This is a genomic window from Robertmurraya sp. (genome assembly GCF_036676585.1).
Classification (GTDB): domain Bacteria; phylum Bacillota; class Bacilli; order Bacillales; family Cytobacillaceae; genus Robertmurraya_A.
The window spans coordinates 57,672-111,699 of sequence record NZ_JAKFCQ010000069.1; the positions used below are offsets into that span (position 1 = coordinate 57,672).

Sequence of the window (54,028 nt, forward strand, 5' to 3'; positions counted from 1 at the left end):
GGGGTGGAACAAGGGGTATTACTCATCAATGAAACAGTAGCCAATGAGTGTATTGTAGAAAATGGTAAAGTGGTGGGTGTTCGAACCGATCGTCCTGATGGAGATGTGTATGCGGATGTAGTTGTATTGGCTGATGGCGTCAACTCTCTGTTAGGAAAGCAGCTTGGCTTTCATAAAGAATTTCGTCCTGATGAAGTAGCTCTAACAGTAATGGAAGTTATTAATCTATCAAAAGAGAAGATTAACGACCGCTTTAACCTTGAGGATAACCAAGGCTGTACAATAGAAATCTTTGGTGATTCAACAAAGGGGAACCTCGGTACAGCCTTTATTTATACAAATAAAGAAAGTATCAATATTGGTGTAGGTACTACCCTATCCAGCATGATAAAAGCAAAGCTCAAGCCGTATGATTTACTAGATTACCTAAAAAATCATTCTATGGTAAAGCCACTCCTAGCTGGTGGGGAGTCTGCTGAGTATTTGGCACATTTAATTCCTGAGGGGGGATACCACTCTGTACCGAAGGTGGCCGGCAATGGTGTAGTAGTAGTGGGAGATGCGGCTCAACTGGTAAATGCCATCCATCGAGAGGGCTCTAATATGGCCATGTCATCAGGGAAAATGGCAGCTGAAGCCATTATTCGGGCGAAGGAAAGAAATGATTTTAGTGAGGCAAGTTTAAATAGTTATCGTGAAGCTTTATACAATAGCTTTATTATGAAGGATCTAGAAAAATATAAAGACGCTGCCCATACATTTGAGCATCATCCTCAGTATTTCAGAGAGTATATTCCAATGATGAACCAGGCAATGAGCAAGTTCTTTACGGTCGACGGAACACCAAAGCGTGAAAAGCAAAAACAAATCATGAGAAGTGTAACTGGGACAAAAGGAACGTTTAAAGTCATTCAAGATGTCTATCGTGCTTGGAAGGCGGTGAAATAATGTCAACGAAAACAATCGAGGAAAAACAGTACTTACTGCGTTTTAAGTGTGACACGAAATCCCATCTAACAGTGCTTGACCACGATGTTTGTATGACAAAATGCCCCGATAAAATCTGTACCGTATTCTGCCCAGCGGAAGTATACAAGTGGGAAGGCACAAGAATGCAGGTGGGGTACGAGGGTTGCCACGAGTGTGGAAGCTGCCGGATTGGCTGTCCATACCAAAATATTAAATGGGAATATCCGAAAGGCGGCCATGGAATTGTGTTTCGATTAGCGTAATGGTGAATAAATAGTTGAGCAAAGACACCTTCATTGGCTATGATGGGTGTCTTTGTTTGTTACGTCTGAATCAAACTCCTATTCAGAGAATGAAGGTAGTTGGGTTTATATGTCCGAATGAACACCGTATTCGGACAAGGACCGAAAGGTTTTTGGGATGAAGAGTCCAAATGAGCCCGGTATTCGGACAGGGCTGTAAGGTTTTAGGATCAAGAGTCCGAATGAACACCGTATTTGGACAAGCGCAGAAGGATTTTTAGGATGAAGAGTCCGAATGAGCCCGGTATTTGGACAGGGCTGTAAGGTTTTAGGATCAAGAGTCCGAATGAACACCGTATTCGGACAAGGGCAGAAGGGTTTTCATGATCAAGAGTCCGAATGAGCGCCGTATTCGGACAAGGACAGAACGGTTTTTGGGATGAAGAGTCCGAATGAGCCCCACATTTGGACGAAATCCCATGTTATCCATGTCCAAACCCCTACCGCCATTACTCAACTTTAATCATTTTTCTCACTCTTACCTGAAACACTAGTGTTTTGATAAAAAACTAGAATTTACTAAGTAGATTTATTATTATATGTATAAAATGTGAATTATTAAAAGATTCCGATAATATAGTTGAAAACGAACGAGCGTTCCGTTACTATTAATATAGGTACTATTAATAGATTGGAGGAGACAGTATGGATCGAACATCGTATTTAGCTGGGATACTCTACTATTTGACAAGTGATGTACAAGTTCAGGAGGCAGCCATTGATATATTAAATGGAGAATTAACAGTGAAAGAGGCGGGGGCTCGTCCTACTTTGCGGCCCTTTGTTTTGCAGGCGAAAAAGCGGCTAAAGGAACTTGAAAAGAACACAACCGATAAGCAACATTTAGAAATTGTTCAGTTTGTTGAAAATTACTTATATATTTATCAATCATAGATTTACTTCAACATCTTCGATAGACCTCTATGAATTCCATCCTATTTTGCGTTATGTATAAATTTTCACATAGTAGCTTAAAAAGGAAAAGCCAAAAGTAATGAATGATTATAATCTTTTTAGCTTATTCTTACTCTAACCGTGTATTTCATCATCTCGTCGTTAAGTCCACTAATCATTAGATCCTTAGCTGTATTGCAAGCCTGTTCAAAGCAAGAATAACTTTCCGTACAATAATGTGGTTGGCTTAACTCAAAGTTCCCATGAATGTCTGCTAGGTAGACAAGAACATTCCAAACATAAAAATCTTCTGTTCCCTCTTTTGGATGACCGTCTAATGCGACTAGCCAGTGTACGGAAGTCTCAGACATGAATCGACTTCCTTTTAGCATGGACTGGTCATTCTCTCCAATTCGAATAAATGCGGTTGGGTAAAATTCTTGTAGATTACATTGATACATTTTAACCCCTCCTAACTTCTCGTGTTTACAAAAGAAACTTCGTATATTTTTATTATATGAGCTTTTATAAAAAATTACCTACTAAATTGTTAAAATTTTTAGAATTTTAAAAGCGTTTACATTCTTCTTTCTTTGTGATATGCATCACAACAGAAAAGCTCTTACTTTCTTATAATCAAAGTAACAATATGATTAAAAGGAGAAATGAACTATGCAAGGTTGTATGAGCTCAATGATGGATAGAAATGTAGAATTATGTGAGGGATTACAGCAATTAAAAAATGAGCATCCTCCATTGCTTTTAATGCTTGATGGACTGCTTGAAACATGTCAGCAAATAGAGCGTGTTGAAATTACAAGGGAAACGATGTTTAAGGAATTAATTCAAAAGGTAGAAGCTTTCTTTCATGAATTAGAGCCTCATTCTGAAAGAGAAGAGGGCGTGTTATTCTCCATGATGGAAAAGTATATTGGTAGGGAAAGTGGACCGATTGCAGTAATGGAATACGAGCATGATCAGGCAAAAGGCTTTATCGGGACATTTTTAAAGGCATCACAATCTAATGACGCTTTTACAGATGAAAATATGCTGGAACTTGCTGGACTTATTAAAAATGCGTATTACACTCTTGTTGATCACTTTGCTAAGGAAGAAAATGTGCTATTCCCCATGGCACAAAACTTTTTTACAGAAGAAGAAAAGCAGGAGTTAAAGGAAAGAATTAATAAATAAAACGGAAGAGGGTGCACCTCTTCCGTTTTATTTGTATATATCTGCAATTTGTTTGTCTGAAGGAAGGAGCAGTGTTAGGAACCCCAGTAATGGGAGAAAACCGGTTGAAATAATCGTTAAAGGCAATCCAATCGTATCTGCTAATATACCTAAAAACACAGATCCTAAAGCACCCATTCCAAAAGCTAATCCTACTGTCAAACCTGCCATGGTCCCTATCTTCCCAGGAACGAGTTCTTGTGCATAAACAACGGTAACTGAGAAACTAGACATGAGTATGAAACCCGCTATCCCAAGTAAAACCACCGCAAAATAATGAGGCACAAAGGGAAGCAAAATGGTGATAGGAGCAGAACCAATCATGGATAGCAAGATGATGGTTTTTTTTCCAAACCTGTCAGCTAAAGGTCCACCGAAAAATGTACCTAAAGCTCCTGCAACTAGAAAAACAAATAAATAAAGCTGAGCTTGCTGTATGGAAAAACTGTACTTGTCAATCGCATAAAATGCGTAGTAATTAGTGATTCCTGAAATATACCATGAACGAGCGAAGATCAAGAACAAGATCACAAGCAAATAGAAGCGAATTTGACGTTGAAATGAAAACGATGTAGGAGCTAATGTTTGCTTTTGTTTTGGTTTCCGACTATCTATTTTGAGTTTGTTCGCGTACCAAAAAGCAATATAAACAAGCAGCCCTACTGCAACTGCTGCGACAATCGTAAACCAGCCTGCGCCTCTTTGGCCAAAAGGAACGAGTATGAGTGCAGTAATTAATGGAGCCAGTGCTTGCCCGGAATTTCCGCCAACTTGATAAATGGACTGTGCAAGCCCTCTTCTAGGTCCAGCCGCCATATAGGCAACCCTTGAACCTTCAGGATGGAATACGGCGGATCCTAATCCAATAAAGACCACCGAAAACACAATCAGTAAGAAACTAGGGGCAAAGGCAAGACCTAAAACTCCGATTAGAGTAAACATTAAGCCGATGGGTAAAGCAAATGGCATGGGCTTACGGTCTGTAATAATTCCAACAAAGGGTTGCATGATAGAGGATACGATATTTAAAGAAAACCCAATGATTCCTAGTTGAGTAAAGCTTAGCCCCATTGATTGTTCAAGTATAGGGAACATGGCGGGTACAACCGACTGAATGGAATCGTTTAATAGGTGACATAATGCGATAATGAATAAGATTTTATACGTTGTTGCACTGTCAGTTTTTTTAAATTCTTGAACAGTAGCAGTTTGTGCCATAATAAAAAGATCTCCTTTAATTGTTGAAGAATTGTATAAAGATATCTTACTAAATTTCCAGTGATTATGAAATGGTTTATTTCGTGAGGCAAAGTATGTGATATAGTAGTAGATAAGTATAATTTCCAATGGTCTATGAATGGGGAGTGACATATGGAGAATCAGGTGGATGAGCTTTTTACAGAACATATTCTAAAAGCAGGACTTCATCTCTTTGATTTGGAAGAATCCTATAAAAAGCTAGGAGATTTTGAAAATTATGTGTTTGAAGTAAAAAAACAGGATCGAGTTTATATACTAAGAGCAACCCACCAATCGCATAGAGTAAAGGAAGATATACTTGCTGAGCTGCATTGGGTAAATTATCTACATTCGAATGGCATCAACGTACCAGAGGTGTTTTCATCCGCAAAGGGTGAGACGGTTGAAGAGATAACGGCAGGAGATGGATCTCATTTTTATTTTTGCATGTTTTCCAAAGTGAAAGGAAACTCGATTCACGTAAAAGAAGACCGCTTTAACGAAGAATTGTTCTTTGCTTGGGGGAAAGCAATTGGGAAGATGCATAAAGCAACAAGAGCATACAATGAAGCAGAAGAGTTGAAGAGAAGGCCTTCATGGAATGACGATGATTTGCTTGCGATTGAGAATTATATTCCAAGTAATGAGAAAATTATTGTATCTAGAACAAAGGAATTGCTTCAGGAGTTAGCAGCTTTACCAACAACGAAGGAGTATTTTGGTCTCATTCATGGAGATATTCACTCGGGGAATTTCTTCTTTGATGGAAGGGACATACATATTTTTGACTTTGACGACAGCAGTTATCATTGGTTTACTTCCGATATAGCGATTCCTCTTTATTACTCTGTCTTTTACCGATTCCCTAATGAGAATGTTCAGGAACGGAATGATTTCGCTCATGGGTTCATAACAGCATTTACAAAAGGGTATGAAACAGAAACAATGCTACCACCGCAATGGAAAGAGCATCTCTCGTACATGCTTCGGTTAAGAGATGTCACTCTTTACTCAGTATTATATAAAAAGATCCCAATCGAACAAAGGGACGAACGGTTATTAAAGATGCAGGGGGAGATTGGGACACGGATCATGAACAAAGAGCCAATAGTATCCATAAAAAAATAGAGAGCCAAACAAGCTCTCTATTCTTTCATTAGTGGAAATGTTACAGCCACAGTTGTGCCTTTGTTTTCGATACTCGAAATTTGAATTTCACCATGAAACGATTGGACGATTCTTTTACAAACTACAAGCCCTAACCCAGTGCCTGATGCTTTTGACGTATAAAAGGGGTGGAAAATCTTCTCAAGCTCTTCTTTTCCGATCCCAACTCCCGTATCAGAGATTGTAAGGAAACATTTTCCCCTTTCTTTCGAAATACGGATGTCAAGTGTGCCACCTGTAGGCATGGATTCAAATGCATTTCTTGTAATATTTAAAATGACTTGCTTCATTTGATCCTTTGTACATAGAACGACAACCGATTCTTCAGGAAATGTATAATGGCATATCACATTGTATAAGTTTGCTTCAGAAGAAATAAGTGGTTGTAGCTCTTGGATGATCATTTTTAAATCAATTGGCTCGTTTTTCATGGCTGTCGGTTTTCCGAGAATCAGAAACTCGCTCACAATTTGATTAATTCGTTTAATTTCGTTATTGATAACCGAAAAATAAAATTGATCTTCTTTATCTTTATGTTTTTCACTTAGTAATTGGACAAGGCCGCTAATGCCAGTTAATGGATTTCGTATTTCATGTGCCGTCCCAGCAGCTAATGTACCAACCAGCTCGAGTTTTTGTGCCTCATTTTGCTTTCTTTCCTTAATTGATTGTCTTTTTAGTAAAATATATTTAACTAACAGAAACAGGATATGCGTCAAAATAAAGAACAAAGTAATCGTTCCCATTAAATGAGAAATATTTGTACGTGCTGCGTCTTCATCTACCTTTACTTTAATCGTCCAGGGTAGCTGATTCATAGGCGTTGATACCCAATGCCCACCTTGCTTGTATAAATGTTCAGAATCGAAATCAATGATCACTTGATCTTCCTGATTGAGGATGACTATAGGTGTCTCAGGTGTAAGTATTTTCATTATGTTTTGAACATGGTCAACCCGAAGCAGTGCAAGAGTGATAAATGTTAGTTGATTTTGTTCATCCAACACAGGCGAAGCAAGTCCGATCACCTTTTGGTTATTTTTTAATGTATTCACCTGAGCAGATATAATAATATCCTTTGTACGAATGACTTCCTGAATATACGAATTTTTGTACAGATTGTCCTCTAATAGATTGTTAGAGCCCACAATCATTCGCCCTTCTTCGTTCAATAAAAACAACCCACTGTATCTAGGATCTGTCTGAAACGCCTTTTGTAGTAATGGGGCCATTCTTTCTGGGCTGTTAACGTATATCTCTGACGTAAGTGACAGAGTTTGAAGAGAAGTGACTGTTTCACTAATAAATTGATCCCAATGTGATTTATGAATAGAAGCAACCCATTCAGCATGTTGAACCTGCTCTAAAAGATTTTTTTCTTTTTCAATCTGTGAAAATATATAACTGCCACCTAGTGTTGGTAGTACTACGATGAGGCTATATAAAAGTAGGTTTAGTAAGTGTCTTTTCATGTAATTCTCCAAGCACATAATGTTTTTTTCATAGCTTTGCTTATTATATCACTATATAAGAAAGCTTTTTATAGGAATTAAGGATTAGACAGGAATTTGACAGAACAAAGCTAGTTTTTCTATAATAGTCTTAATTAAAAATATGTTATCAAAAAAGGTAAATATATTGGATCTTAAAGGAATGAGAATCATGGAAGCTGAAATCAGTCAATCTTTAAAACTTTTTATTGTGCTATCTAGAGCATATCGCTCAGTCAATGAAAATGTAAATAAACTTATTCAAACATATGGACTAAATCCAACAGAATTTGCTGTTCTTGAACTTTTATACCACAAAGGAGATCAGCCGTTACAGCAAATAGGCGAAAAAATCCTTCTTGCGAGTGGAAGTATTACGTACGTGGTTGATAAGCTGGAACAAAAGGCATTACTAGCTAGAGTTGCTTGCCCTAGTGATCGAAGAGTAACGTATGCTCAAATCACAGAACAAGGGAAGACATTTATCGAGGATATTTTTCCTGACCATGCACAAAAAATACATGAATTAATGAAAGAGCTTACAGCTGATGAAAAAGATCAAGCAACAGAGCTGCTAAAAAAATTGGGATTATCTATTGAAAATAAGAAATAATAGTAACAAAGGCATCCACTGGGTGCCTTGTTTTTTTGTGCTTCTTTGCTGCCTGAGTTATAATAAAAGAGTGTTTTTTTCGAAATTTTTAAACAAAGGGGGATTCACTTTGCAATTCGAACAGTATACATATGAGAGACCAAATTTTGAGGTTGTTGAGAAGCAATTTTTAGATGCATTAGAGGTTTTTTCAAAAGCAGCCACTGCAAATGAGCAAAATGAGGCAATGAAAGATATAAATCAAATACGTAATGATTTAGGCACGATGTTTAACCTCGTATATATTCGACATTCGATTGATACGAATGATGAGTTTTACAAGGCAGAACAAGATTATATAGATGAAATTCAACCAAGTGTTGAGGGGTTAGTTACTAAATATTACGAAGCGCTTGTAAACTCACCTTTTAAACTCGAGCTAGAAGAAAAGTGGGGAAAACAGCTTTTTGCCTTAGCAGAAGCACAGTTAAAGGTGTTCTCTCCTGATATTATTCCTTTGCTTCAACAAGAAAATAAGCTTACGACGGAATATACAAAGCTCCTTGCTGCTGCGAAAATTCCTTTCGAGGGAGAAGAACGTACGTTAGCTCAAATGGAACCGTTTACAGAATCGAAAGACCGAGATATGAGAAAAAAGGCAAGTGAAGCTCGATTTAATTATTTTTCAGAAAACGAAAGTGAGTTAGATCGTATATATGACGATTTGGTCAAGGTTCGTACAGAAATTTCTCAAAAACTTGGCTATAAAAACTTCGTTGAACTAGCTTATTACCGTATGTATCGTACGGACTATAATGCGGAAATGGTTGCTGGGTTTAGAAAACAAGTGGAAGATTATATTGTACCGATTGCTACAAAACTAAAAGAACGTCAAAGACAAAGAATTGATGTTGACACTCTTAAGTATTATGACGAAAACTTCAAGTTTAAATCAGGGAATGCGGTACCGAAGGGTGATCCTGAGTGGATTATTCAAAATGGACAAAAGATGTATGATGAACTCTCAAAGGAAACAGGCGAGTTCTTTCATTATATGGTAGAGAATCATTTAATGGACTTAGTGGCAAAGAAAGGAAAGGCTGGTGGTGGATATTGTACATATATTGAAAACTACAAGTCACCTTTTATCTTTTCAAATTTTAATGGTACGTCAGGTGATATCGATGTATTAACACATGAGGCAGGGCACGCATTCCAGGTGTATTCAAGCAGTCATTTTGAAATTCCAGAATACAATTGGCCTACTTATGAAGCAGCTGAAATTCATTCGATGAGTATGGAATTTTTCACATGGCCATGGATGGATCTATTTTTTAAGGAAGATACGGATAAATATAAGTTTGCTCATTTAAGTTCGGCCCTTTTATTCCTTCCTTATGGCGTAAGTGTGGACGAATTTCAGCATTGGGTGTATGAAAATCCTACCGCTACACCAAAGGAGAGAAAGTTAGCTTGGCGTGAGATTGAAAAGAAATACATGCCTCACAAAGATTACGACGGAAATGAGTATTTAGAGGGTGGCGGATTCTGGCAGCGTCAAGGTCATATATACACGACTCCGTTCTATTATATTGATTACACATTGGCACAAATTTGTGCATTCCAATTCTGGAAGCGTTCTGGTGAGGATCATAAAAAAGCATGGAACGATTATCTACATCTTTGTACTTTAGGCGGTAGCATGCCTTTTACTGAGCTTGTAAAAGCAGCAAACTTAATTTCACCATTTGAAGATGGATGCGTACAATCTGTCGTAGGCGAAATTGAGGCTTGGTTAAACTCAATCGAAGATCAAAAGTTATAAGAAAAAGAGCGAAGCCAATGATAAAGGTGGCTTCGCTCTTTCTATTTCTATGCTTTCTTAATAATAATCTTGTCGTCCTCAACAACCGCTATTAATTCCTTACAATCAGGATCGTTTATAATAAAGTCTGAAATTTGATCTTCAATCTGGTCTTGAATCACCCTTCTTAATGGACGTGCCCCAAACGAAGGGGAGTATCCTAATGTAGCAAGCTTTCTTTTCACTTCTTCCGTTACTGTCACTGTCATCTGTTGCTCTTTAAGCATAATATTTAAGTCACTAATCATAATATCAACAATTTGGAGTAAATCTTCTTCTTGTAATGATGAGAACTCGATAATCGCATCAAAACGATTGAGGAATTCAGGCTTAAAGTATGATCCTAATGTGGATAATAAATTGCTTTCGTGTTCGTGATGATCGTTTCCAAAGCCAACCTTCACCGTCTTATGACCCACACCTGCATTGGAAGTCATAATAATGACCGTATCTTTAAAGCTGACTGTTCTTCCTTGGCTGTCCGTTAATCTACCGTCTTCTAGAATTTGAAGGAACATATTTAGAACGTCTGGATGAGCTTTTTCAATCTCATCTAACAAAATAATACAATAAGGATTACGTCTTACTTGTTCCGTTAACTGTCCTGATTCCTCGTGTCCAACATAACCAGGAGGAGAACCAATTAATTTAGAAACACTATGCTTTTCCATGTATTCACTCATATCTAGGCGAATCATAGTGTTTTTTGAACCAAATAGTTCTTCAGCTAATGACTTGGAAAGTTCTGTTTTCCCGACACCGGTTGGACCAACGAATAGGAAGGATCCAATAGGGCGTCCTTTTGCTTTTAAACCAGCTCGACTTCGGCGAATGGCTTTAACTAATTTTTTCACAGCTTCCTGCTGTCCTATTACCTTATTTGATAAATAGCCTTCAAGGTTTTGTAGCTTTTCTTGTTCTGATTGCTCAAGTTTACCTACAGGAATTCTTGTTTTCTTTTCAATTAATTCATGTATATGCTCCACTTTTACAAGTGGTCGATGATCAAGTTCCTCATGAGAAAGCTTCTGTTCAAGTTCTTTTTCTTCTTCACGTAGCTTGGCTGCGAGCTCGTATTTTTCTACCTTTAAAGCTTCTTCTTTTTCTTTTGCGATTTCCTTCAAACGATTTTCGATGGCTTCCGTATTAGAATTATTAGCGATTAAATTCAGTTTTGAACCAGCTTCATCGAGTAAATCAATCGCTTTATCAGGAAGAAAACGGTCTTGGATGTATCGATGTGATAAATTCACACATGCTTCGATCGCCTCGTCTGTATATACAACCTCATGATAATCCTCGTATTTACTTTTCAGACCTTTAAGGATTTCAATCGCTTCAGAGATCGTTGGTTCTAGTACTTGAACGGGTTGGAAGCGTCTCTCAAGAGCGGCGTCTTTCTCAATTTTTCTGTATTCTTTTAAAGTCGTTGCACCTATAAGTTGAAGTTCTCCACGTGCTAATGCTGGCTTTAAAATATTCCCAGCATCCATCGATCCTTCTGCACTCCCAGCACCCACTAACTGGTGAATTTCGTCGATAAATAGAATAATATTTTTCTTTTGCTGAAGCTCAAGCAGTATTTCTTTCATTCTTTCTTCAAACTGGCCACGAATACCTGTGTTTGATACTAAAGAAGCCACATCCAAAAGATACACTTGGCTTTTTTTAAGCTTGTTTGGAACACTTCCTTCAGCAATCTTAACTGCTAAATGCTCTGCAATGGCTGTTTTACCAACACCAGGTTCACCGATTAAGACAGGATTATTTTTATTTCTTCTATTTAATATTTCAATGACACGGTTAACCTCTTCGTCACGTCCAATCACTGGGTCAATTAATCCAGCTTGTGCCAATGTGGTTAAGTTTCGTCCATATTGATCAATAAAGCCTCCATTTCCACTACTTTTCTGAGGAGTCTCCATATTTCTTTGCTGTTTGCCTTGTTGATTCATATTCATAGGTTGAAAGAATGATTCGAAAGGGGAAAAGGATTGAAAACCAGATAGGTTTGGTCCAAAAGACGATAACATCTTTTCGCGCTCCTTCTGGAAGCAGCTTTGACAAAGATGTAGTTGATTTTCATTCCCATTAATAGTCATTCTTACAGCAATAGCGGCTTCTGTTTTTTGACATGTTTGACAAAGCATACATTTTTCCTCCTATTTATATATATATTTGACTTTGACTAACTTTGATCTTTTGTAATTCGATTATACTTTGACCTTTTTTGACTTTCAAGTATTTTGATTTGTTTTTTTTCTGTAAGATTGTTCCAAAGGTGTTTGATATTCTTTTCATCTTGAAAAAGCTCGTCATTGTTTGTCCTTCTGTTCATATAAATAAATGGAAGGGGGAGATGGAGTGAAAAAGAAATGGGGGGCAGCGTTTCAGCTCGCTGCAGTTTACGTAGGAACTGTGGTAGGTGCTGGGTTTGCCACAGGAAAGGAAATCGTAGAGTTTTTCTCCCGATTTGGTTTTATCGGACTAATAGGGATTTTAATGAGTGGTTATATTTTTATCTTTTTAGGCTCTAAGCTGATGCGAATTGCCGCAAGATTGCGAGCAAAATCGTATCAGGAGTTAAATACGTTCTTGTTCGGCCCTTATTTAGGAGGGGCTATAAATATTTTAATGTTATTCATGTTACTTGGAGTTAGTGCTGTTATGTTAAGCGGTGCCGGTGCCGTTTTTCAGGAGCAGCTTGGTCTTTCAAGAAGTTTAGGAATTATGCTAACGATCGCCCTTTCATTTATCGTCATGATTGTTGGAACAAAAGGTTTATTTGCCGTTAACACTTTTGTGGTACCTATGATGATATGTTTTAGTTTTCTGTTATTTATTGTTACGATTCAACAACCTAATTTTCTTGAACAGCTCTTGTTAATTCCTCCGGCTGACGATGGCTGGAAGTCTGTTGTTAACCCGTTTTCCTATACGGCCTTTAATATTGGACTTGCCCAAGCGGTGCTTGTCCCTGTTGCAGCAGAAATAAAGGATGAAGATACGGTAAAGTGGGGGGGGATTATCGGAGGTGCTGCGTTAACGGTTATTCTTCTTTCTAGTCATGCGACATTAATCATGCTCCCTAATTTAGAAATATATGAGATTCCAATGGCTGCAATTATGAAAAATCTGGCTTATGGTTTCTATTGGATTTATGTACTTATAATATATGGAGAGATTTTTACATCCGTCATTGGCAATGTGTATGGTCTTGAGAAGCAACTCAATAATTACTTAAAATTACCTAGGATTGCTTGGGTATGTATTATTTTTATCATTTCCTATTTAGGTAGTTTTGTAAATTATGGGACATTGCTTTCTTACTTATACCCTATATTTGGTTATGTAACGATCATATTTATTGTTCTATTGTGGATGAAGCCTCTAGATTCCGTAAAAAAATAAGATTCGGGGAAAAATCCCCGAGTCTTATTTGGCTTCGTTAACAATGGTTTCTGCCATTTTAATAAAAGAGTCACGATGATCAGCTGACTCTTTTGTAAATGATGTTAGTTTGATTACCCCTTCATTGTTATTTACTAGGTAAGAAGTAATAACTTCCCCGTTTATCTTAGCTTCATACACCTTACTATTTGCAAAAAAATCAAGTTTCGGTGGTGTGACTTCATTTACTTCAGAAGCTACAGCCTGCAATTGTTCGATCGCAGTCTGTTCAGTAGCATTCCAGTCAACATCCTCTGGTAAGAGTTCGACCCTCATAAAAATTTCACCATCGTTTGAGAGCATGACTACATCTTTATTTGGTTCCTCTGCTGTTAGTTCATACTCTGGGAGGATATACATTGAATATCCTTGATTATCACTATGTTTTAAAAATGCTGTTTCTTCTTTTGTTTCTCCATTTAATGTAAAGGATAATTTATTTTCAAGGAGGCGAATCATTGTATCCGATTGATCCGTTTCTTCATTATTATCCTCTTGAAGTGATTCTTCCTCAGGTTCTACGTTCTCCTGTTCGGGGGATGTCCCATTTTTTGCTTCCTCTAGGCTTGTTTCTCCAGTTCCACAGGCTGTTAATACTGCAGCGAGTAAACCAATTGTTATATACAAATTAATAAATTTCAATTACATATCCTCCTAGTCGTCTACTGAGTCTCATAATAATAGACGGAGATGGTTTAGAAAGGTTACATAGCCAAACTAACTTAAAGGGAATAAGACTAACAAAAATAAATCAAATACGAGGTGTGAGACAATTAGTAAAGGAATGCTCTTCTTCCAAACGTAGAGGCTTGACCAAACTAGTCCGGCAACAATCGAAGCGAGAATCAGGTGACTTGACCCCGAGTATATGTTGACAGAAGTATATAATAATGTTGATAACAAAATACTTGGTAGGATTGCTATCCGTCCAAGAAATCGTTTTAAAATAAATCCTCTCCAAAAGATCTCTTCACCTGGAATTATGATAAGAAATAAGACGATGTACTGCCATATTTGAGTAGGGGACATTTGTTTGTACAGCTTTGCGACCGAACCTTTTAACGGAAGATCAATCATATGTAATAAGATATTACCTAGGTAAAATAAGCCAAACAAACTTACTCCCGAAATTACACCATATATAATATAAATTCTAAACGGTTGTTGATCATCCATTTCCTCTTGGAGAATGGAATAAGTAATTAGAAACAGCATCGAAGCTGTGAATATGTACCAAAATACACTTTTCTCTTGAAAAGTAAAAAATAATAATACGTGAGCAAGTAATATACCGAAAATCATTCTTACATCCATTTGTTTCTGAAACATATGATGACTCCTCTCTAAAGCATGGTCTTACATTTATTAGATAAAAAAGAAGAAACCTCCTAAATAAGAGGTTTCCCCATATTATAACCTATTTTTATTTTCGAGACAAAAATCCACTACTAAACATATAGAATGCGCTTCCAATAGTTCGTTTTAAAATGAAGATTCTTTAATAACTTTATAGTTTTTATGATTTACAACAGTTCTTTGGTCTAATTCAAGATCTCGATAATTGTCCATAAAAGTAAGGTCAACAATTACTGAATTTTCGTTTACTTTTTCAACAATTCCTTGTAACCCGTCTCTAAATTCGATCACGTTCCCCACTTCAGCTCTTTTCAATGTCGCTCTCTCCTTTTCTTTCCAGATGACGATATTATAAACATTTTGCACTACTTTTTCCTGTACGTAAAGAATTTTTTGTAAATTTTAATAATTATTTATTATAGTAATAGTTTTTAAGAGAATGAATAGTCGATTTTGAAACCCTTTATTTTTTTTATATAATAATTCTAGAGGGAGGGATTACTTGTGGAAAAAGAACTGATTTTAGAAATGATCGAAAAATTGAGAAGTGGACAAATAAATGAGTGGTATGTACATAAAGAAGTATTCCTTGATGTAAGGGCTGTAGTTGTTGCTTTGGAAGATTTTAAGCATTTTAGAGGAATTGCCCAAAGAAGCGGTGGTGTGATTTATCAGTATTTACAAGAACCTAGAAGCTAGGGCAGGAGGACAAATATGTACAATGACAAAATCGTAATTATTACAGGCGGTGCCAGCGGGATTGGTGCTGGTATTGTTCATGCTTTTTATGAAGCTGGAGCGAAGGTAGTTATTGCTGATTACCATGCAGAGAATGGTAAGCAAGCAGAGAAGAAATATAACAGTGAGAGGGTTAGTTTTTTTGAAACCGATGTTTCAATCGAGCAATCAGTTGTTTCTTTAGTTACTTATGTAATGGAAAAATTCGGTCGAGTCGACATTCTGATTAATAATGCAGGTATTTCCTCCTTTTCAAATTTCTACGAAATGACTGTGGAGCAGTGGGATAGAGTACTAAATACCAATTTAAAGGGTGTTTTCCTCTGTTCGAGGGAGGTAGCCAAGGTGATTGAAGAAGGTGGAGCAATCGTTAATATTTCTTCCACTAGAGCCTTTATGTCCGAACCGCATTCGGAAGCATATGCAGCATCAAAAGGAGGGATTGTAGCACTAACTCATGCATTAGCTGCTACATTATCTGAAAAGAAAGTGAGAGTCAATTGCATAAGTCCAGGTTGGATTGAAACGAATGATTATGAGGAACTTCGTGAAATTGACCATTCACAGCATTTTTCCAAAAGGGTTGGTAAGTCAAGTGACATTGCACGCGGGTGTTTATTCTTATGTGATCCGAATAATGATTTCATTACTGGTACAAATATTACCATTGATGGAGGAATGACAAAAAAGATGATTTACGAAGAGTAAAGAAAGCTACCTAATTTAGGTAGCTTTCTAGTCTGGATTTTTTGATTCATTGTAAATCATTTTTGTATAAATTTTAAGGACATTGACGATTTCTTTTTTTGTTTCCTTGTCATCTAAACCTGTAAATCCGTATACACACATTTTGCCTTCGATCTTTTTCCATTTTGGCTTTCCTAGAACATGAATTAATCGGTCAGCTAATAAAAATGAAATCTCTAGCAAAAAATCATTTTGTTCAATGGGTAAGTTAATTGGTGATCTGAATTTTATCCCATTTGGGCTAATATCTACTATATAAGCAATAGCGGATTTAACTTCCCCTTGCATTCCATTTATACTTACAATCTTGAATGTTCCATGAATAGGCTGTTGAAATTGAAATCGAAAGGCCTCTTGTCTTTTATAAATCACGCATATCACCTTGTGAGAAAATGTAACAAATTAACTATTACTAAAATCATACATTTTCCATTTATTGATTACAAGTATTTTATTTTCATGGTTTTTATCAAAAACTCATTTTATTGGATAATATTTACCATAATAACTCATGTTGGAAAATTTCATTAATAATGAGTAAAAATGTAAGCGGTTAAATAAAAAAACTGTGAAAATTCCTCTACATTTGCGGCTTTTTCATTGTATACACGCTAAGGAAATGCTATTCTTTTTTTTGAGATGTCGATTGTCTGATAACCCTAAGAACTTTAGTCGGCGTTAGCTATATTTAATGAATAAAAAGGACAGTGGAAAAAATACTAAAGTATGCTGTATATTTTTCAATGTCGGAATAAATAGGTAAAGTGAAGGAATTAGGCAATTAACGAGAAACATCTTAGCAAATATATGTATAGGAAAAAGGAGTTTGATTAACCATGGCAGAAAAACAATTTAAAATTATAGCTGAAACAGGAATTCACGCTCGTCCTGCAACATTACTAGTACAAGCAGCTAGCAAGTTCGATTCTGATATTAACCTTGAGTACAAAGGGAAAAAAGTAAACCTTAAGTCAATCATGGGTGTTATGTCTCTAGGAGTTGGACAAGGAGCTGACATTACTATTTCTGCAGTAGGTGGAGATGAGCAAGAAGCTCTAGCTAGTCTTGAAGAAACTTTGAAAAAAGAAGGTTTAGCATAAAAATGAACTTTTTAAATGGAATTGCTGCATCTAGCGGAATAGCAATCGCAAAAGCATACCGTTTGGTAGAACCTGATTTAACCTTTACAAAAAAGTCAATCGACAACGATACAGTTGAAATTGATCGTTTCCGTGCGGCGCTAAATCAATCAAAGGTTGAACTTGAAGGTATTAGAGACAAGGCAAAAGTAGAATTAGGTGCTGATAAGGCAGCTATTTTTGAAGCGCACTTGCTCGTACTAAGTGATCCAGAGCTTGTTTCTCCAATTGAAGATAAAATTAAAACAGATAAAGTAAATGCTGAATTTGCTTTAAAAGAAACAGCTGATATGTTTGTAGCGATGTTTGAGTCAATGGACAATGAATACATGAAGGAAAGAGCTGCTGATATTCGCGATGTAACAAAACGCGTTCTTTCTCATTTACTAGGTGTACAAATCGTTAACCCTAGTATGATTTCAGAAGAAGTAATTATCGTTGCTGAAGATCTTACACCATCAGACACAGCACAGCTAAATCGCCAATTTGTGAAAGGCTTTACAACCGACATCGGTGGTAGAACATCTCACTCAGCGATTATGGCTCGCTCAATGGAAATTCCAGCAGTTGTAGGTACAAAGACCGCAACTGAAGAAATTCAAAACGGCGATCTTGTGATTGTAGATGGATTAAATGGACAAGTCTATATTAATCCAACTGCTGAGGAAGTTGAACGTTTCAAGTCCGAGCACGCTGCTTTTGAAGCACAAAAAGCTGAGTGGGCAAAGCTTGTTAACGAGCAAACGGTCACATCCGATGGACATCATGTGGAGCTTGCTGCAAATATCGGAACACCTAAAGATCTAAAAGGTGTTGTTAACAATGGTGGCGAAGGTGTAGGTCTTTATCGTACTGAATTCCTTTACATGGGCCGTGACCAGCTTCCAACAGAAGAGGAGCAGTTTGAATCATACAAAGCTGTTCTAGAAGGAATGGATGGAAAGCCAGTTGTTGTTCGTACATTAGACATTGGTGGAGACAAAGAACTTCCTTACTTAAACTTACCGAAGGAAATGAATCCTTTCTTAGGATTCCGTGCGATCCGTTTATGTCTTGAAGAGCAAGATATGTTCCGTACGCAACTTCGTGCACTTCTTCGTGCAAGTGTATATGGAAACTTAAAAATTATGTTCCCAATGATTGCAACACTTTCTGAATTCCGTCAAGGAAAAGCAATTCTTGAAAAGGAGCGTCAAAAGCTTCAAGCTGAAGGAGTCGCTGTTTCTGAGAAAATTGAACTAGGAATCATGGTAGAAATCCCTTCTACTGCTGTTATTGCTGATCAATTTGCTAAGGAAGTTGATTTCTTCAGTATTGGAACAAATGACTTAATCCAATACACAATGGCAGCTGACCGTATGAACGAAAGAGTATCTTACTTGTATCAGCCATACAATCCAGCTATCTTACGTTTAGTAAAAATGGTTATTGACGCTGCACACAAAGAAGGCAAGTGGGCTGGAATGTGTGGAGAAATGGCAGGCGACGAGCAAGCGATCCCTGTTCTTCTCGGCTTAGGCTTAGATGAGTTCTCTATGAGTGCAACTTCTATCCTAAAAGCACGCTCTCAAATCCGTAACTTGTCAAAAGCAGATATGGAAGCATTAGCTTCAGAAGTGCTTCAAATGAGCACGACGGAAGAAGTGTTAGAGGCAGTAGCAAAAGCAACTCAACGATAAAAGAGAAACCCAACTGATTTTAATCAGTTGGGTCTTTTTGTTAAGAAAGGATTTTTCCACTCCATCAGAAGTCCGTAATTTAACGAATGCTCATCTTCTAAATAATCCTTTACAGCTACGACAGGTGTTCTACCGCATCTCAATAAAAAGGTGATAACAGGGTCTTGTAATTCTCCTAGTATCAACTTCTCAACATACTCCTCTACCGAAAGTTGATCCGCATGCTTATGATACCCAGGCATACGTCCTCCTCCTAGCAATCGCTCAAGCTTAAGTTGAACCACAGTTTCATACATGGACTGCATAAGCCATTTTCCTAACCCCAGTTTTCGATATGCGGGTGAAATACAAATATCAACTATGTACAAGGAATTACCGTTTGCCGCATGGTTAGTAATGTAGCCATTGTCAGTTGCTTCCTCCCAAGTATGACTTGGATGGTTTTTATCAAAGTTAGTAATTAATCCTGTGATCGAACCGCAAATAACTCCTTCTACTTCTACACATAATGCTCCTTCAGGGAACAGTTGGATATGATTGTTTAACTGTTCTTCATTCCACCAAAGCTCAGAGGGAAAGGGGGGAGGAAATGCATCTTGTTGAATTCGTATTAATTCTTGAAAATCGTCTTTTGTATACGTTCGAATAATCGCTTTTGTTGGTTTTGAGGAGTTAAACACATACAGTTCTTTAAAATACATAATATTCCTCCTTCTTTTCCCTGATTGTAAAATGAATGGAGATGTGTAGTCAAATAACTATGAATTGTAAACTTTTCTAATTGACCGTTTATACTTTTCATTTCTAGGCAAAGGTAAGTGGTAAAGGAGGACGATTATGAAAAAAGCATTTTTCGTCTTATGTTGTTCACTTATTCTAGCAGGATGCGAAGGAAGTCAAAAACAATCGTTTATTAATCAGTATGCAGATGTATTACTGACAAAAAACAATGAACTTCAGTTTCGATTTAAATTTGATGAACGATTATTTTCTGAAGAAGATATGTACAAAGTAAAAGTCTTAATAGAAAATAAACAATTAGCAAAAGCGTTAGGAACAGCAGAAATTTATTATGGAGAGCAATATGTTCATGATGGAAAACTACTCCATGTAGGAAATCAGGAGGAAATTTATCTGTCAATGGATCCCATTCCTCTACAGATTGATTTACATACATTCGTATTAGAAGAGATGATTCAGCAAGAAAAAGCGGTCAAGGTACAGATTTTTAATGAAAATGATATGATTGTTTCAGGGTATGTTCAGAACTTTCAATCTCAGCTATAGTCATTTCTTTGAACAAATTGGAAATAAGTGATAAAATACTACTTATTTCTAGCGGGGAGAAGTGAGTATGGAACTGAATGCAAATAGCACAATCGGATTTATTGGTTTAGGTGTCATGGGGAAAAGTATGGCAAGAAATCTAGTAAAAGCAGGCTACAAGGTCGTTGCCTATACCCGTACAAAAGAAAAAGCACAAGATATTTTAGATGAAGGTGTAGCTTGGATTGAATCCCCAGAGGCTATTACTGAAGAGGCTGATATTATCATAACAATGGTTGGATATCCATCTGATGTTGAACAAATTTATCTAGGAGAAAAGGGAATTGTACATACGGCGAGACCAGGTTCTTTCTTAATAGATATGACGACCTCCACACCTACATTGGCTAAAAAAATAAATAACGAGTCTAAGAAAAAGGGAATCTATTCTGTAGACGCTCCCGTTTCAGGTGGAGATATTGGAGCGAGAGAGGGCAAGCTTTCCATAATGGTTGGTGGAGATCAAAAGGTTTTTGATGCATTACAACCTATTTTTCAGGTGTTAGGAAGTAATATTGTGTATCAAGGAAGTGCTGGAGCTGGTCAGCATACCAAAATGTGTAACCAGATTGCCATTGCATCTAATATGCTTGGTGTTTGTGAGGCGGTTGTATACGCGGAAAAAGCAGGGCTTGACCCGACAACAGTACTAAAAAGTATTTCATCGGGAGCAGCGGGGAGCTGGTCTCTTTCGAATCTTGCGCCAAGGATCATTGAAGGGGATTTTTCTCCAGGTTTTTATATCAAACACTTTATTAAAGATATGACAATTGCTTTAGATGAAGCGGAACAAATGGGAATGATGACTCCTGGATTATCACTTGCCAAATCGTTATACGAGAAATTAGCGGAACAGGGCGAGGAAAATAGTGGTACACAGGCTCTATATAAATACTGGCAATAAATGAAACCCAAGCTCGAATTCGAGCTTGGGTTTCACTTTTATGACTGATGATCTTTTAAAAATGCCTCCAGCCTATCTAATGCCTCAGCAAGTACTTCCATGGAATAAGCAAACGAGATGCGTATATATCCTTCACCAAGCGGAGAAAATGCACTTCCAGGTACGACAGCAACGCCTCGTTCTTGAACTAATTGTAGGGCAAAGTCAAACGAATTGGTAAACGGCTCTGGTAGCTTTACAAAGTAATAAAAGGCACCATCTGGTTTCACAACTGACAAATTCATGTTGGTTAATCTCTCAAATACATATTCTCTTCGTTCCATATAGGCTTGTCTCATCTCAACTGCATCATTTATGCCTACAGTAAGTGCTTCTAATGCAGCCATTTGAGAAACAGAAGAAGCGCAAGAGACATTATATTGATGAACCTTCAAGATATGTTCAGTTATAGAACTAGGAGCAAAAATGATACCAATTCTCCAACCAGTCATGGAATGTGATTTAGAAAGACCATTGATGACGATCGTCTTTTCTTTTAGAATCGTACCAATTGAGAAATGCGTATGGTCAAATACTAATTCACTGTATATTTCGTCAGCTAATACAAATATTTCTTTGTCTTTCAGCAATTCTGCAATATCACTTAATTCTTCCTTTGTTAAACTTACTCCAGTAGGGTTGGACGGATAGGGTAAGACGATACAACGAGTTTTATCTGTTATGTAGTTGCTAATAATGTCAGCAGTCATTCGGAAGTTGTTATCTCTTGTATCCGCATATACGGGCTTAGCACCGCATAATTTAATAATTGGCTCATATCCAGGATAGACAGGTCCAGGTAATATAACCTCCACACCTTCTTCTAAAATGGTTCGAAACGTAATATCAATCGCTTCGCTAGCACCCGAAGTGATAATAATTTCATCGTTTGGATTGTAAGATAAACCGTATTTAGTTTGAACAAATTGAGCAGCTGCTGTACGCAGTTCAATGTATCCAGCATTATGAGTATATGTAGTGAAATTTTCATCAATGGCTTTTTTTCCTGCTTCTTTCACATGCTCTGGTGTAGGGAAATCTGGCTGGCCTAGAGTTAATGAAATCATATCCTTTGTGCCTGCAACCATATTAAAAAACTTACGGATTCCAGATATTTCAATGTTTTTTACTTTTGAATTAACCAAATGTTCCAAGTGATCACTCTCCTATTCGTTTATTTTATCATGTGAAGGTATGAGAGTGAAAAAATCCTCTTAATTTTTCATATTAAAAATAGCTTCTTATGGGTTATTATGTAAGTATTGGAAGGATAGTTTTTAAGGGGGAAAGGGTATGAATAAAGTAGAAATTACACAAGCTTATGAAAGTTTAAATCAATGGTTTCAATCACTAACTGAAGTAGATGAACAAAAGTGGTTTGCACCAATAGAAGAAGGGAAATGGTCAATGGCAGCAGTTCTTTCCCATCTGTTATTCTGGGACCGCTTTTCACTTAAGGAAAGATTTCCTTTCATGAAGGAAGCTGCTAGTTTGCCATCATTTCCTGATTTTCAAACGGTAAACGACAAGGCCCGTGAATATGCGGAAAGTGGAATAACGAAAAACGAATTGTTGCAAGAGTTAATTTATACTAGAATGGAGCTTCTCTCCGTTATAAGTTCCTATAGTGAAGAAGATCTTGATACTTCATTTTCTATTGGTGATCATCAGTTCACTATACGTGAATATTTTGTAGACTTCATTCAGCATGACTATCATCATAAAAATCAAATAGAAGTGTTACTTTCATAGTCTACTAGTTGTCTAAAGATGATAGAAAAGTAACATGTTTTATGTGAAAGTTAACTGTTAATTAGACCATTTCGTGGTATAGTATTTGTATGCTAACTCAGATATAATGCTAGCCAAAAGGGGTCGAACCGTTAATGGATAATAAAAAAGGAATTTTGTTAGAAAGTGGAACAAATGAACTAGAAATCGTTGAATTTAGTATCGGCAAAAACAAATTCGGTATTAATGTTATAAAAGTGAAGGAAATAATAAATCCCGTTCAAGTTACTCAGGTACCTCATTCCCATCCGCATGTAGAGGGAATCATTGAGTTAAGAGGGGAAGTATTACCAGTTGTGAATGTGGCTAATGCATTAGGATTTCCTCCTTCACAATCTCCTGAACAGGATAAATTTATTGTTGCAGAATTTAACAAACAAAAGATTGTCTTTCACGTTCATACTGTTACACAAATTCACCGGATTTCTTGGGATCAAATTGAAAAGCCTTCAGAAATGTATCAAGGTCCAGAGAGTCAAATTATTGGAGTTGTAAAGCTTCATGGTGAAATGATCTTGCTACTTGATTTTGAAAAGATTGTAGTTGAGATCAACCCAGAAACAGGGATTAACGTTCAGCAAGTTAAGAAGCTTGGCCAAAGAGAAAGATCCACGAAGAAATTGGTGGTTGCAGAGGATTCACCATTATTAAGAAAGCTTCTTCATGACACGCTAAATGAAGCAGGGTTTACCAATATTGAGTTTTTTGAAAATGGAAAAGATGCCCTTCAATATCTAGAAGCCATCACTTCTCAAGGGAAAAACATAACAGATGAAGTACAGCTCGTTATCACGGATATAGAAATGCCTCAAATGGATGGACATCATTTTACAAGAAGAATAAAAGAAAATAGTCAAATGGCAAAATTACCGGTTATTATTTTCTCTTCGTTAATTACCGATGACCTTCGTCATAAAGGACAAATGGTTGGTGCAAATGCACAGGTTAGTAAACCTGAAATAGCTGAATTAGTTCAATTGATTGATAAGCATATATTATAATGATAAAAGGGTGTTCCTAAAAGTACTTAGGGACACCCTTTTATTAAAAATAGCTTTCACCTAGTTTTTTAAAGACAGGTTTCTCATAACCTTTTTTCTTATAAGAAACATTCGGTTCTTCTTTCATTCCGGTGTATATAGATAGAAGCTTCTTTGCCTGATTGAGAGATAGAACAGCTCTCGGATTACGTATATTATTATCTAATTTTCCTAAGTGTGGTAGACTCTCAAAGTCCTGTTTTGATGGGGGAAGATGAAAGGAGTAATTTCCACACACGACGAGTACATCTGATTGTTGTTGGCTGTATCTAGGATTGTTCGAGAAGTGTAATCCTTCCTTTCTTGCTTTTCCTTCTTTTATAAGCTTTTGTAAGGCGTTTCGCTTCAATTCGTATAAAAATTTTGGATTTGGAGCGGTTTTTGCATGACGATTCACAATGAAGATTGCCTGTGAGAGGTTTTCTATCGTTGGTTTTAAGGGAGGATGATGTGTTTTTTCCTGACTCAAGGTTTTGAGCTCCTTTCACTCGTTCAAACTACTGTATTGTTATTATACCTTTTTTTAGTTGGAAAGAAAATGGTTCTGAAAATTTGATTACAAAAAACAAGGTACTTGATAAGGTTAGATGGTTAGAGGAATGTCGAACGTGGAATAGAATAAATATAATAGTGAATAGTAAAGGAGTTTGAACAGATGAATAAGTGGGCTGTAATCGATATAGGCTCGAACACCATACGATTAGTGATTTATATAGAAACCATCAACTATTTCTACAAGGAAGTTGAAAATATTAAGGCTGTTGCAAGGCTTAGAAAATACTTAAACGAAGACAAGGTTCTCTCCTATGAAGGAGTTCAGAAATGTCTAACGATCCTAAAAGGATTTAAAGAAATTATTGACTTTAATGGTATAACTGAAGTGAAATGCGTGGCCACAGCAACCATACGACAGGCAGTGAATAAGTCTGAAATTCTTGAAAAGATGAAGGTAGAACTGGGCTTTGATATCCAAATTTTAAGTGAGGAAGAAGAAGCATATCTTGGCTTTTTAGCCGTAGTGAACACTACTGCCGTAAAAGATGGTGTGACTATAGATATTGGTGGGGGGAGCACAGAAATTACGTATTATCAAAATAAGACGCTTGTACATTCGCATAGTTTTCCGTTTGGTGTCGTGTCTTTAAAGGAAAAATTTATGAGTGGGAGCCGGATGACAAATGAAGAAAGAATGGCTCTGCAAAAAATGGTTTTGGAAGCTTTAGAATCATTACCTTGGCTTAAGAACAAACAGGTTCCGATTGTCGCCATCGGGGGGAGCGCGAGAAACATCGCTCAAGTTCACCAACATTTAAAAAACTATCCATTAGCAGGAATTCATCAGTATGATATGAGTCCTGATGATTTACATAATATATTACAAATGATGGAGAGTATGGAGGTTGCTGATATTGAAAAATTAGAGGGACTATCAAAAGACAGAGCCGACATCATCCTTCCAGCCCTTGAAGTATTCGACATGCTTTGTATGTATGTTCAAGCAACACGTTTTATTTTTAGTAAAAGAGGTCTAAGAGAAGGAATCCTTTACAAAGAAAAAGGCGGGGGAAAGAAACCATCTAATTTTATATTAGAAAGTAGTATTGATCACCTGATTAGAGATTATGGGATTGAGGAGGGCCATTCCGATCATGTGGCATGGTTAGCAAAACAAATTTACTTCGAACTTTCTAATGTTTTCGGGAATAAAACAAATGAATATAGTGAGCGTCTCATTGAACAAAGTGCACGCATATATTATATCGGGCAATACGTCGATTCAGATGTTAGCAGCCAGCACACCTTTAACCTCCTAGCCCATCAATCAATAGACGGGATTACGCATAAGGAAAGACTTATTCTTGCCTTTATTGCATCGTATAAAAACTGGGCACTATTAAAGCAATATTCCACTCCTTTTATAGAATGGTTTTCAAAAGGAGAATTAAAGGATATTCGTATAGCAGGTGCGATGGTGAAGCTCGCCTCTGCTTTGGATTCATCTAAACGTATGCTGGTGAAGAAAATAAAAGTGCAAAAAAGTCAGGATGAGCTAGTTTTTCAACTAACTTGTGTGGGTAATACATTTGTTGAACAGTATCAAGCGGAAAAGCAGCTTCGTCATCTAGAGAAATCTTTAAAATATAACATCACTCTTAATTTCGTTGCAGATAGATAAAAAGGTACAAATTTACAATTTCTTTACAAAATCTTTTTGATAATTTTGATAACATGGAAATATGTCGAATACTGTTGAAAAAGGATGGGAGACCAAAATGAATGGTGAAAGGCAATACAATCTACCTTCCTATTATAATAACCGTGAGTTAAGCTGGTTAGCTTTTAATGAAAGAGTACTTGAAGAGGCACTTGATACGAGTAACCCACTTCTTGAAAGGCTTAAATTTCTATCGATATTTAGTTCTAATCTAGATGAATTTTTTATGGTTAGAGTTGCTGGATTACAGGACCAAGTGGATGCTGGATATAATAGGCCAGAAAATAAGGCAGGATTAACTCCGAAGCAACAGCTCGAGGAAATTTCGAAGCTCACTCATAAGCTGGTGAATACCCAATGTGAAACCTTTACCAACGTCCTGCTTCCGGAACTAAAAAAGGAATCCATTTACCTCCTTGACATTACTAGTTTGGATAAAAATCAACTTTCTTTTTTAGAAGAATATTTTGAAGAACAGATCTTTCCAGTATTAACTCCGATGGCTATTGATGCGTATCGTCCATTCCCGATGTTATCAAACAAAAGTTTAAACCTTGCCGTTTTGCTAGAAGAGGAAATAGAGGGCCAGGTGAGTAATCGTCTTGCTTTTGTTCAAGTACCCGCGGTTCTTCATCGTTTTATTAGTATACCAAGTGATGAAGGTAGCTCCTTTGTTCTTTTAGAAAATGTGATTTACTACTTTATTCATAAGCTGTTTAGAGGATATAAAGTAGTATCTGTTACCCCTTTTCGTATTACGAGAAATGCTGATTTAACGATACATGAAGAGGGGTCAAGAGACCTATTATTAGAAATTGAAAAAGAGCTAAAAAAAAGAAAATGGGGAGCGGCTGTTCGTTTAGAGGTGAGTGATGACCATTTTGATAACTCTGTTGTTGAGCATATAACAAAAGAACTAGAGTTAGATGAAGAGGATATTTACAGAATTAATGGGCCACTCGATCATACATTTTTAGCCCAGTTTTCAAAGCATTTATCAAGAAAAAGAGAGCATTTAAGCTTTGAAGCCTTTATTCCTCAAAAGCCAGTCGATCTTGATTTTGACGAAGATCTATTTACGAAGCTACTCGAACAAGATGTTTTATTACATCATCCGTACGAATCGTTTCAGCCTGTTGTCGACTTTGTTACCGAAGCTGCCAGTGACCCTGATGTCTTAGCGATCAAACAAACTCTGTATCGTGTAAGTGGTGATTCCCCCATTATTACCGCTCTTAAAAATGCTGCCGAAAATGGAAAGCAGGTGACTGTTCTAGTCGAGTTGAAAGCTAGGTTTGATGAGGAAAATAATGTTCACTGGGCGAAAGAACTAGAGAAAGCTGGCTGTCATGTTATATATGGTATGACCCATTTAAAAACGCATAGTAAGATTACATTAGTAGTTAGAAGGAGAAATCAAACGATAGAAAGATTTGTTCATTTAGGAACCGGAAACTACAATGATCAAACAGCCATATACTATACAGACTTAGGATATTTAACTTCCAAACGAAAATTCGGCATTGATGCAACAAACTTTTTTAATTTTTTGAGTGGATATACAGAGAAGCCAAAGTATAATCATATCGTTGTTGCACCATATGATATAAGAGGTAAGTTTATTGAATTAATCGACCAGGAAATAACCTATCATAAGCAATACGAAAATGGTCGGATTATTGCAAAGATGAACTCCCTAACTGATAAGGAATTAATCATGAAACTCTATGAAGCGTCGTCTGCTGGAGTAAAAATCGATTTAATTATTCGAGGCATATGTTGCCTAAAGCCAAAAATTCCAAAGGTTAGTGAAAATATTAGGGTCATAAGTATTGTTGGTCGTTTTTTAGAGCATAGCCGTATTTATTATTTCTACCATAACGGGGAGGAAAAGGTATATTTGTCTTCTGCCGATATGATGACTAGAAATATGGAGAAACGAGTAGAAATTCTATTTCCAATCTTTGAAAATCATCACAAAGACAGAATCAGCCATATATTGAATCTCCAGCTTTCAGACAATGTAAAAGCAAGAGAACAGCATCAAGATGGGAAGTACTCTTATGTCTCCTCAAACAATGAAAATTTACTAAACCACCAAGTAGAAATAATGAAAGAAACCTATCAATTAAGAGAAGATGAGGAATGAGAGATACGTTTGGTATCTCTCTTTTTTATGCGTTCTTCCAAAGCGTACACTTTTAGAAACATCTTGACGATACTATCGATATTTAAGGATAATATAAGTTAAGAAGTTTTTAATACAACAAATGCTCAGGTACAAACGAGGATGATGAGATGGAGCAGTTTAAAAAGGTAATCTCTCGAGAAGTAATTAATGATAAAAATAGACGTGAAATAGAAGGAATGATCTTTGATATTATTCTTAACCATATCAATGATATGGTATTTATTATGAAGGTGGACGGAGATCAGTTTCGTTATGTTTTTGCCAATAAATCTGGTGCGACACATGCAAGACTAACCGTAGAAACGATGGGAAAAACCTTATTTGAGGTAATGCCTTTAGAGACTGCTGAAAGACTGCATGCCGCATATTTAAATGTAGTACAATCAAAAGAAGTTCAAGTGCTTATTGATCAATCAACATTAGATGATGGAAGGCTGATTCATGGGCAGTCGATTTTAACACCAGTCCTTAATGAAAATGAAGAAGTCAGATTTGTTGTATCTGTAACTCGTGATATTACAGAGTTAGAGGCGGAAAAGAGTCGCCTTAAAGTTACTGAACAGCGTTATCGTTCTATTGTGGACCATAATCTTGATGGGGTTATTCTCGCTACTCACGTAGGAGATATTATTGATGCGAATCCAGCTAGTGAAATTCTATCAGGATATACAGTTGATGAGTTAAAGATGAAATCAATTTTTGATTTTGTTGATGAATCCGACGTTGATAAATTTCGAGAATTTATTGAGCATTCTTTATCGGGGGTATCTTTAGAAACCCTGGACTTCCGAATGATTAACCGCAATAAACGGAAAATTACTGTCCATTTAAAAACAGTTCCATTAACGATTCATAATAAAATTACAGGCATATATATGATTTTTCGAGATATTACAGAGCAGGCGACAAATGCTGAGACAATAAAATACATGGCGTTCCATGACCAGCTAACAGGGTTGTACAATAGAAGAGCATTATTACGCGATTTAGATATTCTTTTAAATCATTCGGAAAGTAATAAAGAGGAACCATTTTCACTTCTTTCCATTGATATTGACCGATTTAAACAACTAAATGACTCTCTAGGTCATTTTGCAGGTGATCAAATTTTAATTAAGATTGCTGAACGATTAAGCGTTGATCGAACAGATGATTATAAGGTATACCGGCAGGGGGGAGATGAATTTATTGTTCTCCTAAAGGGAAATCGCCAGAGTGCAAACCAATTGGCGCAACTAATTTTGAACCGATTTGCTAAGTCCTTTTATTTGGATTCACATGAATATTATATTTCACCAAGCATAGGGTTAAGCATGTATCCACAGGATGGGAAAGATGCAGAAACTTTAATCAAAAACGCTGATGAAGCATTGTTTCGTGTGAAAGAGAAGGGAAAAGCTCATTATCAGTTTTATCGAAGTGATAAAACACAACCACTTGCCAATATCGTTTCGATAGAGACACAACTTAGAAAAGCTCTTGAGCGTAATGAATTGATACTATTATATCAGCCACAGGTAGAATTAAGCAGCGGGAAGATCAATAGCTTTGAAGCGTTGATCAGGTGGAATTCAAAGGAGTTTGGGTTGGTCCCACCATCAGAATTTATCCCTCTTTCCGAAGATACGGGTTTAATTATTCCTATAGGTAATTGGGTCATTGAACAAGCTTGTATGCAAATAAAGGAATGGAATGATCTTTGTGGTGAAGAAATTACGATTGCAATAAATATATCAGCGAAACAATTCCAACAACCAACTCTTGTCAGTACGATTCAAAAAGCGATTCAGACGTTTCAAATTAATCCTTCCTTGCTTGAAATTGAGATTACAGAGGGAGTTATGCAGGATACGGCTGAAACTGCTCCAATACTTAAAAGTTTAAAGGAATTAGGAATTAGTATTGCGATTGACGATTTTGGTACAGGTTACTCATCATTAAACTATTTAAAAAGTTTTCCCATTGATGTTCTCAAAGTAGATCAATCGTTTGTCAGAGGTATCCATAATAACGAAAAGGATGCTGCAATTACAACAACGATTATTCACCTAGCAAATAGCCTTGGAATGAAGGTAATAGCTGAAGGGATTGAAGAAGAAGCACAGGCAAAGTTCCTTTTAAATACAAACTGTCATAAAGGACAGGGTTACTTTTATTCAAAACCATTGAGTAAAATGGATATTGAACAAACCATTTTTAACAGACCGACCAACTTATAATGGACGGTCTGTTTTAATTTTGTAGTGTTTGAAGAGTAAATAAGGTAATTTCGGGTGGAGAGAGAAACCGAAAGGGTAGCCTTGTTGTACCTAAGCCTCTATTCACATAAAGAGTCAAAGGATTACTTGTCTGTCCAATTTGATAAAATCCTTCATAATATTTTTTGGCAAACGGGGGCTTAATAATGGCTCCTAAAAAAGGAATTTGAATCTGTCCACCATGACTGTGTCCACTTAATTGGAGTTGAACATTTCCTATGTTAGCAGCCTGGTCTGCTAAATCAGGTGCATGTGATAAAAGGATGGTATAAGCCTCATTAGGGATGCTTTCTAATGTCGCTTGAATATCTGGCCTGCCTAACATTGCATCATCAATCCCAGCGATATACAAACTCTCATTTGTAAGAAGAGAGACTTGATGAGCTTCATTCAATAGAAGGGTAAACCCAGCTTCTTTCATAACATTTCGATATAAATCCGAACCATAGCCTCCGTGATCGTGGTTCCCATATATAGCAAACGAACCAAACGGAGCATGGAGATTTTTTAAAATCGGTGCGATTGAGTTAATTTCAGCATACTGATTAGGTGTATCCATTAGATCACCCGTAAAAAGAATCATGTCGGGCTCGAGTGAATTTATTTTATTGACCAATTCTTTAAGTTGGGTTAAATCATATTGAAATCCAACATGCGTATCGCTGAATTGAAGTATTTTAAAGCCGTTGAAACCATTGGGAATCATGGGGTGAGTAATGGTATGTTTCTTTATCGTTAATAGCTTTGGCTCAATTTCTCGAGCGTAGAAGCCACCTCCACCGACAGCAACAATTCCTGTTAGAATAGTGCCAATCCCTCTTTTCAAAAATCGTCTTCTCGACATTTTTGTGTTCATTACTAATCAACCTATTCTCATTTCTAAATTTAGGACAATCCACTTTATACTAACAAAATCAGGGAGATATGAGAACTAAAAAGGTGTGATTAAATTCTTGTCCATGAAATATATGTATACAGATGTAGAATGAAAAATGATAAAATATAAATGAATGAATGTTCATTCTTTTTTTAAAAAAGGGGGATGGAAGATGGAGAGGAAAGTAGTTATCATAACAGGCGGATCATCTGGCATGGGGAAAGCAATGGGGAAAAAGTTTGCAGATAGCGGTTTTAATGTGGTCATTACAGGAAGAGATGAGGAAAAACTACAAGCTGCCAAAAAAGAAATTGAAAAAGAAAATGACCAAGTTCTAACTGTGAAAATGGATGTTAGAGAAGTGGAGGACGTAAAAAGAATGGTCGAGCTGGCGGATGAAACATTCGGGCGAATAGACATTCTCATTAATAATGCAGCCGGAAACTTTATATGTCCAGCGGAAAAACTATCTGTGAATGGATGGAATTCCGTGATAAATATTGTGTTAAACGGTACGTTTTATTGTAGTAGCGAGGTAGGAAAGTATTGGATTAATAAAGGGATAAAGGGGAATATCATAAATATGGTTGCTACATATGCCTGGAATGCAGGTGCGGGAGTAATTCATTCAGCAGCTGCAAAAGCGGGAGTACTATCCATGACAAGGACGCTTGCTGTTGAGTGGGGGCAAAGATATGGCATAAGAGTCAATGCTATTGCACCTGGACCGATTGAACGAACGGGTGGTGCACAACGGTTATGGGAGTCCCAAGAGGCAGCCAATCGAACTCTTTCAAGCGTGCCGCTAGGAAGACTAGGTACTCCTGAAGAAATCGCTGAATTGGCCTACTTTTTATGCTCTAAAGGTGCCCAGTATATTAATGGAGATTGTATTACGATGGACGGTGGGCAATGGCTTAATCAACATCCATTTTAAGATAAGAAGACAGGCTAGTCGGAAACTAGCCTGTTTAAAAAATATGAAAGAAGATTTTTAACTTTGAAAATTGTCTAGCTCCAGCGCCCTAGCGCCTAGTGTCCTTCGCTCTCCGCCCTACGATAAGTCAACATCAAATCGCCTTTGGCTCTTCGTGTTTCCTTTAACTCAGTTGGAGCGCTCCAGGCCATACGGCGCTGACCAGGGCACTTGAGCTTTTCTAATTTATTGATAGCTAACCGCTCTATTTTTTAATGCGTTCCAAGACTGTAGAAATTGTTGCTTATTCACTTTTACCTGTTTTCTACCTGATAAAGGGTCATTCAAATAAACATAAGATTGATCAAAGCCAACTAAAACGACCGCATGCAAATCAAGAGGTGTAACTATTTTTTTATTACCATGCATCCAAGATTCTGGTCGGTCTGGTAAACGGTAATCACCTGTTGTCCACACTACAACAGGAAAGCCCTTTGTAACATGTGCTTCAATTTCATGAAACGGTTTATTGGTTAGATTGACTGCTTTCCCTGGCAAATAAGTATTAATTAAGTCAATCATTGGTCCATCAAACACCGCATATCCAGCCCTTTGGCCAGTCATATCACCAACAAATCCTACATCCGGATCTCCCCAACGAATAATATCACCATTTTGTTTTACCAATGGATCATTGTCTTTTTTTATTTTATTGAAAAGATCCATTTTATTTGTATTCACTCCAGCAAATTGCAGCATCATAGCGAGGCTTGTAACCTCACAACCATACCTTAATTCTGGATTTTGCTTGATTAAAGGAACATCCAGTAATGCGCTGCTTTGTGCGAATGTTGAGAAAGGAATACTCATCACTAAAAGAATGGATAGAAACATTGATTTTATTTTCATTTTGTACCTTCCTTTCGTTAAGCTTAGAATGCAAAAAAGGAAAGGTGATTATAAGGAAAGGTTTATGGAAGAGGTTCATGGAAAAGGAATATTAAGCCTTTTTATGGTATAATTATTGAAAAGATGGATGTAAGGAGCGATCGTAATTGGATGCATTGGATATCTTAACAGATCTTGAAAATGTACTTCCTTTTTTTCAACCGATATTCAGTGCGGATGAACACCAGGTTATCGGTTATGAGGTATTAGGAAGGTACTATGATGGCTCGGAGTATATAAGCCTTGGTCCGTTTTTTCATGACTCAAGTATTCCCGAAGAATATCGAACAGAAGTTGACCAGGTTGTATTAAAAAAAGCACTCGATCGTTTTCTAGAGGTTGATGAACACCTCTTAATCTTTATTAACAGAGATGCGGATTTGTTGATGAAGGGGGCAGATGATCCATTTTTAGAAGTGCTGCACGAATACGAAGAGCTTGGGTTGCCGTTAAATAGGTATGTGCTTGAAATTTCAGAAGCTAACTATAAAGGTGAAATTGATCAGCTAGATCATTTTCTCAATTATTTAAAAACGCTAGGGATCAAAATAGCCATAGATAAGCTTGGTCACGAAAGCAGTCACTTGGATCGAATTGGTCAGTTATCTCCTAATATTTTGAAAGTGGACTTGCGTGCCCTTCGTTCTAACCGTGCTTCGCAAGGGTTCCAAGATATCTTGTACTCACTTTCTTTATTAGCGCGAAAAATTGGTGCAACCTTGCTCTTTGAAAACATTGAAATGGTATACCAACTCCAATTCGCTTGGAAAAATGGAGGCAGGTACTACCAAGGATTTTACTTACATAAACCAGCAAAAGATTTTGTAGAACGCACTATTTTAAAGGATAAACTAAAGGAAGAGTTTCACCGTTTTATTGCCTATGAGAAAAAGCGAATCGAAACTTTACATCAAATCACAGAATCTTTTCAACTCCGTATGCAGGATTTGGTGTCCAAATATAAAAAGCAAGAAAAGTACGAGGAATTTTTAGGATCCTTAACGAAGGAATTAGATTCAATTGCTTTTCGCTTATACATTTGTGATGAAGATGGGTTTCAAGTGTCACCAAACTTATTTAAAGGTGATCACGAATGGGTTAGCCAAGTTGAATATATGAATAAAAACTGGAGCTGGAGACCTTATTTCTTAGAAAATATTCATAAAATGCGCTTTGAGAAAAAAGGCATTTTATCGGATGTATACAGCGATATTGAAATCGGTGATAACATTCGAACATTCTCTTACCCATTAAGTACGAAGCATTACTTGTTTATCGACCTTTCGTATGCCTTTCTTTATGACAATGACGGTTTGTTATAATTTGCCCTACTCATAAAAAGAATAAACGAGGACTATTGTGGAATCGTATAGATATGACAAATAATAAAGGAGGAGTTCTCCTTGAGTACCTACATGTCAATCTTATTATTTATTTCCATGGGTGTCCTCGTTTTTTCTTTGGGGTATACATTAGCCGTAACAAGAAGACCAAAGCAACTAAAACCAGAAGCAGATACACCACTTCCAACAAAGGTCCAATCGCATATATATTTGCGAAATCCAGTTTTTTTAACGTATGGGATTTTCTTCTTGCTGCTGATTCTAATTATTTTATTTTATAACCTATCGTAAAAACCTCTTGTGTAGAGGTTTTTTGTTTTTGTAAGACACTCTTTTTATCTTTGTAGGTATTTTTCCTTATTTTTTCGCCTTTTTCTTCATAAAAAGTTATATCTGTTGTCACAAAGGGTAACTTCATCTATATAAATGTCAGATTAGCGCGTTATTTTACGAACGAATGCGTGCATCTAGAGATGAGATTGTTGTTAAAATGGAAATTATTACGAGGAAGGGAAAGTGAGCTTATGAGTCGAAAAAAACGTATGCTATTATTGGTATTTTCCATTCTATTCTTTTTTCCTTTAATTGGACAAGCTGCTTCTGTATCAACGATTGAAACCAGAGAAGATGTTCTTGGTTTTTTGCATGAAGCATTTCAGGCGCAGGTGTCGTTAAGTGAAGAAGGAAGAACAGAAGATGAAGTAAATTCGATTTTAAAGCCTTACTTTACGGATTCCTATAATCAGCTTTTTAAAAAGGAAAATATGGTGGAGGAGAATGGATTACAGTTTACATATGGAACGGACTTTGCACCTTACTACATTCCGTTTTTCCAATTTTCTGACCAAACAGAAATAGTCATAAATAAAAACAGTATTTATGTGTATGAATTTTTTGAAGGGCAAAATGAGGGACCGGTAACATACAAAGACCATTTTGAAGCTATCATTTTGAAAAAGGAGCATACAGGGAATTGGAAAGTAAGTGATTATTTATACGACTTTAATCCATCCACAGATATTGTTCCTGAAAAAGAAGAGGAAAAAACGAGTAGTCTTGAAAAAAACAATCCATTTCAAGCGCTAATGATTAGCACTCTTCATCATATGAAGCTGACCGCGAGCTTTTTCAACCATTATATAGCATATGGAAACGAGTAGAGCGAAACAAAAGCTCTACTCGTTTTTGTCTGATAGACCTAGCGCTTCCACAATTCGCTCTTGCTCAAATCCAATAATCACATCTCCATTAATTACAATGGTTGGCGTAGAGTAAGAACCAAGCTTAATTAATTCATCTCGAGCGGATGAATCTTTTTTTATATCCTTTAGTTCATAAGAGATCTTCTGATCATTAAAAAAGTTTTTCGTAAATTCACAAGGAGGACAGCCTGGCTGGGTGTATAAGGTAACTTTGTTCATTGTATTCCTCTATTCAAGTTTTATTTTGTTTGTCGATAAAATCAATTAAACCCATAGCACATATGCTCATGTCTAAAGAAATGACCTCATTTACTTTATGGTCTTTTGATATAGAATAAGATTCTAAATGATTTTGTATCATTTCATATAAGTAATTAAAGGCTAATTGAACTCGGTCTTCAAAAGAAGTACGAGCTTCATATGCTTTTTTTCCTTGCTCTACAAAACGATCGATCCAGCTATCGACTTGTAGAAACACTTGATTTGGTTGCTCAGTAATTCCATAATGCCCAAAACAGAGGTATTGAGGTTGTAGCTCCTTAAACATTTTAAGAGACTGTCGCATTTTGTCAGGATGAAATTGATTCGGCGACGTTGATGGCAAATAAAGCTTAACACCTGTATCCTCTAGGTCCGGATAGTAGACACCCGCAGTATCTCCCGTAAATAGCGCCTTATTGGATGCATCAAAAATACTAACATGATGATTTGCATGCCCTGGTGAGTGATAAAAGGTAAGTACATGATGTGCTCCTAATTGAAGCTTTTCTTCATGTTCCATCGACACTATACGATCTTCAGGGATAGGAACGATTGGATCAAACAGTTCATCGAATCGATCTCCATACACCGCTTTTGCTCCAGCAACTAATCTGGTAGGATCAATTAAATGTCTTTTACCAGCAGGGTGGACGTACACAGTTGCATTCGGACAGGATTGAAGTAAAAGCCCAGCACCACCAGCATGATCAAGATGGATATGTGTAACAATAATGTTCTGGACCTCACTAGGCTTGAACCCTAGTTCCTGTAATCCAGCAAGGATGTATGGGACAGAGGGGCTAGCACTCGTTTCGATGATAGTAAGTTCGTCGGCAACTAGCACGTAGCTACCTGTTCTATTCTTAAGTCCTAAGTCATGACCGTCAATAATGTACAAATTTTCGAGGAGTTTCACTACATTTTTCAAAAAAAAACCTCCTTTTTTATACTTTTCCTTGTACAAATACCCTTCATTATTTTATGCTGTTAATATTGGCATGTAAAGAAGGATGGCACGAATTTTCTGATTTCTTTTTTCGTATAGAAACATGTCAAAAGAGAAACCTAGGAGTATCAATAGGTTTGTTTCGAAAGGAGAGAGAGTATGTCGCAGCTTCAAGGAATCATTACACGTTTAAAAAATCTTCAAGAGCAAGCGAGTTCAGGTGAGCCAGCTCAACGCTTTTTTGAAGTTAATGGAGAAAGAAAGTGTCAGGTTACTTTTCACCCAAAAACAGAAACATTTGAACTAGAAGTATACAATGACAAAGAAAAACCGAAGAGATACCAATTCGACAACATTGATATGATTACTATTGAAATCTTTGATCTCATACAGTAACCAACTATACATAGAGGGGCCATTTATTGGTCCCTTTTGTATGTAAAGAAGTTAAAAAGAGCAAACCCTTTCAAACTGTGATAAAATAAATATAGCTGAAAACAAGAGATGAGGAGTTTTCGACAATGATAAGTCTTCACAGTGGGGAATTTTTAGAAATTAATATTAGAGATTTGATGATACCATCTGAACGCGTGGCACATGTGCAAGTTAAAAACAATTTAGAGCATGCTTTATTGGTGTTAACGAAAAGTGGATATACCGCTATACCTGTTCTTGATCCACATTATAAGCTTCATGGATTAATAAGTACTCCAATTATTATGGAGTCTATATTAGGTCTAGAGCGGATTGAGTTTGAGAAACTTGAGGAAAAGAAGGTTGAAGAGGTCATGAATCAAGATGTTCCTCGGATATCAATTGATGCTAGTATAAAAAGCTCTCTTGAAACTCTTATCGATCACCCGTTTATTTGTATCGAAAGTACAGAGGGGATTTTTGAAGGAATTTTAACTCGTAGAACGGTTTTGTTTCACTTAAATAAGCATATAAAAAAATTAAATAAATAAAGATATGCTCCCTTTTGGGGGCTTTTTTCAATTATAATATAAGTAAAACTTATTAACCGAGGGATGTTGTGTCTACACTATCAGAGTTTCAATTATTATCCGTACTAGCAACTGAAATGAATATGAGAAAAGCCGCAGAGCGATTATTTGTTTCTCAGCCTGCTCTTTCCCAAAGACTACAAACGATTGAGAAAGAATGGGGAACTAAGCTATTTATTCGTTCACAAAAGGGATTAACACTTACTCCAGCAGGAGAACTTGTTATTGAGTTTGCCAACGAAGTATTAGGGAAAGAAGAAAAAGTAAAAGAAGCGATTCACGGGCTTGATACAGAGGTATATGGAACCTTAAAAATAGCTGTAGCTTCCATAGTAGGTCAAAACTGGCTTCCCAAAGTACTAAAGAAGTACATGAACAGATATCCTCATGCAAAAATAGCTCTAATAACTGGCTGGAGCAGTGAGATTTCAAAGGCGCTTTATGAAGATCAAGCACATATCGGAATTATCCGTGGAACACCTGAGTGGAAGGGTGTAAAGATGCATTTGTTTGAAGATAGTCTTTATTTAGTCGACAAGGTGATTACTAGCCCGGAACAGGTATTAAAAACAGATCGACCATTTATCCAGTTTAAAAGTGATTCCAATTATTTTCAGGAAATCCAAGATTGGTGGTATAGGAATTTTCAAACCTCACCAAAAAGAACTTTAGTCGTGGATCAAATTGAAACATGTAAACAGATGGCTCTGAATGGAATTGGTTTTGCAATATTACCTGCTATTACATTAAATCAGATGGATAAGGATATATTTAAAATCCCGTTACTTGACGAAGCTGGAATGCCTTTAAAACGGGACACTTGGCTCATGGGTTATGAATCTTCCTTTAAGTTAAAACAGGTGCAAGCATTTGTGGAAATTATTAAAGAATTTATTAATGAAAGCTAAAGGGTTCCCACTTGTCTTGAATGCGGTTGTTTGTTAAAGTAATTTTTAGATTGTACAAATTGGAGGGAAAGATATGAAAATGATGGATGCAAACGAAATCATTTCGTTTATTCAAAATAGCAAAAAAGCGACACCAGTTAAGGTATACATAAAAGGTGATCTAGAAGGAATTGACTTTGGTGCAAGTGCAAAGGCCTTTATCACTGGAAATACAGGAGTTGTATTTGGTGAGTGGAGCGAAGTTAGTGAAGCATTAGAAGCAAACAAAGGAAAAATTGAGGACTATGTTGTTGAAAATGACAGAAGAAACTCAGCCATTCCACTTTTAGATATGAAAAACATTAAGGCGCGTATTGAGCCAGGTGCTGTTATTCGTGATCAAGTTGAAATTGGTGACAATGCTGTTATCATGATGGGCGCATCTATTAACATTGGTGCGGTAGTTGGTGAAGGAACGATGATCGACATGAACGTTGTTTTAGGTGGACGAGCTACTGTAGGTAAAAACTGTCATATCGGTGCTGGATCTGTTTTAGCAGGGGTTATTGAACCACCTTCTGCAAGCCCTGTTGTGATCGAGGATGATGTTGTTATTGGAGCAAATGTTGTTGTGCTAGAAGGAATTCGCGTTGGTAAAGGTGCTCGTGTAGCTGCTGGTGCAGTTGTCATCGAGGACGTACCAGCTGGTGCAGTAGTTGCAGGTGTTCCTGCTCGTGTCATCAAACAAGCGGATGAGAAAACATTATCAAAAACGGAAGTAATCCAAGCATTACGTCAACTATAATACATTCTTGAGAGCGTGGATTCCTATCCACGCTTTCTCCTTAAATAAAGGGGGAGAAGTAATGAGTAATCCGTTTGTTCAAATTCGTAGAGACTTGCATCAAATCCCTGAGCTTGGCTTTCAGGAGTATAAAACGCAGAAATATTTACTGTCATATATTGAATCGTTGCCAAAAGAGCGGTTAGAAGTAAAGAAATGGGAAACAGGTTTATTCGTAAAGGTATATGGGTTAAACCCAAGAAAACTAATTGGTTATCGCGCCGACATTGATGGGCTACCAATAAAAGAAGAAACCAAGCTTCCTTTTCAGTCTACTCATTCAGAACAAATGCATGCTTGTGGCCATGACTTTCATATGAGTATTGGATTAGGAGTATTAACTCACATAGTTCACCACCCTATTCAGGATGACATGCTGTTTATATTTCAACCTGCTGAGGAAGGTCCCGGCGGGGCAGAACCTATGTTGAAGTCTAGGGAAATGCAAGAGTGGAAGCCTGATATGATTATTGCCCTTCATATTGCACCGGAGTATCCTGTTGGTACAATTGCAACAAGAGAAGGACTTTTATTTGCTAATACATCTGAACTTTTTATTGACTTAGTCGGAAAAGGTGGACATGCCGCCTATCCTCACCAAACGAATGATATGGTAATTGCCGCTTGTAGCCTTGTAAGTCAACTACAAACGATTATTAGTAGAAATGTTGACCCCTTGGATAGCGCCGTTATTACAATTGGAAAAATTACTGGTGGGACTGTTCAGAATGTCATTGCTGAGAAGGCTAGACTAGAAGGCACGATACGGACCCTCTCGGTTGATTCGATGAAAAAAGTGAAAAAAAGAATCGAGTCTATCGTACAAGGGGTAGCTACTGGATACGAGTGCGAGGTTAAGATAGATTACGGTAGTATGTATCATCAAGTATATAATGACCATTCCTTAACAAGAGAATTTATGAATTTTGTCGAGGAACAATCCTCGGTTCACGTGATTGAATGTAAGGAAGCGATGACAGGAGAAGATTTTGGATATATGCTAGAAGAGATACCTGGCTTCATGTTTTGGCTAGGGGTTGAGTCTGAGCATGGACTTCATCATTCAAAATTAAATCCCAATGAAGATGCAATTGAGAAAGCGATTATGCTTCTAACCTCATACTTAAATTATAAAGGAAATTAAATAAGAGAGTTTATTTTACAAAAAAATAGGGCAAACCATATAGTGGGTTAGGTGTTATTTTAATAATAACTCTTTTTTAACATCTATTCCTTCATAACAATTGACTCAAGCATTAGGTTACTACTATAATTGTATTTGTATTTTTTTTCACAATATCTACATATTTTTACACGGAGGGATTTATAATGGCAGAACGTATGGTAGGAAAACAAGCTCCACGCTTTGCGATGGATGCTGTACTTGCAAATAAGGAATTCGGTAAAGTAAGTCTTGAAGAAAACATGAAAAACGATAAGTGGACTGTCCTTTTCTTTTATCCAATGGATTTCACTTTCGTATGTCCTACAGAAATCACTGCATTGTCTGATCGTTACGATGAGTTCGAAGACCTTGATGCTGAAGTAATTGGAGTGTCTACTGACACCATTCACACTCACTTAGCTTGGATCAACACAGATCGTAAAGAGAACGGACTTGGTGATCTTAAGTATCCTTTAGCTGCTGATACAAACCATGTTGTTTCACGCGAATATGGAGTATTAATTGAAGAAGAAGGTATTGCTTTACGTGGTCTATTCATCATCAGCCCAGAAGGTGAAATGATGTACTCTGTGGTAAACCACAACAATATCGGTCGTGATGTAGATGAAACATTACGTGTACTTCAAGCACTACAAACTGGTGGTCTTTGCCCAGCAAACTGGAAGCCAGGTCAAAAAACTCTTTAATCAACAAAGTGGAAAAGGCCTTAACGTAATGTTAGGTCTTTTCTTTAAGTTATGAAAATTATTTACAGGGAGAGTTGTAAAATGAAACTTAGAGCGCCAATGCCAGAGCTAACTGGTGCAACAGAATGGTTAAATGGTGAGGTAGCGAAAGCTGACTTAGTCGGAGAAAAGCCTACATTAATTCACTTTTGGTCAGTAAGCTGCTACTTATGTAAAGAGGCAATGCCACAAGTGAATCAATTCCGTGATGATTATAAAGATAAATTAAATGTTATCGCTGTTCATATGCCAAGAAGCGAAGAAGATCTAGATCTTGATGCAATCAAGAAAACAGCTGACGAACACGGAATTACACAACCAATCTTTGTTGACAGCGAACATAAATTAACGGAAGCATTTGAAAATCAGTACGTTCCTGCTTACTATGTGTTTGATAAAGATGGAAATCTTCGTCATTTCCAAGCTGGTGGAAGCGGAATGAAAATGCTAGAAAAACGTGTAAATCGTGTTTTAGATGAAATGGAAAAAGCGGAGTAAAAATTTTTAAAAGACTAGGATCCCTAGTCTTTTTTTATATGAAAAAATGTTGTAAAAGGGTGGAAATTTATTTCGAAAACCGATATATTTATTACTATGCTCATGAATTTTTTAGAAATTCTGACAAATGAAGGGGGATTTTCATGGAGGTTTTTAAAAAGCTGAAAGAATTTTACTGGCCTTATAAAAGCTATTTCTTATGGTCAATGTCATTTCTATTACTTATTACAGGAATCACTGTAATATACCCAATTATTCTTCAAATAACGATTGACGACATAGTGCTGGGGGGAAGGTACGAATGGATTCCAATCGTTAGCTTAGGTTTTGTGGGTGTTATGGTTATCAAGGGGATTGGAACGTATATTCACCAATATACAGGAGACTTGTTCGGAATAACCTCCGTTTATAAGCTGAGAAATCGCCTTTATGAAAAGCTGCAGTATTTACCGTTCCGTTATTACGATAATGCCAAAACGGGAGATCTTATGTCGAGGTTAACGGCAGATGTAGAAGGGTTTCGTTTTTTTCTTTCATTTGGGTTTTCAGAGTTGATTCGCTTTATCGTCTTAATTGGTATCACTTTTGGTGTTATGTTCTACTACTCTGTTCCACTAACCATTGTTACTTTGATCACACTTCCGTTTTTAGCGGTCGTTGTTTATAAATTCGATCAAGCTGTTCATCCTGCATTTAGAGGAATTCGAAAATCCTTTGGAAAATTAAACACAAAAGTACAAGAAAATATTAGTGGTATCAACACGGTGAAGTCATTATCAAGAGAGGACTTTGAAATCGGAAAGTTTAACCATTCAAATGGTGACTATAAGGATAAATATATTTTCACCTCCAATATTTGGGCAAAGTATTTTCCACTAATGGAGTTGCTAGGTAATATTAGCGTCGTTTTATTGTTGTCTTACGGGGGATACCTCGTCATCCAAGAAGAGCTGAAACCTGGAGAGTTAGTGGCCTTTTACAGTTTGGTTTGGTACATTATGTGGCCGATTATGAATTTAGGTTTTGTTATTAATTTATTTTCTCAATCAAAAGCTTCTGGAGAAAGACTTTTGGAAATTCTTGAAGCAGAGGGAGAGATTGAGGAGAATGATGGACAATTAACTGTCGATAGATTGCTAGGAAAGGTAGAGTTTAAGAACGTTACCTTTAAATACACTGAGGATGATTCTGAGGCCTTATATGATGTTTCTTTTGTTGCTGAGCCTGGAAAGAAAATTGGGCTACTAGGCGCTACTGGGTCAGGTAAAACCACCATTACACAGCTCATCACTAGATTTTATGACGTTACTGAAGGAGAAGTATTAATTGACGGTGAGAAGGTTAACAATTACGCACTTAAATCTCTAAGAAGCAATATTGGGTTTGTGTTACAGGAATCCTTTCTGTTTTCGTCTTCCATTAAAGCAAATATCTCTTATGGAAGACCAGAGGCGACAATGGAAGAGATCGTTGAAGCAGCAAAAAGGGCTCAAGCACATGATTTTATAATGGAGCTACCCGATGGCTACGACACAATGCTTGGGGAACGTGGAATGGGATTATCAGGAGGTCAAAAACAGCGAATTGCAATCGCAAGGGCGATTTGTGTGGACCCAAGTATACTTATCTTAGACGATGCTACAAGTGCTGTTGATATGGAAACCGAATATAAAATACAGCAAGCACTTCACGAAGTTATGAAAGGGCGAACAACATTTATCATTGCCCATAGAATTTCATCGCTTAAGCATGCTGATGAAATTCTGATTCTAGATAGAGGGAAAATTGTCGAACGAGGAGTCCATGAACAACTAGTAAACCAAAACGGACTTTATCAGCGTGTATATGATATTCAATACCAAGATCAAAAGCAAATTATGCAATCGCATATCGGATAGGGGGGATCATATGAGTAAGAAACAACCACGTGTTAGTGAGAATGCAATAAAAAGATTTGAATATTCACAAGACCAGATAATTGATAAACCGTTTAACTGGGGTCAGATGCTACGATTGTTCAGTTATATGAAACCATATCGGAAGAATTTACTTCCCTTTTCAATGATTATGGTACTGATCAACACAGCTGTACGACTTATTATCCCGCTATTGATAGGGGTGTACACGTTAGACAGAGCAATCGTAAATAAGGATGCGAAACTCCTAACTACACTTGTAGTTATCATTTCTGGTTTATATGTGGCTTCTTACATAGCCAATTTCTTCCGGATAAAATGGATGAATCAGCTTGGGCAAAATGTCATATATGACTTAAGGAAACACCTCTTTACACATGTACAAAACCTTTCGCATCGATTCTTTGACCAAAGATCAGCAGGTTCCATTCTTGTAAGAATTATGAATGATATCAATTCTCTTCAGGAGCTATTTACGAATGGAGTTATTAACCTATTAATGGATGTTATTCTTTTGATAGGTGTAATGGTTATATTGGTTACATTAAGTCCCGAATTAACATTAGGGATTATGATTATCTTACCAATCATGTTCTTTATTTCTACAAGTCTTAGAAGGAATATTAGAAAATCATGGCAGGTTGTACGTCTCAAACAGTCAAAACTAAACTCTCATCTGAATGAAAGTATACAAGGTATAAGAGTTACTCAGTCCTTTACACAGGAACAGGAGAACATGGCGTTTTTTGATGGTGTGAATACTGAGAATTTTCAAAGCTGGAAAGAGGCCTCTCAAAAAAATGCAATGTTCCGCCCAATGGTCGAATTAACGAATGCGGTCGGGACAGCTGTTCTCATCTGGTTTGGAGCTAGTCTAATTCAAAACGAATCGATAACAATCGGTGAGTTTGTGTCCTTTGCCTTTTATTTAGGGATGTTTTGGGAGCCTATTTCAAGGCTTGGCCAAGTATATAATCAATTGTTAATGGGAATGGCATCTTCTGAGCGTATATTTGAATTCTTGGACGAAAAGCCGATTGTGTCTCAGAAGGACGCAGCCATTGAACTCGAAAATATTCAGGGACAAATCGAGTTTGAAAATGTTGAGTTTGCCTACGATTCTAATCGTAAAGCACTAAAAGGCATATCTTTGGAGATGAGAGCCGGTCAAACCGTTGCCCTTGTTGGCCATACTGGTTCAGGGAAAACAACAATAGCAAACTTAATTAGCCGGTTTTACGACCCGACTAGTGGTACAGTAACTATCGATGGTACTGATTTAAAGGATGTTTCGTTAAAAAGCTTAAGAAAACAAATTGGTGTGGTACTGCAGGATACATTCATATTTTCCGGCACGATCATGGAAAATATATTATTTGGAAACCCCGAGGCTTCGGAGGAAGAGGCAAAAGAAGCCGCAAGGGCAGTTGGTGCTAATGGGTTTATTGAAAGACTTCCTAATGGGTATGAAACAGAGGTAGAAGAGAGAGGAAATGTCCTTTCCGTAGGAGAGAGACAGTTAATTTCCTTTGCTAGAGCCTTGCTTGCAGACCCCAAAATTCTTATTTTAGACGAAGCAACGGCAAGTATAGATACAGAGTCTGAACAAAAGATTCAAAATGCCTTAAAGACTTTATTAAAAAACCGTACAGCTGTTATTATCGCTCACCGTTTGTCTACGATACGTGAAGCAGATCAGATCTTTGTTTTAGATCATGGTGAAATAATTGAACAGGGAAATCATGAACAATTAATGAATTTTCAAGGGGAATACTATTCTCTTGTAAGAGCACAATTTACCATGAACACAGCGAGTTAATGGAGTTGTCCCCCAACCTGAGATGGGGGGCTTTTTCCTTTTAGTCCTTTGTGCTAAAATGGTAAAATACTTCAACAGTATTCGGAGGAACCTTTTTATGAAAAAAGAATTTGCTGTCATTGGACTCGGTCGTTTTGGAGGAAGTATTTGCCGTGCGCTTGCTGAAGAGGGTATGGAGGTTATGGCTATTGATAATAGTGAGGATCGAGTGAATGAGTTTTCAATGATTGCTTCTCATGCCGTAGTAGGAGATTCGACTGACGAGTCAGTTCTAAAAAGTCTTGGTATACGTAATTTTGACCACGTGATCGTTGCCATTGGTGATGACATACAAGCGAGTATTTTAACTACGCTTATTTTAAAAGAGCTTGGTGTAAACAATATTACGGTAAAGGCACAAAATGATTATCACGAGAAGGTACTTAGAAAAATTGGTGCAGACCATGTGGTTCATCCTGAGAGAGACATGGGGAAAAGAATTGCTCATAATATCATATCAAATAGTGTGTTAGATTATCTTGAGCTCTCAGATGAGCATAGTATAGTCGAGATTGTTGCAAGTGACCGTCTTGTAGGGAACACTATTATCGATTTGGATATTCGTGCGAAATACGGTATTAACATTGTTGCTATTAAGCGAGGAAATAATATCATTGTATCACCACAAGCAAATGAACCTATTGCAGCAAATGACGTCCTAATTGTTATTGGTGCAGATGTAGACATCAATCGTTTTGAAAAGAAAGTCATCCAATAATGCAAAGAAAAGCCACTCATTTTAAGAGTGGCTTTAAGTTTTACTTATGAGGTAAAGAAGTTTGTACTTTGAAAATTGTCCAGCTCCAGCGCCCAACAACTAGTGTACTTCGATCATCTCCCTACGATAAGTCAACATCGAATCGCTATCGCTCTCCGTGTTTCCTTTATCTCAGTCGAAGCTCTCCAGTCCATACGTTGCTAAACGGTCGCTTCCGCCTTTCTATACCTCCATAATGATCGGTAGGATCATTGGACGACGTTTTGTTTTTTCATATAGGAAAGGAGATAAAGTGTCGGTAATTTCATTTTTAATTTCCGACCATTGTGTTGTCTTTCTTTCCATCACTTTATTTAAGTGCTTAGAAATTAGCGATTGAGCATCGTTAATCAGGTCACCGGACTCTCTCATATACACAAACCCGCGAGAGATGATATCAGGACCAGCAGCAATTTTAAAGTCCTTCATATTAATGCTTACTACAACAACGACTAGTCCTTCTTCAGAGAGGATACGACGGTCTCTTAAAACGATATTACCAATGTCGCCGATTCCGCTTCCATCGATATAAACATTTCCAGATGGAATCTTTCCAGCAACCTGTGCAGTATCTTCGCTTAAAGCTAAAACCTCACCATTATCCATAATAAAGCAGTTTTCTTCTTCTACGCCACAATCCACTGCAAGTTTGGCGTGCATTTTTTGCATGCGATATTCCCCATGGATCGGCATGAAGAACTTAGGCTTAATGAGTCGTAGCATAAGCTTTTGTTCCTGTTGTCCACCGTGACCAGAAGTGTGAATATCATTTAATGATCCATGAATAACATCTGCTCCCGCGCGGAACAGCATGTTGATTGTACGACTTACACTAACCGTGTTTCCTGGAATTGGCGAAGATGAGAATACAACTGTGTCTCCAGGGTTAATTTGAATTTGACGATGAGTTCCATTGGCAATACGAGAAAGAGCTGCCATAGGCTCGCCTTGACTTCCTGTACATAGAATCGTTAATTGATTAGCTGGAATTCGATTGATTTGTTGTGACTCAATAAATGTATCTTTCGGTGCACGAATATAACCTAATTCTTGTCCAATGCGGATGGCTGCTTCCATACTTCTACCGAATACAGCAATTTTTCTACCGTGTGCTACAGCAGCTTCTGTTACTTGTTGAAGGCGGTGGATATTAGATGCAAAGGTAGCAAAAATAACGCGCCCTTCTACCTTTCTAAAAATATCCTGGATGCTTTCACCAACACGTCGCTCAGACATGGTGAAATCAGGGACTTCGCTGTTTGTACTATCAGACAACAAACAAAGTACGCCATCTTTACCGATTTCTGCCATTTTTGTTAAATTAGCAGGTTCCCCGACTGGAGTGAAATCGAATTTGAAATCTCCAGTGTGGACGATTTGTCCAGGAGGTGTTTTCACTACTATTCCATATGAATCCGGAATACTATGGGTAGTTCGAAAGAAAGTAACCGATGTCTTTCTGAACTTGATGATGTCATCTTCTTTAATCTCGATTAATTTAGCCGTGCGAAGTAATCCGTGTTCTTCAAGCTTATTTTTAATTAAGCCAAGTGCAAGTTTTCCGCCGTAAATAGGAATATTTACTTCTCTTAATAAATAAGGAATCCCACCAATATGATCCTCATGACCATGTGTAACAAAAAGGCCTTTAATTTTGTCCACATTTTTCACTAGGTAAGTGTAATCAGGAATAACGTAGTCAATTCCAAGTAGCTCGTCCTCTGGAAACTTAATACCGGCATCAATCAAGATAATTTCATCTTGGAATTGAACTGCATACGTATTCTTTCCGATTTCCCCAAGGCCGCCAAGGGCGAACACGGCCGTTTGATCATTTTTAACAAATTTCATAAATTAATCAATCTCCAATACTTTAAAATCTTCATTTAGTTGTTCATACTCTAAGAATGCACCCGTTACTGGTGTAACAAACTCGATATTGTATGGTCGGTCTGCCAATTTTGTACGGACTTCTCGTTCTGAATCCGCTTTAACATAAACGGTTTTTGTTTTTTCTCTTACAGGTACCTGTAATTTGTCTTCTTGAAAATAAACTTTATAAATCATAAAAAAATCTCTCCTTATTCCGATAGTAACTTTTTCTATTATATCTAAAAATAACATGTATTTCATGTTTTTTCTCGTTTAATAGTAGGATTATGCAGAATTAACCATTATTTTACATTATTGCAAAAGAATATGTAGTGGCAATGATTAACTTTACAATAAAGAAGTAGCCCTTCGCAAGTTTAGAAGGGCTTTCTCATAGAAAAAATATATAGTATAAGAGCAGGCTTGGGGAAGCCCCAAGCCAGGAAGGTAAAAAATTATGCAATTGTTTTTTTACGTAATAATTCGTTCCACTGCCTAACAAGCTTTTTTCTAAGCTTCTTTAACATGGTGGATCATCTCCTTACAAATAATATTTAAACGATCCTTGTCCAAAGTAAAGAAAATTTGTCCCGGAAGCATTTCTTCTACTTATATTATATGATGTTTTAACAATTTTTCTCGTGGATAAAGTTGGTATTTTAGTGAATTCATAAAAAAACTGCTGGTAGTTTTACCAGCAGCCACAATTATCTTTCTACGGCAATTGAATGGTCAGGTACGTAATATGGGTCTTTTTTGTTTATATGATCATAAAACAGCACTCCGTTAAGGTGGTCAATTTCATGTTGAAAAACAATTGCCATAATCCCTTTTAATCGAAGTTTAACTTCTTTTCCTTGTAGATTAAATGCCTTAACTGTAATTTTTGAATATCTTGGCACGAAACCGGGGAATGCTTCATCTACAGATAGACATCCCTCGCCAGAAGTAAGATAGGCTTTTTCTACGGAATGGCTAATAATTTTTGGGTTAAACAATGTATAGCTATGGAGTTGGTCTTTTTCATCTTTTGCATGAATGGCGATCATTCTTTTCGAAACGTTTATCTGGGGTGCTGCAATTCCAATTCCAGCTCGTAACTGATACTTCATTGCTGTTTCTGGATTTTGGCTATTTACTAAATATTCATGCATACTTGTTAACAGTTCAATATCTTCTTGAGAGGGAGGAATGGAAACTTCCTCGGCTACTTTACGTAAGGTTGGATGTCCATCCCGTATGATATCATCCATTGTTATCATAAATACACGCTCCTAAGTTACAAGACTTTCACTCGTCCGTTGTTTATCGATAATAGTCTACCAAAGTTCGGATCAAAAGTTAATCATCTCTTCCGGATTTTGCTTATTTAATACATATTTACGAATGTTTAGAAATATGATGTAACAAAACGGACAAGCCTAGCCAATTTTTAAAATAAAAGCATTGTAATAGTATTGTCATTCATCCCACTACTAGATATAGTTAAAATTGTTATAGGAGGGCTAAATTGTGCGTAAAAATCAACTTTTATTAGGTATCTTTTGTTTTGCTTTCATCCTGTTTTTGTCTGGCTGTAGTCCTTTTCAATCAACACCCGAAAAAATTCACGAAGTGTTAGAAGATGTGGTAGAAAAAGAAGCTTTGTTTGAAGAACAGCAGGAACCGTTAGTGCAGTTAGAAAAGGACGAGCAGCAATTATATGAAGAAATAATGGCACTTGGGACAAAGAATCTTGATGATATTGTAAAAAAGTCTGATGAAGCTATAGAAATAGTAGATAAAAGACAAGTTCATATGGAAAATGAACAAAAAAGCCTAGAGGAATCAGAAGAAGAATTTAAACGTGTGAAACCTTTAATTGAGAAAATTGATGAGAAGCAAGTAAAAAATAAAGCAGACGAATTATATTCCGTAATGACTGAAAGATATCGTACCCATGATGAGCTTTATAAAGCATATACGCAAGGCCTCGAGCAGGACAAAAATCTGTATAATATGCTAAAAGCAGAGGAAAGGTCTTTAGGAGAACTTGAGGAACAAATAGTTAAAATAAATGGAATATACGAACAAGTTATTGCAGCTAACGAAAAATTTAATGAGCTAACAAAGGAATATAATGATATTAAGCATGCCTTTTATGAACTATCAGGATTAGATATAGAAGAGTCGACCAAATAAGGTCGGCTTTTTTTGATTTATAACAGGATGTTTAATAGGGAGATGTTATATAGTACAGATAGAATTATCGATTGGTACAGAAAAGGATAATGATTAAAATAATAATTACTATGAATATATTTAAAAACTTACAGATTTAATATTTGACGCAGGTATTTTTAATGATGTAAACTAAGAAACGAATCAATTTATTGTATCAATTTTGTTGCATAAGTTAGTGATACAGAATATCATAAGCATTGAATCTACAATTTCTGTTTTTTTAAACGAGATTTGTGGGAAACTACTTAATAAATAATAGCTTCTCTCTGTTTAGAACAGGTCAAATCTAAGAATGATGATTATTTCTAAGAAGATTTGATTTTGGGTATCCTAATTTTTGTGCGTATTTTAGCTTTTATTATTATTTTTCTACCAAAGAAAGGATTGGTGACTCCGATGGCTTCTAAAACGAAGAATCAAGGGTTCGATGCAACGAAGCAACTCGAGCAAATCTCTGAGCAGTTTCAAACTATTCAAGTGTTAAACGAAGAAGGGGAAGTAGTTAATGAAGCTGCAATGCCAGATCTAACTGATGAGCAGCTACAAGAATTAATGAGCCGCATGGTGTATACAAGAATTCTTGATCAGCGTTCTATTTCTTTAAATAGACAAGGTCGTTTAGGATTTTATGCTCCAACTGCAGGGCAAGAAGCATCACAACTTGCTTCACAATTTGCGTTAGAAAAGGAAGATTTCATCCTTCCAGGTTATCGTGATGTTCCTCAAATGATTTGGCACGGACTTCCATTATATCAAGCATTCTTATTCTCACGTGGACACTTCCACGGAAATCAAATTCCTGAAGGTGTAAATGTAATTTCTCCACAAATCATTATCGGTGCACAAATCATTCAAGCTGCTGGCGTAGCTTTAGGGATGAAAAAGCGTGGAGCTAAATCTGTTGCGATAACTTACACAGGTGACGGTGGAGCTTCTCAAGGTGATTTCTATGAAGGAATTAACTTTGCAGGTGCATTCAAAGCGCCAGCTATCTTCGTTGTTCAAAATAACCGCTTTGCTATTTCTACACCAGTTGAAAAGCAATCAGCAGCTAAGACAATTGCTCAAAAGGCAGTAGCAGCTGGTATCCCTGGAGTTCAAGTAGACGGTATGGATCCTCTTGCAGTGTATTCTGCAGTAAAAGAAGCTCGTGAAAGAGCAATTAACGGTGAAGGTCCAACACTTATCGAAACGCTAACATATCGTTACGGTCCACACACAATGGCAGGAGACGATCCAACAAGATATCGTACTTCTGATCTAGATAATGAGTGGGAGAAAAAGGATCCACTAGTACGCTTCCGTAAGTTCCTTGAGAAAAAAGGAATCTGGAACGAAGAAAAAGAAAACGAAGTAATCGAAAGAGCAAAAGAAGATATTAAAGAAGCAATCAAAAAGGCAGACGAGGCACCTAAACAGAAGGTTACAGACCTAATGGAAAATATGTACGAGCAAATGCCTAAGAACCTTGAAGAACAATACGCTATTTATAAAGAAAAGGAGTCGAAGTAAGCCATGGCGCAAATGACATTGATTCAAGCAATCACGGATGCGTTACGTATTGAATTGCGCAATGATCCGAACGTGTTACTATTCGGTGAAGACGTAGGAAATAACGGAGGAGTATTCCGTGCAACTGAGGGTCTTCAAAAGGAATTCGGAGAAGAGCGCGTATTTGATACACCACTTGCTGAATCTGGAATCGGTGGTTTAGCAATCGGTCTTGGTTTACAAGGTTTCCGTCCAGTAATGGAAATCCAATTCTTTGGTTTCGTGTATGAAGTTATTGACTCAATTTCAGGTCAAATGGCTCGTATGCGTTATCGTTCAGGTGGACGTTACAATTCTCCAGTCACAATCCGTTCTCCATTTGGTGGTGGCGTTCATACACCTGAACTGCATGCTGATAGTTTAGAGGGTTTAATGACACAACAACCAGGATTAAAAGTTGTTATCCCTTCTACTCCTTATGATGCAAAAGGTTTATTATTATCAGCTATTCGTGATAACGACCCAGTTATTTTCCTTGAGCATATGAAGCTATACCGTTCATTCCGTCAAGAGGTTCCTGAAGAGGAGTACACAATTCCGTTAGGAAAAGCTGACGTGAAGCGTGAAGGGAAAGACTTATCTATTATTACTTACGGAGCAATGGTACACGAATCACTAAAAGCTGCTGAAGAGCTTGAAAAAGAAGGTTTCTCAGTTGAAGTAGTTGACTTACGTACACTTGCACCATTAGATATTGACGCTATCGTAGCATCTGTCGAGAAAACTGGACGTGCAATTGTTGTTCAGGAAGCACAGAAGCAAGCGGGAATTGCTGCTCAAGTGGTTGCTGAAATTAATGACCGTGCAATTCTTAGCTTAGAAGCTCCTGTATTACGTGTAGCAGGTCCTGATACTGTGTACCCATTCTCTCAAGCGGAAACAGTATGGTTACCTAACTACAAAGATGTAATTGAAACTGCGAAGAAAGTATTAAGTTTCTAAAATTTTTAATAAAAGGGGAATGGGTCACCATTTTCCCTTTCCTTATTTGAAAAGTTCTGAATAAGCTCGTATCTATAGGAGGGTGAATACATGTCATTCCAATTTAAATTACCTGACATCGGTGAAGGTATCCATGAAGGTGAAATCGTTAAGTGGTTTGTAAAAGCTGGCGATAAAGTTCAAGAAGATGATGTACTTTGTGAAGTGCAAAACGATAAAGCAGTAGTTGAAATTCCATCACCAGTTGCTGGTACGGTTGAAGAAGTTCTAGTAGGTGAAGGAACAGTTGCAACAGTAGGTCAAGTACTTATTACATTTGATGCTCCTGGATATGAAAACCTTAAATTTAAAGGTGACGATCACGCAGAGGAAGCACCAAAGCAAGAAGAGCAAGCTCCTGTTGCAGAAGCTAGCACAACTAACAACGGTGTAGCAGAAACGCAGGCCTCTGTTGACCCTAATCGTCGTGTGGTTGCAATGCCTTCGGTTAGAAAGTATGCTCGTGAAAAAGGTGTAAATATTACTTTAGTTGCTGGTTCTGGTAAGAACGGTCGCGTACTAAAAGAAGATATTGAAGCATTCTTAAATGGTGGAGCAGCACCAGCAGCGGTAGAAACTGCACCAACAGCTACTGAAGTTGCTACTGAAG

General features: G+C 37.0%; 55 protein-coding genes (1 of these 55 running past the window's edge). 37 read left to right on the forward strand and 18 right to left on the reverse strand.

What is annotated here, in order from left to right:
* From ACGLXV_RS09290 to ACGLXV_RS09300, 3 genes are all read left to right on the forward strand, one after another.
* Positions 1-948, forward strand: the 3' portion of a protein-coding gene (locus ACGLXV_RS09290) for an FAD-dependent oxidoreductase (RefSeq protein WP_119707337.1). 348 nt of this gene lie to the left of the window's left edge; 948 of the gene's 1,296 nt are visible here — the last part of the coding sequence; the start codon falls outside the window, past its left edge; the stop codon is at positions 946-948.
* Positions 948-1,232 (forward strand): ferredoxin family protein, encoded by a 285-nt coding sequence (locus ACGLXV_RS09295; RefSeq protein WP_066058155.1) that lies wholly within the window; start codon positions 948-950, stop codon positions 1,230-1,232. The genes ACGLXV_RS09290 and ACGLXV_RS09295 overlap by 1 nt, the downstream gene beginning before the upstream one ends.
* A gap of 684 nt (positions 1,233-1,916) precedes the next feature.
* Positions 1,917-2,165 carry a hypothetical protein gene (locus ACGLXV_RS09300; RefSeq protein ID WP_119707338.1) on the forward strand — a complete coding sequence of 83 codons (249 nt, stop codon included), beginning with the start codon at positions 1,917-1,919 and terminating at the stop codon, positions 2,163-2,165.
* 119 nt (positions 2,166-2,284) lie between these two features.
* Here ACGLXV_RS09300 and ACGLXV_RS09305 read toward each other — a convergent pair whose 3' ends face one another.
* Positions 2,285-2,626, reverse strand: a complete 342-nt coding sequence (locus ACGLXV_RS09305; protein WP_119707339.1) for an SAM domain-containing protein — start codon at positions 2,624-2,626, stop codon at positions 2,285-2,287.
* 211 nt (positions 2,627-2,837) lie between these two features.
* Between ACGLXV_RS09305 and ACGLXV_RS09310 the strand changes: the two genes are divergently transcribed.
* Positions 2,838-3,359: a hemerythrin domain-containing protein gene (locus ACGLXV_RS09310; RefSeq protein WP_119707340.1), complete on the forward strand. Its 522-nt coding sequence runs from the start codon at positions 2,838-2,840 to the stop codon at positions 3,357-3,359.
* 27 nt (positions 3,360-3,386) lie between these two features.
* Here the strand turns inward: ACGLXV_RS09310 and ACGLXV_RS09315 are convergent, their stop codons facing one another.
* Entirely contained in the window at positions 3,387-4,616 is a 1,230-nt protein-coding gene (locus ACGLXV_RS09315) for an MFS transporter (RefSeq protein ID WP_391558370.1), read from the reverse strand.
* A 153-nt stretch (positions 4,617-4,769) separates the two neighbouring features.
* Here ACGLXV_RS09315 and ACGLXV_RS09320 point away from each other — a divergent pair, with 153 nt between their 5' ends.
* Positions 4,770-5,765, forward strand: coding sequence for a phosphotransferase enzyme family protein (locus ACGLXV_RS09320; protein WP_391558371.1), 996 nt, complete (start codon positions 4,770-4,772; stop codon positions 5,763-5,765).
* A 17-nt stretch (positions 5,766-5,782) separates the two neighbouring features.
* On the opposite strand, the gene ACGLXV_RS09325 is transcribed toward ACGLXV_RS09320, so the two are convergent.
* A complete protein-coding gene (locus ACGLXV_RS09325) occupies positions 5,783-7,276 on the reverse strand; it encodes an ATP-binding protein (RefSeq protein WP_391558372.1) in 1,494 nt (497 codons plus the stop codon).
* A gap of 181 nt (positions 7,277-7,457) precedes the next feature.
* On the opposite strand from ACGLXV_RS09325, the gene ACGLXV_RS09330 reads away from it, so the two are divergent.
* Together ACGLXV_RS09330 and ACGLXV_RS09335 are read left to right on the forward strand one after the other, a co-directional pair.
* Positions 7,458-7,907 carry a MarR family winged helix-turn-helix transcriptional regulator gene (locus ACGLXV_RS09330; RefSeq protein ID WP_391558373.1) on the forward strand — a complete coding sequence of 150 codons (450 nt, stop codon included), beginning with the start codon at positions 7,458-7,460 and terminating at the stop codon, positions 7,905-7,907.
* Positions 7,908-8,016: 109 nt separating this feature from the next.
* The gene (locus ACGLXV_RS09335; protein ID WP_391558374.1) at positions 8,017-9,711 is read left to right on the forward strand and encodes a M3 family oligoendopeptidase; all 1,695 of its coding nucleotides are present in this window, start codon (positions 8,017-8,019) and stop codon (positions 9,709-9,711) included.
* A gap of 47 nt (positions 9,712-9,758) precedes the next feature.
* On the opposite strand, the gene ACGLXV_RS09340 is transcribed toward ACGLXV_RS09335, so the two are convergent.
* Positions 9,759-11,900, reverse strand: a complete 2,142-nt coding sequence (locus ACGLXV_RS09340; protein WP_391558375.1) for an ATP-dependent Clp protease ATP-binding subunit — start codon at positions 11,898-11,900, stop codon at positions 9,759-9,761.
* A gap of 214 nt (positions 11,901-12,114) precedes the next feature.
* Here ACGLXV_RS09340 and ACGLXV_RS09345 point away from each other — a divergent pair, with 214 nt between their 5' ends.
* A complete protein-coding gene (locus tag ACGLXV_RS09345) occupies positions 12,115-13,161 on the forward strand; it encodes a YkvI family membrane protein (RefSeq protein WP_391558376.1) in 1,047 nt (348 codons plus the stop codon).
* Positions 13,162-13,185: 24 nt separating this feature from the next.
* Here ACGLXV_RS09345 and ACGLXV_RS09350 read toward each other — a convergent pair whose 3' ends face one another.
* From ACGLXV_RS09350 to ACGLXV_RS09360, 3 genes are all read right to left on the reverse strand, one after another.
* Positions 13,186-13,842, reverse strand: a complete 657-nt coding sequence (locus tag ACGLXV_RS09350) for a hypothetical protein (RefSeq protein WP_391558377.1) — start codon at positions 13,840-13,842, stop codon at positions 13,186-13,188.
* 75 nt (positions 13,843-13,917) lie between these two features.
* Complete coding sequence (locus ACGLXV_RS09355) at positions 13,918-14,529, reverse strand: CPBP family intramembrane glutamic endopeptidase (protein ID WP_391558378.1); 612 nt, start codon at positions 14,527-14,529, stop codon at positions 13,918-13,920.
* Between the two features lie 153 nt (positions 14,530-14,682).
* On the reverse strand, positions 14,683-14,871 hold the full coding sequence (locus ACGLXV_RS09360) for a YkvS family protein (RefSeq protein WP_119710521.1): 189 nt from the start codon (positions 14,869-14,871) through the stop codon (positions 14,683-14,685).
* A 213-nt stretch (positions 14,872-15,084) separates the two neighbouring features.
* Here ACGLXV_RS09360 and ACGLXV_RS09365 point away from each other — a divergent pair, with 213 nt between their 5' ends.
* Both ACGLXV_RS09365 and ACGLXV_RS09370 read left to right on the forward strand, forming a co-directional pair.
* A complete protein-coding gene (locus ACGLXV_RS09365) occupies positions 15,085-15,255 on the forward strand; it encodes a hypothetical protein (protein ID WP_391558409.1) in 171 nt (56 codons plus the stop codon).
* A gap of 15 nt (positions 15,256-15,270) precedes the next feature.
* Complete coding sequence (locus ACGLXV_RS09370; protein WP_391558379.1) at positions 15,271-16,002, forward strand: SDR family oxidoreductase; 732 nt, start codon at positions 15,271-15,273, stop codon at positions 16,000-16,002.
* Between the two features lie 27 nt (positions 16,003-16,029).
* On the opposite strand, the gene ACGLXV_RS09375 is transcribed toward ACGLXV_RS09370, so the two are convergent.
* The gene (locus tag ACGLXV_RS09375) at positions 16,030-16,413 is read right to left on the reverse strand and encodes a PilZ domain-containing protein (protein WP_119707351.1); all 384 of its coding nucleotides are present in this window, start codon (positions 16,411-16,413) and stop codon (positions 16,030-16,032) included.
* A 464-nt stretch (positions 16,414-16,877) separates the two neighbouring features.
* Here ACGLXV_RS09375 and ACGLXV_RS09380 point away from each other — a divergent pair, with 464 nt between their 5' ends.
* Positions 16,878-17,141, forward strand: a complete 264-nt coding sequence (locus tag ACGLXV_RS09380) for a phosphocarrier protein HPr (RefSeq protein WP_066058111.1) — start codon at positions 16,878-16,880, stop codon at positions 17,139-17,141.
* A 2-nt stretch (positions 17,142-17,143) separates the two neighbouring features.
* Positions 17,144-18,859: a phosphoenolpyruvate--protein phosphotransferase gene (ptsP, locus tag ACGLXV_RS09385; RefSeq protein ID WP_391558380.1), complete on the forward strand. Its 1,716-nt coding sequence runs from the start codon at positions 17,144-17,146 to the stop codon at positions 18,857-18,859.
* Between the two features lie 23 nt (positions 18,860-18,882).
* Here ptsP and ACGLXV_RS09390 read toward each other — a convergent pair whose 3' ends face one another.
* Positions 18,883-19,560 carry a GNAT family N-acetyltransferase gene (locus ACGLXV_RS09390; RefSeq protein ID WP_391558381.1) on the reverse strand — a complete coding sequence of 226 codons (678 nt, stop codon included), beginning with the start codon at positions 19,558-19,560 and terminating at the stop codon, positions 18,883-18,885.
* Between the two features lie 136 nt (positions 19,561-19,696).
* On the opposite strand from ACGLXV_RS09390, the gene ACGLXV_RS09395 reads away from it, so the two are divergent.
* Entirely contained in the window at positions 19,697-20,146 is a 450-nt protein-coding gene (locus tag ACGLXV_RS09395) for a hypothetical protein (protein WP_119707354.1), read from the forward strand.
* Between the two features lie 67 nt (positions 20,147-20,213).
* Positions 20,214-21,089, forward strand: a complete 876-nt coding sequence (locus ACGLXV_RS09400) for an NAD(P)-dependent oxidoreductase (RefSeq protein WP_119707355.1) — start codon at positions 20,214-20,216, stop codon at positions 21,087-21,089.
* A 38-nt stretch (positions 21,090-21,127) separates the two neighbouring features.
* Here the strand turns inward: ACGLXV_RS09400 and ACGLXV_RS09405 are convergent, their stop codons facing one another.
* Positions 21,128-22,282, reverse strand: a complete 1,155-nt coding sequence (locus ACGLXV_RS09405) for an aminotransferase A (protein WP_391558382.1) — start codon at positions 22,280-22,282, stop codon at positions 21,128-21,130.
* 139 nt (positions 22,283-22,421) lie between these two features.
* Here ACGLXV_RS09405 and ACGLXV_RS09410 point away from each other — a divergent pair, with 139 nt between their 5' ends.
* A complete protein-coding gene (locus tag ACGLXV_RS09410) occupies positions 22,422-22,880 on the forward strand; it encodes a DinB family protein (RefSeq protein ID WP_391558383.1) in 459 nt (152 codons plus the stop codon).
* A 134-nt stretch (positions 22,881-23,014) separates the two neighbouring features.
* Positions 23,015-23,920 carry a chemotaxis protein gene (locus ACGLXV_RS09415; RefSeq protein WP_391558384.1) on the forward strand — a complete coding sequence of 302 codons (906 nt, stop codon included), beginning with the start codon at positions 23,015-23,017 and terminating at the stop codon, positions 23,918-23,920.
* Between the two features lie 43 nt (positions 23,921-23,963).
* Here the strand turns inward: ACGLXV_RS09415 and ACGLXV_RS09420 are convergent, their stop codons facing one another.
* Positions 23,964-24,428: a YkyB family protein gene (locus tag ACGLXV_RS09420; protein ID WP_119707359.1), complete on the reverse strand. Its 465-nt coding sequence runs from the start codon at positions 24,426-24,428 to the stop codon at positions 23,964-23,966.
* Between the two features lie 186 nt (positions 24,429-24,614).
* On the opposite strand from ACGLXV_RS09420, the gene ppx reads away from it, so the two are divergent.
* The 3 genes from ppx to ACGLXV_RS09435 all read left to right on the forward strand — a co-directional run bounded on the left by ppx (position 24,615) and on the right by ACGLXV_RS09435 (position 30,584).
* Positions 24,615-26,135 (forward strand): exopolyphosphatase, encoded by a 1,521-nt coding sequence (gene ppx / locus ACGLXV_RS09425; protein WP_391558385.1) that lies wholly within the window; start codon positions 24,615-24,617, stop codon positions 26,133-26,135.
* A gap of 97 nt (positions 26,136-26,232) precedes the next feature.
* On the forward strand, positions 26,233-28,323 hold the full coding sequence (locus tag ACGLXV_RS09430) for an RNA degradosome polyphosphate kinase (RefSeq protein ID WP_391558386.1): 2,091 nt from the start codon (positions 26,233-26,235) through the stop codon (positions 28,321-28,323).
* A gap of 149 nt (positions 28,324-28,472) precedes the next feature.
* Positions 28,473-30,584: a putative bifunctional diguanylate cyclase/phosphodiesterase gene (locus tag ACGLXV_RS09435; protein WP_391558387.1), complete on the forward strand. Its 2,112-nt coding sequence runs from the start codon at positions 28,473-28,475 to the stop codon at positions 30,582-30,584.
* 13 nt (positions 30,585-30,597) lie between these two features.
* Here ACGLXV_RS09435 and ACGLXV_RS09440 read toward each other — a convergent pair whose 3' ends face one another.
* Positions 30,598-31,479: a metallophosphoesterase gene (locus ACGLXV_RS09440; protein WP_391558388.1), complete on the reverse strand. Its 882-nt coding sequence runs from the start codon at positions 31,477-31,479 to the stop codon at positions 30,598-30,600.
* A 193-nt stretch (positions 31,480-31,672) separates the two neighbouring features.
* On the opposite strand from ACGLXV_RS09440, the gene fadH reads away from it, so the two are divergent.
* Positions 31,673-32,437, forward strand: coding sequence for a 2,4-dienoyl-CoA reductase (gene fadH, locus ACGLXV_RS09445; protein ID WP_119707364.1), 765 nt, complete (start codon positions 31,673-31,675; stop codon positions 32,435-32,437).
* Between the two features lie 225 nt (positions 32,438-32,662).
* On the opposite strand, the gene ACGLXV_RS09450 is transcribed toward fadH, so the two are convergent.
* Positions 32,663-33,286 (reverse strand): C39 family peptidase, encoded by a 624-nt coding sequence (locus tag ACGLXV_RS09450; protein ID WP_391558410.1) that lies wholly within the window; start codon positions 33,284-33,286, stop codon positions 32,663-32,665.
* Between the two features lie 185 nt (positions 33,287-33,471).
* Here ACGLXV_RS09450 and ACGLXV_RS09455 point away from each other — a divergent pair, with 185 nt between their 5' ends.
* The 3 genes from ACGLXV_RS09455 to ACGLXV_RS09465 all read left to right on the forward strand — a co-directional run bounded on the left by ACGLXV_RS09455 (position 33,472) and on the right by ACGLXV_RS09465 (position 35,867).
* Positions 33,472-34,686 (forward strand): EAL domain-containing protein, encoded by a 1,215-nt coding sequence (locus ACGLXV_RS09455; protein ID WP_391558389.1) that lies wholly within the window; start codon positions 33,472-33,474, stop codon positions 34,684-34,686.
* Between the two features lie 81 nt (positions 34,687-34,767).
* The gene (locus ACGLXV_RS09460; RefSeq protein ID WP_119707367.1) at positions 34,768-34,998 is read left to right on the forward strand and encodes a hypothetical protein; all 231 of its coding nucleotides are present in this window, start codon (positions 34,768-34,770) and stop codon (positions 34,996-34,998) included.
* A gap of 233 nt (positions 34,999-35,231) precedes the next feature.
* Positions 35,232-35,867, forward strand: a complete 636-nt coding sequence (locus ACGLXV_RS09465; RefSeq protein WP_391558390.1) for a DUF3993 domain-containing protein — start codon at positions 35,232-35,234, stop codon at positions 35,865-35,867.
* 15 nt (positions 35,868-35,882) lie between these two features.
* Here the strand turns inward: ACGLXV_RS09465 and ACGLXV_RS09470 are convergent, their stop codons facing one another.
* Positions 35,883-36,128 (reverse strand): glutaredoxin family protein, encoded by a 246-nt coding sequence (locus tag ACGLXV_RS09470; RefSeq protein WP_119707369.1) that lies wholly within the window; start codon positions 36,126-36,128, stop codon positions 35,883-35,885.
* Between the two features lie 13 nt (positions 36,129-36,141).
* Positions 36,142-37,098 (reverse strand): MBL fold metallo-hydrolase, encoded by a 957-nt coding sequence (locus tag ACGLXV_RS09475; RefSeq protein WP_391558391.1) that lies wholly within the window; start codon positions 37,096-37,098, stop codon positions 36,142-36,144.
* Positions 37,099-37,275: 177 nt separating this feature from the next.
* Here ACGLXV_RS09475 and ACGLXV_RS09480 point away from each other — a divergent pair, with 177 nt between their 5' ends.
* From ACGLXV_RS09480 to ACGLXV_RS09525, 10 genes are all read left to right on the forward strand, one after another.
* Positions 37,276-37,512 (forward strand): YkuJ family protein, encoded by a 237-nt coding sequence (locus tag ACGLXV_RS09480; RefSeq protein WP_066059865.1) that lies wholly within the window; start codon positions 37,276-37,278, stop codon positions 37,510-37,512.
* Positions 37,513-37,637: 125 nt separating this feature from the next.
* The gene (gene cbpB / locus ACGLXV_RS09485; protein WP_391558392.1) at positions 37,638-38,081 is read left to right on the forward strand and encodes a cyclic-di-AMP-binding protein CbpB; all 444 of its coding nucleotides are present in this window, start codon (positions 37,638-37,640) and stop codon (positions 38,079-38,081) included.
* Between the two features lie 68 nt (positions 38,082-38,149).
* On the forward strand, positions 38,150-39,028 hold the full coding sequence (locus ACGLXV_RS09490; protein ID WP_391558393.1) for a transcriptional regulator CcpC: 879 nt from the start codon (positions 38,150-38,152) through the stop codon (positions 39,026-39,028).
* Positions 39,029-39,101: 73 nt separating this feature from the next.
* A complete protein-coding gene (gene dapD / locus ACGLXV_RS09495) occupies positions 39,102-39,812 on the forward strand; it encodes a 2,3,4,5-tetrahydropyridine-2,6-dicarboxylate N-acetyltransferase (RefSeq protein WP_119707373.1) in 711 nt (236 codons plus the stop codon).
* Positions 39,813-39,873: 61 nt separating this feature from the next.
* A complete protein-coding gene (locus ACGLXV_RS09500; RefSeq protein ID WP_391558394.1) occupies positions 39,874-40,995 on the forward strand; it encodes an N-acetyldiaminopimelate deacetylase in 1,122 nt (373 codons plus the stop codon).
* A gap of 185 nt (positions 40,996-41,180) precedes the next feature.
* The gene (locus tag ACGLXV_RS09505) at positions 41,181-41,723 is read left to right on the forward strand and encodes a peroxiredoxin (protein ID WP_119707375.1); all 543 of its coding nucleotides are present in this window, start codon (positions 41,181-41,183) and stop codon (positions 41,721-41,723) included.
* 81 nt (positions 41,724-41,804) lie between these two features.
* Complete coding sequence (locus tag ACGLXV_RS09510; RefSeq protein WP_391558395.1) at positions 41,805-42,260, forward strand: TlpA family protein disulfide reductase; 456 nt, start codon at positions 41,805-41,807, stop codon at positions 42,258-42,260.
* 143 nt (positions 42,261-42,403) lie between these two features.
* Positions 42,404-44,158: an ABC transporter ATP-binding protein gene (locus tag ACGLXV_RS09515; protein ID WP_391558396.1), complete on the forward strand. Its 1,755-nt coding sequence runs from the start codon at positions 42,404-42,406 to the stop codon at positions 44,156-44,158.
* Between the two features lie 10 nt (positions 44,159-44,168).
* A complete protein-coding gene (locus tag ACGLXV_RS09520; protein ID WP_391558397.1) occupies positions 44,169-45,995 on the forward strand; it encodes an ABC transporter ATP-binding protein in 1,827 nt (608 codons plus the stop codon).
* Positions 45,996-46,092: 97 nt separating this feature from the next.
* Positions 46,093-46,752, forward strand: coding sequence for a potassium channel family protein (locus ACGLXV_RS09525; RefSeq protein ID WP_119707379.1), 660 nt, complete (start codon positions 46,093-46,095; stop codon positions 46,750-46,752).
* 222 nt (positions 46,753-46,974) lie between these two features.
* Here ACGLXV_RS09525 and rnjA read toward each other — a convergent pair whose 3' ends face one another.
* The 3 genes from rnjA to def all read right to left on the reverse strand — a co-directional run bounded on the left by rnjA (position 46,975) and on the right by def (position 49,925).
* On the reverse strand, positions 46,975-48,642 hold the full coding sequence (gene rnjA / locus ACGLXV_RS09530; protein ID WP_119707380.1) for a ribonuclease J1: 1,668 nt from the start codon (positions 48,640-48,642) through the stop codon (positions 46,975-46,977).
* 3 nt (positions 48,643-48,645) lie between these two features.
* Positions 48,646-48,858: a DNA-dependent RNA polymerase subunit epsilon gene (locus tag ACGLXV_RS09535; protein ID WP_391558398.1), complete on the reverse strand. Its 213-nt coding sequence runs from the start codon at positions 48,856-48,858 to the stop codon at positions 48,646-48,648.
* Positions 48,859-49,370: 512 nt separating this feature from the next.
* A complete protein-coding gene (gene def, locus ACGLXV_RS09540) occupies positions 49,371-49,925 on the reverse strand; it encodes a peptide deformylase (protein ID WP_119707382.1) in 555 nt (184 codons plus the stop codon).
* A gap of 250 nt (positions 49,926-50,175) precedes the next feature.
* Here def and ACGLXV_RS09545 point away from each other — a divergent pair, with 250 nt between their 5' ends.
* From ACGLXV_RS09545 to ACGLXV_RS09560, 4 genes are all read left to right on the forward strand, one after another.
* A complete protein-coding gene (locus tag ACGLXV_RS09545) occupies positions 50,176-50,844 on the forward strand; it encodes a YkyA family protein (RefSeq protein ID WP_391558399.1) in 669 nt (222 codons plus the stop codon).
* 438 nt (positions 50,845-51,282) lie between these two features.
* Complete coding sequence (gene pdhA, locus ACGLXV_RS09550) at positions 51,283-52,398, forward strand: pyruvate dehydrogenase (acetyl-transferring) E1 component subunit alpha (RefSeq protein ID WP_391558411.1); 1,116 nt, start codon at positions 51,283-51,285, stop codon at positions 52,396-52,398.
* A gap of 3 nt (positions 52,399-52,401) precedes the next feature.
* A complete protein-coding gene (locus tag ACGLXV_RS09555) occupies positions 52,402-53,379 on the forward strand; it encodes an alpha-ketoacid dehydrogenase subunit beta (RefSeq protein WP_119707384.1) in 978 nt (325 codons plus the stop codon).
* A gap of 90 nt (positions 53,380-53,469) precedes the next feature.
* Positions 53,470-54,028, forward strand: a 559-nt coding sequence (locus ACGLXV_RS09560) for a biotin/lipoyl-containing protein (protein WP_391558400.1), incomplete at its 3' end; no start/stop codon positions are given.

Bases quoted from the DNA above. Each gene is read 5' to 3' on its own strand.
- ACGLXV_RS09465 (WP_391558390.1), top strand. From the start codon at position 35,232: ATGAGTCGAAAAAAACGTATGCTATTATTGGTATTTTCCATTCTATTC.
- ACGLXV_RS09525 (WP_119707379.1), top strand. From the start codon at position 46,093: ATGAAAAAAGAATTTGCTGTCATTGGACTCGGTCGTTTTGGAGGAAGT.
- ptsP (WP_391558380.1), top strand. From the start codon at position 17,144: ATGAACTTTTTAAATGGAATTGCTGCATCTAGCGGAATAGCAATCGCA.
- ACGLXV_RS09450 (WP_391558410.1), bottom strand. From the start codon at position 33,286: ATGAGTATTCCTTTCTCAACATTCGCACAAAGCAGCGCATTACTGGAT.
- ACGLXV_RS09400 (WP_119707355.1), top strand. From the start codon at position 20,214: ATGGAACTGAATGCAAATAGCACAATCGGATTTATTGGTTTAGGTGTC.
- ACGLXV_RS09370 (WP_391558379.1), top strand. From the start codon at position 15,271: ATGTACAATGACAAAATCGTAATTATTACAGGCGGTGCCAGCGGGATT.
- ACGLXV_RS09310 (WP_119707340.1), top strand. From the start codon at position 2,838: ATGCAAGGTTGTATGAGCTCAATGATGGATAGAAATGTAGAATTATGT.
- ACGLXV_RS09500 (WP_391558394.1), top strand. From the start codon at position 39,874: ATGAGTAATCCGTTTGTTCAAATTCGTAGAGACTTGCATCAAATCCCT.
- dapD (WP_119707373.1), top strand. From the start codon at position 39,102: ATGAAAATGATGGATGCAAACGAAATCATTTCGTTTATTCAAAATAGC.
- ACGLXV_RS09365 (WP_391558409.1), top strand. From the start codon at position 15,085: ATGATCGAAAAATTGAGAAGTGGACAAATAAATGAGTGGTATGTACAT.
- fadH (WP_119707364.1), top strand. From the start codon at position 31,673: ATGGAGAGGAAAGTAGTTATCATAACAGGCGGATCATCTGGCATGGGG.
- ACGLXV_RS09415 (WP_391558384.1), top strand. From the start codon at position 23,015: ATGGATAATAAAAAAGGAATTTTGTTAGAAAGTGGAACAAATGAACTA.
- ACGLXV_RS09305 (WP_119707339.1), bottom strand. From the start codon at position 2,626: ATGTATCAATGTAATCTACAAGAATTTTACCCAACCGCATTTATTCGA.
- ACGLXV_RS09395 (WP_119707354.1), top strand. From the start codon at position 19,697: ATGAAAAAAGCATTTTTCGTCTTATGTTGTTCACTTATTCTAGCAGGA.
- cbpB (WP_391558392.1), top strand. From the start codon at position 37,638: ATGATAAGTCTTCACAGTGGGGAATTTTTAGAAATTAATATTAGAGAT.
- rnjA (WP_119707380.1), bottom strand. From the start codon at position 48,642: ATGAAATTTGTTAAAAATGATCAAACGGCCGTGTTCGCCCTTGGCGGC.
- ACGLXV_RS09515 (WP_391558396.1), top strand. From the start codon at position 42,404: ATGGAGGTTTTTAAAAAGCTGAAAGAATTTTACTGGCCTTATAAAAGC.
- ACGLXV_RS09340 (WP_391558375.1), bottom strand. From the start codon at position 11,900: ATGCTTTGTCAAACATGTCAAAAAACAGAAGCCGCTATTGCTGTAAGA.
- ACGLXV_RS09330 (WP_391558373.1), top strand. From the start codon at position 7,458: ATGAGAATCATGGAAGCTGAAATCAGTCAATCTTTAAAACTTTTTATT.
- def (WP_119707382.1), bottom strand. From the start codon at position 49,925: ATGATAACAATGGATGATATCATACGGGATGGACATCCAACCTTACGT.
- ACGLXV_RS09300 (WP_119707338.1), top strand. From the start codon at position 1,917: ATGGATCGAACATCGTATTTAGCTGGGATACTCTACTATTTGACAAGT.
- ACGLXV_RS09315 (WP_391558370.1), bottom strand. From the start codon at position 4,616: ATGGCACAAACTGCTACTGTTCAAGAATTTAAAAAAACTGACAGTGCA.
- ACGLXV_RS09440 (WP_391558388.1), bottom strand. From the start codon at position 31,479: ATGAACACAAAAATGTCGAGAAGACGATTTTTGAAAAGAGGGATTGGC.
- ACGLXV_RS09390 (WP_391558381.1), bottom strand. From the start codon at position 19,560: ATGTATTTTAAAGAACTGTATGTGTTTAACTCCTCAAAACCAACAAAA.
- ACGLXV_RS09535 (WP_391558398.1), bottom strand. From the start codon at position 48,858: ATGATTTATAAAGTTTATTTTCAAGAAGACAAATTACAGGTACCTGTA.
- ACGLXV_RS09555 (WP_119707384.1), top strand. From the start codon at position 52,402: ATGGCGCAAATGACATTGATTCAAGCAATCACGGATGCGTTACGTATT.
- ACGLXV_RS09325 (WP_391558372.1), bottom strand. From the start codon at position 7,276: ATGAAAAGACACTTACTAAACCTACTTTTATATAGCCTCATCGTAGTA.
- ACGLXV_RS09470 (WP_119707369.1), bottom strand. From the start codon at position 36,128: ATGAACAAAGTTACCTTATACACCCAGCCAGGCTGTCCTCCTTGTGAA.
- ACGLXV_RS09430 (WP_391558386.1), top strand. From the start codon at position 26,233: ATGAATGGTGAAAGGCAATACAATCTACCTTCCTATTATAATAACCGT.
- ACGLXV_RS09295 (WP_066058155.1), top strand. From the start codon at position 948: ATGTCAACGAAAACAATCGAGGAAAAACAGTACTTACTGCGTTTTAAG.
- ACGLXV_RS09505 (WP_119707375.1), top strand. From the start codon at position 41,181: ATGGCAGAACGTATGGTAGGAAAACAAGCTCCACGCTTTGCGATGGAT.
- ACGLXV_RS09355 (WP_391558378.1), bottom strand. From the start codon at position 14,529: ATGTTTCAGAAACAAATGGATGTAAGAATGATTTTCGGTATATTACTT.
- ACGLXV_RS09380 (WP_066058111.1), top strand. From the start codon at position 16,878: ATGGCAGAAAAACAATTTAAAATTATAGCTGAAACAGGAATTCACGCT.
- pdhA (WP_391558411.1), top strand. From the start codon at position 51,283: ATGGCTTCTAAAACGAAGAATCAAGGGTTCGATGCAACGAAGCAACTC.
- ACGLXV_RS09435 (WP_391558387.1), top strand. From the start codon at position 28,473: ATGGAGCAGTTTAAAAAGGTAATCTCTCGAGAAGTAATTAATGATAAA.
- ACGLXV_RS09480 (WP_066059865.1), top strand. From the start codon at position 37,276: ATGTCGCAGCTTCAAGGAATCATTACACGTTTAAAAAATCTTCAAGAG.
- ppx (WP_391558385.1), top strand. From the start codon at position 24,615: ATGAATAAGTGGGCTGTAATCGATATAGGCTCGAACACCATACGATTA.
- ACGLXV_RS09410 (WP_391558383.1), top strand. From the start codon at position 22,422: ATGAATAAAGTAGAAATTACACAAGCTTATGAAAGTTTAAATCAATGG.
- ACGLXV_RS09320 (WP_391558371.1), top strand. From the start codon at position 4,770: ATGGAGAATCAGGTGGATGAGCTTTTTACAGAACATATTCTAAAAGCA.
- ACGLXV_RS09520 (WP_391558397.1), top strand. From the start codon at position 44,169: ATGAGTAAGAAACAACCACGTGTTAGTGAGAATGCAATAAAAAGATTT.
- ACGLXV_RS09510 (WP_391558395.1), top strand. From the start codon at position 41,805: ATGAAACTTAGAGCGCCAATGCCAGAGCTAACTGGTGCAACAGAATGG.